This window comes from Arthrobacter sp. zg-Y844 (assembly GCF_024385465.1).
In the GTDB taxonomy this organism is placed as follows: Bacteria; Actinomycetota; Actinomycetes; order Actinomycetales; family Micrococcaceae; genus Arthrobacter_B.
The window spans coordinates 682,825-736,603 of sequence record NZ_JANFLS010000002.1 but is presented as its reverse complement, the minus strand read 5'-3'; the positions used below and the strand labels follow the sequence as shown (position 1 = coordinate 736,603).

The 53,779-nt window shown below is 66.7% G+C and carries 61 protein-coding genes, 7 tRNA genes and 1 riboswitch (1 of these 69 cut by a window edge); of the genes, 30 read left to right on the top strand and 38 right to left on the bottom strand.

Annotated elements, in window-relative coordinates; translation table 11 throughout:
• Positions 1-221 precede the first annotated feature (221 nt).
• The 5 genes from NNX35_RS10325 to NNX35_RS10305 all read left to right on the top strand — a co-directional run bounded on the left by NNX35_RS10325 (position 222) and on the right by NNX35_RS10305 (position 5,227).
• The gene (locus NNX35_RS10325; protein WP_255765919.1) at positions 222-1,388 is read left to right on the top strand and encodes an acetyl-CoA C-acetyltransferase; all 1,167 of its coding nucleotides are present in this window, start codon (positions 222-224) and stop codon (positions 1,386-1,388) included.
• Positions 1,389-1,589: 201 nt separating this feature from the next.
• On the top strand, positions 1,590-2,081 hold the full coding sequence (locus NNX35_RS10320; protein WP_255867699.1) for a nuclear transport factor 2 family protein: 492 nt from the start codon (positions 1,590-1,592) through the stop codon (positions 2,079-2,081).
• A gap of 10 nt (positions 2,082-2,091) precedes the next feature.
• Positions 2,092-3,501, top strand: coding sequence for a cytosine permease (locus tag NNX35_RS10315; RefSeq protein ID WP_255867698.1), 1,410 nt, complete (start codon positions 2,092-2,094; stop codon positions 3,499-3,501).
• Positions 3,502-3,504: 3 nt separating this feature from the next.
• On the top strand, positions 3,505-4,173 hold the full coding sequence (locus NNX35_RS10310; protein WP_255867697.1) for a cyclase family protein: 669 nt from the start codon (positions 3,505-3,507) through the stop codon (positions 4,171-4,173).
• A 103-nt stretch (positions 4,174-4,276) separates the two neighbouring features.
• Positions 4,277-5,227 carry an aldo/keto reductase family oxidoreductase gene (locus NNX35_RS10305; protein ID WP_255867696.1) on the top strand — a complete coding sequence of 317 codons (951 nt, stop codon included), beginning with the start codon at positions 4,277-4,279 and terminating at the stop codon, positions 5,225-5,227.
• 41 nt (positions 5,228-5,268) lie between these two features.
• Here NNX35_RS10305 and NNX35_RS10300 read toward each other — a convergent pair whose 3' ends face one another.
• From NNX35_RS10300 to NNX35_RS10240, 13 genes are all read right to left on the bottom strand, one after another.
• Positions 5,269-5,877, bottom strand: coding sequence for a V-type ATP synthase subunit D (locus NNX35_RS10300; protein WP_255867695.1), 609 nt, complete (start codon positions 5,875-5,877; stop codon positions 5,269-5,271).
• A gap of 13 nt (positions 5,878-5,890) precedes the next feature.
• Entirely contained in the window at positions 5,891-7,294 is a 1,404-nt protein-coding gene (locus tag NNX35_RS10295) for a V-type ATP synthase subunit B (RefSeq protein WP_255863194.1), read from the bottom strand.
• Entirely contained in the window at positions 7,287-9,071 is a 1,785-nt protein-coding gene (locus NNX35_RS10290; protein WP_255867694.1) for a V-type ATP synthase subunit A, read from the bottom strand. The genes NNX35_RS10295 and NNX35_RS10290 overlap by 8 nt, the downstream gene beginning before the upstream one ends.
• Positions 9,068-9,595 (bottom strand): hypothetical protein, encoded by a 528-nt coding sequence (locus tag NNX35_RS10285; protein WP_255863193.1) that lies wholly within the window; start codon positions 9,593-9,595, stop codon positions 9,068-9,070. Before NNX35_RS10285 ends, NNX35_RS10290 begins: the two co-directional genes overlap by 4 nt.
• Entirely contained in the window at positions 9,592-9,795 is a 204-nt protein-coding gene (locus tag NNX35_RS10280) for a hypothetical protein (RefSeq protein ID WP_255863192.1), read from the bottom strand. The genes NNX35_RS10285 and NNX35_RS10280 overlap by 4 nt, the downstream gene beginning before the upstream one ends.
• A gap of 26 nt (positions 9,796-9,821) precedes the next feature.
• The gene (locus NNX35_RS10275; protein WP_255765929.1) at positions 9,822-10,277 is read right to left on the bottom strand and encodes an ATP synthase subunit C; all 456 of its coding nucleotides are present in this window, start codon (positions 10,275-10,277) and stop codon (positions 9,822-9,824) included.
• On the bottom strand, positions 10,274-11,575 hold the full coding sequence (locus NNX35_RS10270; RefSeq protein ID WP_255867693.1) for a V-type ATPase 116kDa subunit family protein: 1,302 nt from the start codon (positions 11,573-11,575) through the stop codon (positions 10,274-10,276). Before NNX35_RS10270 ends, NNX35_RS10275 begins: the two co-directional genes overlap by 4 nt.
• Entirely contained in the window at positions 11,562-12,515 is a 954-nt protein-coding gene (locus NNX35_RS10265) for a hypothetical protein (RefSeq protein ID WP_255867692.1), read from the bottom strand. Before NNX35_RS10265 ends, NNX35_RS10270 begins: the two co-directional genes overlap by 14 nt.
• Positions 12,515-12,958: a hypothetical protein gene (locus NNX35_RS10260; RefSeq protein ID WP_255867691.1), complete on the bottom strand. Its 444-nt coding sequence runs from the start codon at positions 12,956-12,958 to the stop codon at positions 12,515-12,517. The genes NNX35_RS10265 and NNX35_RS10260 overlap by 1 nt, the downstream gene beginning before the upstream one ends.
• 44 nt (positions 12,959-13,002) lie before the next feature.
• A complete protein-coding gene (locus NNX35_RS10255) occupies positions 13,003-13,323 on the bottom strand; it encodes a hypothetical protein (RefSeq protein WP_255765933.1) in 321 nt (106 codons plus the stop codon).
• 139 nt (positions 13,324-13,462) lie between these two features.
• Positions 13,463-14,011 carry a flavin reductase family protein gene (locus NNX35_RS10250; RefSeq protein WP_255765934.1) on the bottom strand — a complete coding sequence of 183 codons (549 nt, stop codon included), beginning with the start codon at positions 14,009-14,011 and terminating at the stop codon, positions 13,463-13,465.
• 6 nt (positions 14,012-14,017) lie between these two features.
• Complete coding sequence (gene msrB / locus NNX35_RS10245; protein ID WP_255765936.1) at positions 14,018-14,455, bottom strand: peptide-methionine (R)-S-oxide reductase MsrB; 438 nt, start codon at positions 14,453-14,455, stop codon at positions 14,018-14,020.
• A 14-nt stretch (positions 14,456-14,469) separates the two neighbouring features.
• A complete protein-coding gene (locus tag NNX35_RS10240) occupies positions 14,470-14,961 on the bottom strand; it encodes a hypothetical protein (RefSeq protein ID WP_255863187.1) in 492 nt (163 codons plus the stop codon).
• A 95-nt stretch (positions 14,962-15,056) separates the two neighbouring features.
• Here NNX35_RS10240 and NNX35_RS10235 point away from each other — a divergent pair, with 95 nt between their 5' ends.
• Positions 15,057-16,319 carry a S9 family peptidase gene (locus NNX35_RS10235; protein ID WP_255863186.1) on the top strand — a complete coding sequence of 421 codons (1,263 nt, stop codon included), beginning with the start codon at positions 15,057-15,059 and terminating at the stop codon, positions 16,317-16,319.
• Between the two features lie 7 nt (positions 16,320-16,326).
• Here NNX35_RS10235 and NNX35_RS10230 read toward each other — a convergent pair whose 3' ends face one another.
• A complete protein-coding gene (locus NNX35_RS10230; protein WP_255867690.1) occupies positions 16,327-16,986 on the bottom strand; it encodes a CPBP family intramembrane glutamic endopeptidase in 660 nt (219 codons plus the stop codon).
• 327 nt (positions 16,987-17,313) lie between these two features.
• Between NNX35_RS10230 and NNX35_RS10225 the strand changes: the two genes are divergently transcribed.
• Positions 17,314-18,057, top strand: coding sequence for a class I SAM-dependent methyltransferase (locus NNX35_RS10225; protein ID WP_255867689.1), 744 nt, complete (start codon positions 17,314-17,316; stop codon positions 18,055-18,057).
• On the opposite strand, the gene ybaK is transcribed toward NNX35_RS10225, so the two are convergent.
• Genes ybaK through NNX35_RS10210 form a run of 3 tightly spaced genes read right to left on the bottom strand, consistent with a single transcriptional unit; the run spans position 18,054 to position 20,007 of the window.
• Positions 18,054-18,563: a Cys-tRNA(Pro) deacylase gene (gene ybaK, locus NNX35_RS10220; protein WP_255867688.1), complete on the bottom strand. Its 510-nt coding sequence runs from the start codon at positions 18,561-18,563 to the stop codon at positions 18,054-18,056. The genes NNX35_RS10225 and ybaK overlap by 4 nt on opposite strands.
• Before the next feature lie 48 nt (positions 18,564-18,611).
• Positions 18,612-19,082, bottom strand: coding sequence for a SufE family protein (locus NNX35_RS10215; protein WP_255765943.1), 471 nt, complete (start codon positions 19,080-19,082; stop codon positions 18,612-18,614).
• A 25-nt stretch (positions 19,083-19,107) separates the two neighbouring features.
• The gene (locus NNX35_RS10210) at positions 19,108-20,007 is read right to left on the bottom strand and encodes a sulfurtransferase (RefSeq protein WP_255863183.1); all 900 of its coding nucleotides are present in this window, start codon (positions 20,005-20,007) and stop codon (positions 19,108-19,110) included.
• A gap of 418 nt (positions 20,008-20,425) precedes the next feature.
• On the opposite strand from NNX35_RS10210, the gene NNX35_RS10205 reads away from it, so the two are divergent.
• Positions 20,426-22,339 carry a DUF222 domain-containing protein gene (locus NNX35_RS10205; protein ID WP_255867687.1) on the top strand — a complete coding sequence of 638 codons (1,914 nt, stop codon included), beginning with the start codon at positions 20,426-20,428 and terminating at the stop codon, positions 22,337-22,339.
• Between the two features lie 57 nt (positions 22,340-22,396).
• Here the strand turns inward: NNX35_RS10205 and NNX35_RS10200 are convergent, their stop codons facing one another.
• Positions 22,397-22,906 carry a hypothetical protein gene (locus NNX35_RS10200; protein ID WP_255867686.1) on the bottom strand — a complete coding sequence of 170 codons (510 nt, stop codon included), beginning with the start codon at positions 22,904-22,906 and terminating at the stop codon, positions 22,397-22,399.
• A 154-nt stretch (positions 22,907-23,060) separates the two neighbouring features.
• Here NNX35_RS10200 and zapE point away from each other — a divergent pair, with 154 nt between their 5' ends.
• Positions 23,061-24,098 carry a cell division protein ZapE gene (gene zapE, locus NNX35_RS10195; RefSeq protein ID WP_255863180.1) on the top strand — a complete coding sequence of 346 codons (1,038 nt, stop codon included), beginning with the start codon at positions 23,061-23,063 and terminating at the stop codon, positions 24,096-24,098.
• A gap of 78 nt (positions 24,099-24,176) precedes the next feature.
• Here the strand turns inward: zapE and NNX35_RS10190 are convergent, their stop codons facing one another.
• Entirely contained in the window at positions 24,177-24,431 is a 255-nt protein-coding gene (locus NNX35_RS10190) for an antitoxin (RefSeq protein WP_229952144.1), read from the bottom strand.
• A 106-nt stretch (positions 24,432-24,537) separates the two neighbouring features.
• Complete coding sequence (locus NNX35_RS10185; protein WP_255867685.1) at positions 24,538-25,809, bottom strand: ScyD/ScyE family protein; 1,272 nt, start codon at positions 25,807-25,809, stop codon at positions 24,538-24,540.
• A gap of 414 nt (positions 25,810-26,223) precedes the next feature.
• On the opposite strand from NNX35_RS10185, the gene NNX35_RS10180 reads away from it, so the two are divergent.
• Entirely contained in the window at positions 26,224-26,382 is a 159-nt protein-coding gene (locus NNX35_RS10180; protein ID WP_255867684.1) for a hypothetical protein, read from the top strand.
• 75 nt (positions 26,383-26,457) lie between these two features.
• Positions 26,458-27,405 carry a CPBP family intramembrane metalloprotease gene (locus tag NNX35_RS10175; RefSeq protein ID WP_255867683.1) on the top strand — a complete coding sequence of 316 codons (948 nt, stop codon included), beginning with the start codon at positions 26,458-26,460 and terminating at the stop codon, positions 27,403-27,405.
• Between the two features lie 14 nt (positions 27,406-27,419).
• Here NNX35_RS10175 and NNX35_RS10170 read toward each other — a convergent pair whose 3' ends face one another.
• The gene (locus NNX35_RS10170; RefSeq protein ID WP_255867682.1) at positions 27,420-27,983 is read right to left on the bottom strand and encodes a TetR/AcrR family transcriptional regulator; all 564 of its coding nucleotides are present in this window, start codon (positions 27,981-27,983) and stop codon (positions 27,420-27,422) included.
• Positions 27,970-29,511, bottom strand: coding sequence for an MFS transporter (locus NNX35_RS10165; protein ID WP_255867681.1), 1,542 nt, complete (start codon positions 29,509-29,511; stop codon positions 27,970-27,972). The genes NNX35_RS10170 and NNX35_RS10165 overlap by 14 nt, the downstream gene beginning before the upstream one ends.
• A gap of 102 nt (positions 29,512-29,613) precedes the next feature.
• On the opposite strand from NNX35_RS10165, the gene NNX35_RS10160 reads away from it, so the two are divergent.
• Positions 29,614-30,498 (top strand): DUF2268 domain-containing protein, encoded by an 885-nt coding sequence (locus NNX35_RS10160; RefSeq protein ID WP_255867680.1) that lies wholly within the window; start codon positions 29,614-29,616, stop codon positions 30,496-30,498.
• Between the two features lie 171 nt (positions 30,499-30,669).
• Here the strand turns inward: NNX35_RS10160 and NNX35_RS10155 are convergent, their stop codons facing one another.
• Positions 30,670-31,527 (bottom strand): SDR family oxidoreductase, encoded by an 858-nt coding sequence (locus NNX35_RS10155; RefSeq protein WP_255867679.1) that lies wholly within the window; start codon positions 31,525-31,527, stop codon positions 30,670-30,672.
• 221 nt (positions 31,528-31,748) lie between these two features.
• Between NNX35_RS10155 and NNX35_RS10150 the strand changes: the two genes are divergently transcribed.
• Both NNX35_RS10150 and NNX35_RS10145 read left to right on the top strand, forming a co-directional pair.
• Positions 31,749-32,195, top strand: a complete 447-nt coding sequence (locus tag NNX35_RS10150) for a hypothetical protein (protein WP_255867678.1) — start codon at positions 31,749-31,751, stop codon at positions 32,193-32,195.
• A 39-nt stretch (positions 32,196-32,234) separates the two neighbouring features.
• On the top strand, positions 32,235-32,732 hold the full coding sequence (locus tag NNX35_RS10145; RefSeq protein WP_255867677.1) for an SRPBCC domain-containing protein: 498 nt from the start codon (positions 32,235-32,237) through the stop codon (positions 32,730-32,732).
• Here the strand turns inward: NNX35_RS10145 and NNX35_RS10140 are convergent.
• The 8 genes from NNX35_RS10140 to NNX35_RS10105 form a co-directional block, all read right to left on the bottom strand.
• The gene (locus NNX35_RS10140) at positions 32,722-33,699 is read right to left on the bottom strand and encodes a GNAT family N-acetyltransferase (RefSeq protein ID WP_255867676.1); all 978 of its coding nucleotides are present in this window, start codon (positions 33,697-33,699) and stop codon (positions 32,722-32,724) included. The genes NNX35_RS10145 and NNX35_RS10140 overlap by 11 nt on opposite strands.
• 160 nt (positions 33,700-33,859) lie before the next feature.
• Positions 33,860-34,144 carry a hypothetical protein gene (locus NNX35_RS10135; protein WP_255867675.1) on the bottom strand — a complete coding sequence of 95 codons (285 nt, stop codon included), beginning with the start codon at positions 34,142-34,144 and terminating at the stop codon, positions 33,860-33,862.
• A gap of 232 nt (positions 34,145-34,376) precedes the next feature.
• A tRNA-Gly gene (locus tag NNX35_RS10130) sits at positions 34,377-34,450 on the bottom strand.
• Between the two features lie 25 nt (positions 34,451-34,475).
• Positions 34,476-34,547 (bottom strand) — tRNA-Val (locus tag NNX35_RS10125).
• Between the two features lie 56 nt (positions 34,548-34,603).
• Positions 34,604-34,677, bottom strand: a tRNA-Gly gene (locus NNX35_RS10120).
• Positions 34,678-34,705: 28 nt separating this feature from the next.
• A tRNA-Val gene (locus NNX35_RS10115) sits at positions 34,706-34,777 on the bottom strand.
• 28 nt (positions 34,778-34,805) lie between these two features.
• Positions 34,806-34,879: transfer RNA gene (locus tag NNX35_RS10110), tRNA-Cys, on the bottom strand.
• Between the two features lie 70 nt (positions 34,880-34,949).
• Positions 34,950-35,023, bottom strand: a tRNA-Gly gene (locus tag NNX35_RS10105).
• Between the two features lie 212 nt (positions 35,024-35,235).
• On the opposite strand from NNX35_RS10105, the gene NNX35_RS10100 reads away from it, so the two are divergent.
• The 10 genes from NNX35_RS10100 to NNX35_RS10055 all read left to right on the top strand — a co-directional run bounded on the left by NNX35_RS10100 (position 35,236) and on the right by NNX35_RS10055 (position 43,500).
• Positions 35,236-35,307 (top strand) — tRNA-Val (locus NNX35_RS10100).
• 111 nt (positions 35,308-35,418) lie between these two features.
• On the top strand, positions 35,419-36,102 hold the full coding sequence (locus tag NNX35_RS10095; RefSeq protein ID WP_255765956.1) for an MBL fold metallo-hydrolase: 684 nt from the start codon (positions 35,419-35,421) through the stop codon (positions 36,100-36,102).
• A 59-nt stretch (positions 36,103-36,161) separates the two neighbouring features.
• Positions 36,162-37,100, top strand: coding sequence for a cytochrome (locus NNX35_RS10090; protein ID WP_255867674.1), 939 nt, complete (start codon positions 36,162-36,164; stop codon positions 37,098-37,100).
• 74 nt (positions 37,101-37,174) lie between these two features.
• Positions 37,175-37,771, top strand: a complete 597-nt coding sequence (def, locus tag NNX35_RS10085) for a peptide deformylase (RefSeq protein WP_255765958.1) — start codon at positions 37,175-37,177, stop codon at positions 37,769-37,771.
• Positions 37,772-38,713 carry a methionyl-tRNA formyltransferase gene (gene fmt, locus NNX35_RS10080; RefSeq protein WP_255867673.1) on the top strand — a complete coding sequence of 314 codons (942 nt, stop codon included), beginning with the start codon at positions 37,772-37,774 and terminating at the stop codon, positions 38,711-38,713.
• Entirely contained in the window at positions 38,710-40,203 is a 1,494-nt protein-coding gene (locus NNX35_RS10075; protein WP_255867672.1) for an RsmB/NOP family class I SAM-dependent RNA methyltransferase, read from the top strand. The genes fmt and NNX35_RS10075 overlap by 4 nt, the downstream gene beginning before the upstream one ends.
• Positions 40,204-40,213: 10 nt before the next feature.
• A complete protein-coding gene (gene rpe, locus NNX35_RS10070) occupies positions 40,214-40,882 on the top strand; it encodes a ribulose-phosphate 3-epimerase (protein WP_255867671.1) in 669 nt (222 codons plus the stop codon).
• An 8-nt stretch (positions 40,883-40,890) separates the two neighbouring features.
• Positions 40,891-41,037: riboswitch (FMN riboswitch) on the top strand.
• 132 nt (positions 41,038-41,169) lie between these two features.
• Positions 41,170-41,853 carry a nicotinamide riboside transporter PnuC gene (pnuC, locus tag NNX35_RS10065; protein ID WP_229952129.1) on the top strand — a complete coding sequence of 228 codons (684 nt, stop codon included), beginning with the start codon at positions 41,170-41,172 and terminating at the stop codon, positions 41,851-41,853.
• A gap of 26 nt (positions 41,854-41,879) precedes the next feature.
• Positions 41,880-42,293, top strand: coding sequence for a DUF1801 domain-containing protein (locus tag NNX35_RS10060; RefSeq protein WP_255867670.1), 414 nt, complete (start codon positions 41,880-41,882; stop codon positions 42,291-42,293).
• A gap of 121 nt (positions 42,294-42,414) precedes the next feature.
• Positions 42,415-43,500 carry a DNA alkylation repair protein gene (locus tag NNX35_RS10055; RefSeq protein WP_255867669.1) on the top strand — a complete coding sequence of 362 codons (1,086 nt, stop codon included), beginning with the start codon at positions 42,415-42,417 and terminating at the stop codon, positions 43,498-43,500.
• Here the strand turns inward: NNX35_RS10055 and NNX35_RS10050 are convergent.
• Both NNX35_RS10050 and NNX35_RS10045 read right to left on the bottom strand, forming a co-directional pair.
• On the bottom strand, positions 43,497-43,871 hold the full coding sequence (locus tag NNX35_RS10050; RefSeq protein ID WP_255765963.1) for a PadR family transcriptional regulator: 375 nt from the start codon (positions 43,869-43,871) through the stop codon (positions 43,497-43,499). The two genes, NNX35_RS10055 and NNX35_RS10050, sit on opposite strands and share 4 nt — an antisense overlap.
• 2 nt (positions 43,872-43,873) lie before the next feature.
• The gene (locus NNX35_RS10045) at positions 43,874-44,311 is read right to left on the bottom strand and encodes a hypothetical protein (protein WP_255765966.1); all 438 of its coding nucleotides are present in this window, start codon (positions 44,309-44,311) and stop codon (positions 43,874-43,876) included.
• Positions 44,312-44,412: 101 nt separating this feature from the next.
• On the opposite strand from NNX35_RS10045, the gene NNX35_RS10040 reads away from it, so the two are divergent.
• Positions 44,413-45,666, top strand: a complete 1,254-nt coding sequence (locus tag NNX35_RS10040; protein WP_255867668.1) for an MFS transporter — start codon at positions 44,413-44,415, stop codon at positions 45,664-45,666.
• Here NNX35_RS10040 and NNX35_RS10035 read toward each other — a convergent pair.
• The gene (locus NNX35_RS10035) at positions 45,663-46,085 is read right to left on the bottom strand and encodes a RidA family protein (protein WP_255867667.1); all 423 of its coding nucleotides are present in this window, start codon (positions 46,083-46,085) and stop codon (positions 45,663-45,665) included. The genes NNX35_RS10040 and NNX35_RS10035 overlap by 4 nt on opposite strands.
• Before the next feature lie 73 nt (positions 46,086-46,158).
• Positions 46,159-46,509, bottom strand: coding sequence for a helix-turn-helix transcriptional regulator (locus tag NNX35_RS10030; RefSeq protein WP_227922176.1), 351 nt, complete (start codon positions 46,507-46,509; stop codon positions 46,159-46,161).
• Between the two features lie 127 nt (positions 46,510-46,636).
• Between NNX35_RS10030 and arsB the strand changes: the two genes are divergently transcribed.
• Genes arsB through NNX35_RS10005 form a run of 5 tightly spaced genes read left to right on the top strand, consistent with a single transcriptional unit; the run spans position 46,637 to position 50,485 of the window.
• Entirely contained in the window at positions 46,637-47,755 is a 1,119-nt protein-coding gene (gene arsB / locus NNX35_RS10025) for an ACR3 family arsenite efflux transporter (protein ID WP_255867666.1), read from the top strand.
• Positions 47,752-48,168 (top strand): arsenate reductase ArsC, encoded by a 417-nt coding sequence (locus tag NNX35_RS10020; protein WP_227922172.1) that lies wholly within the window; start codon positions 47,752-47,754, stop codon positions 48,166-48,168. The genes arsB and NNX35_RS10020 overlap by 4 nt, the downstream gene beginning before the upstream one ends.
• Before the next feature lie 33 nt (positions 48,169-48,201).
• Complete coding sequence (locus NNX35_RS10015; RefSeq protein ID WP_255867665.1) at positions 48,202-49,755, top strand: FAD-dependent oxidoreductase; 1,554 nt, start codon at positions 48,202-48,204, stop codon at positions 49,753-49,755.
• Between the two features lie 56 nt (positions 49,756-49,811).
• Entirely contained in the window at positions 49,812-50,168 is a 357-nt protein-coding gene (locus tag NNX35_RS10010) for a multidrug efflux SMR transporter (protein ID WP_255867664.1), read from the top strand.
• Positions 50,168-50,485, top strand: coding sequence for a multidrug efflux SMR transporter (locus NNX35_RS10005; RefSeq protein WP_255867663.1), 318 nt, complete (start codon positions 50,168-50,170; stop codon positions 50,483-50,485). The genes NNX35_RS10010 and NNX35_RS10005 overlap by 1 nt, the downstream gene beginning before the upstream one ends.
• 77 nt (positions 50,486-50,562) lie before the next feature.
• Here NNX35_RS10005 and NNX35_RS10000 read toward each other — a convergent pair whose 3' ends face one another.
• From NNX35_RS10000 to NNX35_RS09990, 3 genes are all read right to left on the bottom strand, one after another.
• The gene (locus tag NNX35_RS10000) at positions 50,563-51,525 is read right to left on the bottom strand and encodes an aldo/keto reductase (protein WP_255867662.1); all 963 of its coding nucleotides are present in this window, start codon (positions 51,523-51,525) and stop codon (positions 50,563-50,565) included.
• A 69-nt stretch (positions 51,526-51,594) separates the two neighbouring features.
• A complete protein-coding gene (locus tag NNX35_RS09995) occupies positions 51,595-53,184 on the bottom strand; it encodes an ABC transporter permease (RefSeq protein WP_255867661.1) in 1,590 nt (529 codons plus the stop codon).
• Positions 53,181-53,779, bottom strand: partial view of an ABC transporter ATP-binding protein gene (locus tag NNX35_RS09990; protein WP_255867660.1) — the 3' portion only. 313 nt of this gene lie beyond the right edge of the window; the window shows 599 of its 912 coding nt (coding positions 314-912); the start codon falls outside the window, past its right edge; the stop codon is at positions 53,181-53,183. Before NNX35_RS09990 ends, NNX35_RS09995 begins: the two co-directional genes overlap by 4 nt.

Here is a 53,779-nt window from a genome sequence, read left to right as displayed (position 1 = left end):
ATCCGGACAAGTCGGAGGGATCCGGAGAAACCGGAGGATGCAGGCCCGGAGAATTGGCCAGGCCGGAAGGCGGCACGGCCGGACACATACCGCCGGTCTGGTTACCGGCGCGTCAGAATCGCTTATTGTGGTGCACGGCACATGCCTTGTGCATCGAGTGCCGCCCCGGGTACCGAAGACTTGGTGCCAACCTGCCTTACAACGACGAAAGGCCCTCGACCATGGCTGAAGCGTTCATCATCGACGCCGTCCGCACTCCCGTCGGCAAGCGCAACGGGGGGCTGAGCAAAATCCACCCTGCCGACCTCGCCGCGCACGTGATTGCCGAAACGGTTCGGCGCACGGGAATCGACTCCGAAGAGTATGACGAGGTCATCCTCGGTGCCATCGACCAAGTGGGACCGCAGGCCATGGATATTGCCCGCACCTCCTGGCTCGCGGCAGGCCTGTCCGAACGTGTCCCCGGCACCACCGTGGAGCGCCAGTGCGGCTCGGGCCAGCAGGCCGTGTCCTACGCGGCGCAGGCCGTTATGAGCGGCACCAGTGATCTGGTGATTGCCGGCGGCGTGCAGAGCATGTCCTCCGTCCCGTTGTCCTTCGCCAACTCCGCAGCCAAGGAGCTGGGCTTCCCGAACCCGTTCGCCGGTTCCGTGGGATGGGAAAAGCGCTACGGGAACCAGCAGATCTCACAGTTCATCGGCGCGGAAATGATGGTGAAGCAGTGGGGGCTGAGCCGTGAGGAGATGGAGGACTTCGCCGTCGAATCCCACGTCCGGGCCATCGCCGCGCAGGCCGAGGGGCGCTTTGACCGGGAAATCCTTGCCATGAACGGGGTCACCGCGGACGAGGGCCCCCGCGATCCCGACCGCGCGAAGATCGCCACCCTGGCCCCGCTGGCCGAGGGCGGGCACCTCACGGCCGCCACCTCTTCGCAGATTTCCGACGCCGCCGCCGTCCTGCTGCTCGCCTCCGAGGACGCGGTGCGCCGTTACGGTCTGAAGCCGCGGGCCCGCATCCACTCCATCTCCGCCCGCGGGGATGATCCGGTCATGATGCTCAGTGCCCCCATCGAAGCGACCCGCCATGCACTGAAGCGCACGGGGATGAGTATCGATGACATGGACCTGCTTGAAATCAACGAGGCGTTCGCCTCCGTGGTGCTGGCCTGGCAGCGTGAGCTCGGCGTGGATATGGACAAGGTCAATGTCAACGGCGGCGGCATCGCCCTGGGCCACCCGATCGGCGCCACCGGTGCGCGGATCATGACCACCCTGCTGCATGAACTCGAACGCACCGGCGGCCGCTACGGGCTGCAGACCATGTGCGAGGGCGGCGGCCAGGCGAACGTCACCATCATCGAGCGGCTGGACGAGGGCTTCCGTCTGTAGGCGGGACGGGCGGCACGCGACGGGCGGCACGCGCGGGCCGGGCCGGCCACACCGAGCGGGTCCCGCCCCGTTTGACACGTGACAGCGCTCACATCAGACTGGAGCAGGTTTTCTAATACGCATCACTTGTTTCCTGGCGGTGCGTTTCAGGAACGCCCCATCCGCTTACGCTGCCCGCAGCCCGTTCTGAAAGGCTGGCCCATGGATACCCCCGCTCCGGCCCAGTCCCTGTCCGAAACCGACGTCTTGGACGCGGCGGCCAGCCTGGTCGCCGCGTTCTCCCGTACAGACACGCAGGAGTACTTCGCGGCGTTCGCTCCGGACGCTACGTTCGTCTTCCACACGGAGCCGGCCAGGCTTGAAAGCCGTGCCGAATACGAGGCGCTCTGGGCATTTTGGCTAGCTGACGGCTGGTCGGTCACGTCGTGTGAGAGTACCGAGGCACATGTGCAGGTGTACGGCACCAGCGCGGTGTTCAGCCACACGGTGCTGACAACGGCCGGCACCCCCGGCGCCACGGCGACCACCCGGGAACGGGAAACGATCGTCTTCACCCGGTCCGGGGACCGGATCCTGGCAGTTCACGAGCATCTTTCCCCGGTGCCGGACCCCGGCTTCAGTCTCGAGCCGGCGGATGCGGGTGCTGCAGAAGGCGCCGAAGCCGGCGCCACGCCCGTCGTCGTCGTTGCCTAAGGGGAATCCAATGTCAGCAACCGGGCAGCCGTCCGCCTGGACCCGTCTCTCCCGCCGCCTTGACAAGGATGCCGAGGGCTACGGCCCGCTCCGCGGCACCCTCGGCGTCGGACGCATCGGCATGATCTGGCTGGCCGCCAACCTGGTGGTCACCACCCTGCTCACCGGAACACTCTTCGTTCCCGGCGTCAGCTGGCCCATGGCCCTGGGCATGATCGTGCTGGGCACCCTGATCGGGGGAGGCGTCCTGGTGCTGGTGGGCAACATGGGCACCCGCACCGGGCTGCCCACCATGTCCCTGACCAAGGGGTCTTTCGGACTGCGTGGCTCGTTCCTGCCCGTGGCCGCAAACGTGGTCATCCTGATGGGCTGGAGCTGGGTCCAGGCCATGCTTGCCGGAGTCACGGTGAACTTCCTGGTGGAACGCGCCACCGGTTTCTCCAGCCCCGTCCTCTTCTCCGTGCTCTGCCAGCTGCTGGTGGTGGCCTTGGCCATCTTCGGCCACAAGGGCATCGCCCGCGTGGAGCCGTGGCTGGCCCTGGTGATCCTGGCCATCATGGCCTACGTCTTCGCCGTCGCGTTCCGGGAATTCCCGGTGGCTGACTTCGCTGCCATTCCGCGGGACGCCGACGCCGGGATGTCAGCGATCTCCGTGCTCGACGTCGTCATTGCCACGGCCATCTCCTGGACGGTCCTTTCCGCCGAGTTCAACCGGCTGGCGAAGTCCCAGACCGCCGGCGTGGCCGGCTCCGCCGTCGGTTACGTGGTCTCGACAGTTCTGGCCATGGCGCTGGGCGCCACCGCGATCGGCTATGTTGTGCTCGACGGCGGCGAGGCGGTGGGCTTCGATCCGGCCCTGATCGTGGCGATCTTCGGCGCGCCGCTGGCCGTGGTGATTTTCCTGTCCGTGATGGCGACGAACACCATGGTGGTGTACGGCATGGTCTCCTCCGTGGTGAACATGGTGCCGTCCCGGCGGATCCGTTTCCTTCCCACGGCCCTCGTGCTGGGTGCGGTGTCCGTCCTCGGTTCCACCTGGCTGGGCCTGCTGGACAGCTTCACGTCCTTCCTGACCGTCATCGGCGCCCTGTTCATTCCGGTGTTCGCGGTGATGATCGCGGACTATTACGTAGTGCAGAAACGTTCGTACAGCGCGGACATCCTGCTTGGCGACGGCGGGCGCTACTGGTTCCGGAGCGGTGTCAACGCGGCGGCGCTGGTGGCCTGGCTGGTGGGCGCGGGTGCCTCCGTGCTCCTGACCTATGTGCTGCCCAGTCCGCTCGGGGCCACCATTCCCACCTTTGCGCTCACCTTTGTCCTCTACCTCGGCTGGTGTGCGGTGACCGGCCGCGTGGTTTCAGGCCGGCCGCAGTCCCTCCACCTGAGCGAGCCCGCCCCGGTTGCGGATGGAACTGTGTAGCCGATGCAGGTTGTCGACCTCAGCCATCCGGTCCGCACCGGAATGCAGGTTTTCCCGGGCGACCCGTCGGTGGAGCTGCGCAGTGCGGCCACCGTGGCTGCAGACGGCTTCGCCGTGGCGCAGCTGCACCTGGGCAGCCATACCGGAACGCATCTGGACGCGCCGCTGCATACGGTGCAGGACGGTACTGCCGTCGACGCGATGCCGTTGGAGGCCCTCATGGGTCCCGCGCGGATCGTTTCCCTGCCCGGGTCCGCCGCCAACACCGTCCTGAGCTGGAAGGACGTGAGCGGGCAACTGGCGGGCCTGCTGCCCGGAACCATCGTGCTGTTCTCCACGGGCTGGTCCCGGCACTTCAACACGCCCGCCTACCTGGAGCACCCGACCTTCGATGCCGAAATCGCCGAGCGTCTGGTGGCGGCCGGGGTGCGGCTGGTCGGCGTCGACACCCTGAACCCGGATCCAACTCCCGGACCGGCGGAACCCGGACAGGCCCAGGGCGGAACGTTCCTGCCGTTCCACGATGTGTTCCTGGGCTCAGGCGGCGGGATCGTCGAGAACCTGACGAATCTGGACGCGGTGCCGTGGCCGGAACCGTGGTTCTCGGCGCTGCCCCTGCGGCTGGAGGGATTGGACGGGTCGCCCGTGCGCGCGGTGGCGTTTAAGCCCTGACCCGTTCCCGGTTCCGGCGGTCCAGCACCCTGCCCGGCACCAACCCGGTAGGCTGGGGCCCCCGGGACACGCCTCCCCGACCAAAGCCCACCTGGAGGAACCAATGAAGACTGTGCCCTTCGGCAGTACCGACCTTTTGGTGCCCAACGTCATTGCGGGAATGATGCGCATCGCCGGCGACACCGATGAGCAGATCCGTGCCCTGTATACGGCGTCCCGCGAGGCGGGGATCGACTTCTTCGACCACGCCGACCTGTACGGGTTCAACCACCCAGGCGGTGGCTACCACCTGTGCGAGCGCCGTTTCGCCGAGGCGCTGCAGCTGACCTCCTCAGAGCGCGGGCAGATCAGCCTGCAGACCAAGACGGGCATCGTCGACGACCCATGGGGCTACGACCAGTCGTACGAACACATCGTCACCTCGGCAGAGGAATCCCTGAAGGCGCTGCGCACCGACTACCTCGATGTGCTGCTGCTGCACCGGCCTGACGCCCTGGTCGAACCCGAGGAAGTCGCCCGTGCCTTCGACCACCTCGAGTCCAGCGGAAAGATCCGCTCCTTCGGAGTCTCCAACCACACCCCGCGCCAGATCGACCTGCTGAAGACCGCGGTGCGGCAGCCGATCGTGGCTAACCAGGTGCAGCTCTCAATCACGCACTCCACGATTATCGCCCAGGGCCTGTCATCGAACATGGCCAGCCATGACGACTCGATCAGCCGCGACGGCGGAGGCCTGGTCGACTATGCCCGGATCAATAAGATCACCCTGCAGGCCTGGTCACCGTTCCAGAGAGGGTTCCAGGGCGGCGTCTTCTTCGGGTCGCCCGACTACCCGGAGTTGAACGCCGAACTCGACAGGCTCGCGGTGAAGTACGGGGTGACGCCTACCGCGATCGCGGTCGCCTGGATCGCCCGGCATCCGGCCGGGATGCAGGTGGTCCTCGGGACCACGACGCCGCAGCGCGTCACCGATGCGGCACAGGGATCGGACATTCCGCTGACCAGGGGCGAGTGGTACGGACTCCTTCAGGCAGCGGGCCACAACGTGCCCTGAACGGGTCCTTGTTCCGCTGAGGGCCGCCCGCGTTCCCGCCCTCACATCAGCCCGGCAGCCCAGCGCAGCCGCAGGCTCTCCTCCAGCTCCTGCTCCGCGATGCGGCGTTCGATAGCGGTCAACTGTTCCTCCAGCCGGGGGATCCACCGATTCTCTACTGCCCGCTGCCGCGTCCGGGTGGCGGCGAGTTCCTCCGACACCAGCAGCAACGCCCGTTGCCCTGCCGCCGCGGCCACGGCCGCCTCAAGGGCTGCCCGGTGCGCCGACGCCGCAAACACCAGGGCAGAGCTGCCGCCGGCCGGCGGAGACGTCGGCACCGTGCAGGATGCGGATTCGGGATACGAGATGCCCATCGCCCCGCCCCACTGCACGACGGCGACCGCCGGGTCCGGCGGGTCCGGCGGGGCCGCCCCCAGCAGCCGGTCCGCACCGTCCAGCCCGGTACTGCGCTGCAGCCACACCGCTGCTTCACGGGCGCTGGTTTCCCAGACGCGGATGCCCTCATCGGCGCGTTCCTGCAGGCCGTCGATGGCCGCCTGCAGGATGCGCTGCTTCCGGTCCAGCAGCTCGGCCCCGCGCCGGGCCGTGGCGAGCCGCCGCTGCACCTCGGACCGCTCGGCGCGGCTGCCTCCGGACCGGAACCCGCTCACAGCTGGACTCCGCTCACGGCACGTCCGCGCCCGTCCCGGGCAGGTACCGGTCCAGGAACTCGGCGGACAGCATGGTCAGTTCCCGCCGCGGCAGCAGGGACAGTGCCTGCCAGGCAAGGTCCAGCGTCTGTTCCAGTGTGCGCAGTTCGTCCCGCCCCTGGTTGAGCAGTTCCTTCTCCACCACTGTGCGGAACTCGATGTAGGCCTTGTCGGTTTCGCTCAGCGCGGCGGCCCCCACCAGTTCGGCCAGTTCCGCTGCGGACCGGGCGCGGGCCATGGCGGACAGGATCTGCGCGGCGACGTCGAGGTGGTCCTCCCGGGTGCGTCCCCGCCCGGCACCGCTGCGCATCAGTCGTGACAGGGAGGAGAGCACATCCACCGGGGGATAGATGCCGCGGGCGTCGATGTCGCCGTCGAGCACCACCTGCCCCTCGGTAATGTAGCCGGTGAGGTCCGGCACCGGGTGGGTGATGTCCCCGGCGGGCATGGTCAGCACCGGCACAATGGTTACCGATCCCTCCCGGCCCCGGACGCGTCCGCAGCGTTCGTACAGGGTGGCCAGGTCACTGTAGAGATAACCCGGGTAGCCGCGCCGGGCCGGGATTTCCCGGCGGGCCGCGGACACTTCGCGCACCGCCTCGGCGTAGCTGGTCATATCCGACATCACCACCAGCACGTCGGAACCGTCGTCGTAGGCCAGGGACTCCGCGATGGTCAGGGCGATGCGCGGGGTCAGGATGCGTTCAATCACCGGATCATCGGCCGCGTTCAGCAGCAGGACCAGCTCGCCGGCGGCGGAGCGTTCCTCCAGCCGGTCGCGGATATAGGCGATATCGGCATGCGTCATGCCCATGGCCGCGAACACCACCCGGAAGGCCCGCCCGGAGGATGCGGTCGCCTGGGCGGCGATCTGCGTGGCCAGGGTCAGGTGCGGCAGCCCGGGGATGGAGAAGATCGGCAGCTTTTGTCCGCGGACCAGGGTGGTGAGGGCGTCCACCACGGAGATGCCGGTGATCACCGGGTCCTGCGGCGGTTCCCGGTAGACCGGGTTCAGCGGCCAGCCGCTCACCGGGGAGGTGTGCTCCGCGGTGACCGGCGGGCCGCCGTCGAGCGGCTCTCCCCGCCCGTTGCACACCCGGCCGAGCCAGCCGGTACCCACCGGCACCGCCAGCGGCCGGCCCTGGAACCGGACCTCCACTCCGCCCAGTGCCATGCCCTCGGTGCCTTCGAGCACCTGCAGGGTGGTCTCGTCGCCGTCTATCTCCAGCACCAGCCCGTGCCGCTGGGGACCGCCGTCGACGTCGACGGTGGCGAACTCGTCCCAGCCCACACCCTCCGTGTCGCCCAGAACCAGCAGGGGTCCGCGCAGTTCACGCACATCGCTGTGTCCCACCCGTGCTCGGTTGCCGCTAGCCATGGGCATCTCCCGTCGATGGCTGGTCCAGTGTCTCGGTAAGCTGCCGCACGAAGGCCCGGCCGCGCTCCTGCACCCCGGCGGCGTCGGTGGGCCCGGTGTCCTCGCGCAGGCGCAGGATGGGGGAGAAGTCATAGCGGTCGACGTCGGCCGGCGGCACCCCGCGGGCCACCAGGGTTTGGCAGGTGTTCACCACATCCAGGACCGCCTGCAGCAGGGCGGCACCCTTGTCGGCGGAGCTGTAGCCGTCATTGGGGCTGAGCGCATTCTGCAGCAGCACCCCGTCGCGGATCAGCCGCCCGCCCAGGAGGACCATCTGCTCATGCCCGGGGAGGGAGGAGGCGCCGATGATTTCCGCCAGGGCGGTCAGCCGGTCAGCTTCCGAGAGGAGCAGGGAGGCGGAGGCTCGGCGCTGTGCCCACTGCGGATCCCCGTGGGCGGAGTACCAGCGGCCCAGCGACTCCGCATCCCGGGAGAAGGAACCGCGCCAGCTGACGGCAGGGTAATGCCGGGAGTAGGCGAGGTCCCGGTCCAGCAGCCACAGGGAGCGGACAAAGCGCTGGGTGCCGGTGGTTACCGGTTCGCTCATGTCCCCGCCCGGAGGGGAGACCGCCCCGATCACGGTGACCGACGCCGTCGCACCGCCCAACGTGCGGACCCGGGCGGCGCGTTCGTAGAACGCCGCGAGTTCGCTGGCGAGGGAAGCCGGATAGCCTTCCTCGGCGGGGAGGTCGCCGTTGCGGTTGGCGAACTCGCGCAGCGCCTCGGCCCAGCGGGAGGTGGAGTCGGCAATCACGACGGCGTCGTAACCCATGTCCCGGAAGAACTCCGCCACGGTGACGCCGGTGGCGATGGACGCTTCCCGGGCCATCATGGGCATGTTGGAGGTATTGGCGATGATGACGGTCCGGTCAATCAGCTTCCCGCCGGTGCGGGGATCGTCCAGCCCGGAGAGCCCTTCCAGGACGTCGGCCATCTCGTTGCCGCGCTCGCCGCAGCCCACATAGACAATCACATCCGCGTCCGACCACTTGGCGATCTGCTGCAGGGTGAGGGTCTTGCCGGTGCCGAAGCCGCCGGGTACCGCGGCTGCCGCGCCGCGGGGAACCGGGAAGAGCAGGTCCAGGACCCGCTGCCCGGTCTGCAGCGGAACCACATCGGTGATGCGCTCGCCGAACGGCCGGGGGCTGTGTACCGGCCAGCGCTGCGCCAGTGGCACTTCCACGCCGCCGATCCGGGCCACGGGATCCAACGGCCGGACCTTGCCCTCGGCCAGCCAGGTCACCTCCCCGGAGACCGACGGCGGTGCCAGCACGCGGAACTCGATCGTCCCCACTCCGGGGACGGTACCCAGCACCTGGCCGGCCCGCACCACGTCGCCGACGGCTACCGTCGGCGCGAACTCCCATCGGGTCTCCAGCACTGCCGGGTCTTCGGCCGAACTCTGCCGCTCCTGCGTGAGCCACAGGGGAGCGGAGGACAGGGGTCGCAGCAGCCCGTCGAAGACCGTGCCCAGCAGCCCCGGCCCCAGCAGTCCGGCCAGCTGATGGCCGGTCCGCTCGGCGCGGTCGCCGGCCTTCAATCCGCCGGTGTACTCATACGCCTGCAGGGTGGCTTCGTCGCCGTTGATGGCGACCGCCTGCGCGGCAATGCCGTCCGGACCGATGTTGACCACCTCAAGCATGGACAATCCCGGCAGGCCGCTGATTTCCACGAGCGGTCCGCTCACCCGGGTGATCCGGCCGCCGCCTGCTGATTCAGCCGGGCCCGAAGTCCTCACGCGTCGTCCCATAACCGCCGCACCTCCCCGGCATGGTCCTCCAGCGCCTGGTCGGCCAGGGTGGGCAGCGACAGGTCCAGCCGCCGCGAACCGGCTGTTCCGATGACGCCGCCCTTGTAGCTTTCGGTCACGGATGCCATGGGGCCGAGGACGCGGTCCGCCTGCGCGGTCAGCCGCCGCAGGATCTGCGGGTAGCGCGGGTCCCTCCGGACTTCATGCACCTGCTCCTGCACCTGCTCGGCCAGCAGCGACCGCAGGTGTTCCTGTTCGGCCAGCACTGTCCGGCGTGCCTGCCTGCGGGCGCGTGCGGAGGATGCAGCGGCGTCGGCCCTGGCGGCCTCGGCCCCCTCGCGCTGCGCCGTTAGGTGGATGGCGTCCGCCTCCGCCTGCGCCCGGCCGAGCAGATCCGCGGCCTGCTGCCTGGCCTCGGCATCCAGCCGGGCGGCTTCCGTCCCGGCGTTTCGGCGCAGTGCCTGGCGCACCGGGTCAAGGGCTGCCTCGGCGCCCTGCGGCAGCCGGGTCATGAAGGCAGCACCGCGGTGAGGGGCGACGCCGGATCGGCCAGTTCGATGCCCAGCTCCGCGGCGGCGTCGGGCGTGAGCAGGACAACGCACACCGAGTCGGGAAGGTTGGCCCAGACCGCCCGCACATCGGCTGCTCCCGCGGCCGGGTAGAGCACGGCCCCTGCCAGCCGGTACCCCTCCAGCAGGGCAGGGTTGCCCACCGCTGCAACACTTCCTTCCCGGCGGCTCATGCCTGGCCAATGAGGATGATGGAAATGATCAGCCCGTAAATCGCGATGCCTTCCGCCAGCCCGACCACCACCATGGCGCGTCCGAAGATTTCCGGCCGCTCACTCATTGCCGCCAGGGCAGCCGATCCGGTGTAGGCCACGGCGATGGCCGCACCGATGGAGGACCCGGCGACGGCTATGGCGGCGCCGATCAGGGCCGCACCGCTGCTGTCGCTGCCGTCGGTCGCTGCAGCGACAGCGGTGGCGGCGGCTCCGCCGTCGCCCGCCGTGGCCGGTGCCGCGTTCAGGGCGGAGACCAGCAGGGCCAGTGCTCCGGCCATCAGGACGCCGTTCAACCCGAGCAGCGCGCGGATCCCCGCCCGGCGGCGGCGGCGCATCAGGGCCAGGGCGCCCCCGGCCAGCAGGACGGTAAGGAACAGGGCCAGTGGAAGGACGGCAAACCAGGGATTCACGGCAGAGGCCTTTCAGCAGGGGCGGGGGCAGGGGCGGCGCCAAGATCGGGGGTCCAGGGGCGGAACGGGCGTCCCTCCTCGGTGAAGACGCGGGAGAAAAGCTCGTAGTACTCCAGCCGCAGGGCCTGGATTCCGGCAACGAGGCCTTCCAGGGCGAAGGTGAGCACGTTGCCCAGGACGAACATCAGGATGGCGGGAATGATCCTCCAGCCCGGTTCCCAGATGGCCGTGGTTGCCTGCCAGACCACCATCATCAGGGCGGCATGGGTGAGGCCGAACGCGGCCAGCCGGGTAAAGGACACCAAGTTGGAAGCCAGCTGAACCACTGTGTCCACCAGCTCCACGGTGGCCTGCAGCCCGCCGGTGGGCCCGCCGCCGGATTCCACGAACAAACCGATGAAGATGAGCACCAGTGCGATCAGTGCTGCGGTTCCGGCGGCCACCAGGATTACTGCGCTGCCGGCCAGCAGCCCCCAGGCCACCAGCCCGATTGCCGCGAACAGCAACGCGCCGGCCAACCCCGAGCGGGCGTAGAGGGCATACGCCCAGCCGCCCTCGCGGACCCGGTTGATGGTCCCCAGCGCGTAGGACCCGGCCAGCAGGACGGCGCCCAGCACCAGGGCGGCGACGATCAACGGGATGGGTTCTTCGAGCGGTTCCAGCCACAGCACCGGCAGCACATGGGTGGGACCGAAGAACTCCCCGTAGAGGAACCCGAAAAACACCGCAGCGGCACCCGCGCCGGTAATGAACAGCCACGTCCGGCGGTAGCGGTCCAGCCAGGGCACGCGAAGGAACCGGACCAGCAGCCCGGCAATCACCAGCAGCGCCCCCTGCCCGGCGTCGCCGAACATCATGCCGAACATCACCACGTACGCCACGGCGGCTATCCGTGCAGGGTCCAGGTCCGCATAGGGGACCGTGGTGTAGGTGTCCACCAGCAGCCGTGACAGCCGGGGCCGGCGTCGTTCCTCGCCGGTCAGCTGGGTGGGTGGCTGCACGCCGTGCGGCCGGCGCAGGGGAACCGCCGAGGCGCCGTGCGGTTCCAGGGCCTTCCGGAGTTCCGGCAGCTGCCGGGTGGGGGACCAGCCAACCAGTGCGGCCACGGGACCGTGCACGACGGCGGCGTCTTCAGCGCGCTCCAGCTCGTCGGGTCCGTCACCGGGCTCGTAGGGAAGATCCAGTTCGACGGCGGCGCTGCCCGCAACCTCGGTCAGCACGGGACGGCCGGCGTCCAAGGGCCAGACCAGGGCAATGCGTTCCATCCGAACCGGACTGAGGGTTTCACGCCACGGCATCGAGCACCTCGCTTCTCCCGGTGCCGGTCGCGGCGGCGGCCAGGGCGGCCCGGACCCGCCAGGCATCAGCGGCCAGGACCGCCATGGCCCCGACAACGACGTCCGGGCCGGGCAGCCCGGCCCGCAGCAGGCCGAAACCGTCGGCTTCGACCTGCGCGGCGAGACGGGCCTCTGCCCGCCACAGCTCGTGCGGTTCCTGCACCTCGGCCAGGGCCTGTCCGGCCGCCGGGCTCAGTGCCGCTGTCAGTTCCGACAGCGACGCAGCTTCGGTCCATCCGGTGCCGATCAGCGGACGGAGCAGGGATACCAGCCGGTCCGTGGTTCCGGTTCGGGTCACCAGCAGCAGGCGGGCGGCCAGCAGCACGGCACCGGCAACGGCCCACGGGCGTGTTGCAGGGGCGGCCGAGGCCAGCCGGCGCAGCCAGACGGCGGTGAGCATATCCGGCAGGGACACGGCGGACCCGGGGTCGCCCCAGGGCGACGCGGCCAGCATGGCCTGCAGCGTCTCGGGGGAGTCGGCGGTCTGCAGCCGCGGCCAGGCCGTGGCCAGCCCGCCCAGGTCGAACACGGGTGCGGAATCAGACGCTGGTTCCGGGTCCGTCCCGCTGTCGACGTTCCGCCGCAGTGCGGCGGCCAGGGCAACGATGTTGTCCGCCTCGTACCGTGCGGCGGCAGCCCGGACCAGCTGCGTGTCCTGGCCGGCCGGCAGCCAGCCCGCCAGGACACGCAGCTGCCAGAGCACGGTACGCCGGGTGGCCTGCTGCGCGGCTCCAAGTGTTCGGGCGCCGGTCAGTTGATCGGCGTACACCGATCCTTCCAAGGCCTCGACGGCTGCCGGGAGGTCCGGCAGCGCGGAGAGTTCCCGGCAGGTGCCGGCGCCTACCCGCCGCTGCGCCATGGACCGTGCCCGTACGGTGGCCGCCACCCAGTCCGCTCGCATCAGCCGGTGTCCGTTCCGCGGCCCAGCAGGTCCTGCACCAGGTCCGCCACAATGGCGGAGGCGAGTTCCGGCACCCGCGATTCGCCGTGGCTGCGGAGTCGCTGTGCCTCTTCCCGGGCTTCGTCGAGCAGGTGTTCATTTTCGCTTGCGGCTTCGGCGGAGACCCGCGCTGCGGCTTCGGCGCGCACGGCACCGCTGTCCAACCGGGCCTGTTCCACCAGGGCAGCGGCCTGGCGCCGGGCAGCAGCGACCGTCTGCTGTGCCTGCGCACCGGCGGATCCGGTCTCCTCGCTGCCCTCGGCGATCGTTGCGTCAAGTGCTTCGAAGACGGGGATAAGCTCGGCGGCTGTGCCTTCGTCGTCAGTAGCCGGGACGCCGGCAGGACCGGCCGGTCCTGGCGCGCCGACGGGTCGGAAACGGTCCAGCAAGCTGTTGCGTGCCATGCGGCATCTCCCTGAGCGGAGGGGCGGTTGCGGGTTCCTGCAAGCTAGTCTCCGGTGGCTTCGGCTTCCGAGGCCTCGCCGTGCCGGACTATGTCGCCGTCCGTGAAGAGGATGCCGCGGGCGATTTCCCGCCAGAGGGGAGTGCGGCGCAGCAGGAATTCAAGTTCCATGCTGAAGTGCTTGAACTCCTCACCGAGCGAATCAAGCATGATGGCCCGCGACTCGGCGTCGGGCTCCACGGCCATCCGCTGGACATACCAGCCGATGGCTTCGGCTTCCTCCGCCAGGCTGGCGCACATGCGCGCAAAGGTCCGCGTCTCTGCGGGAAGTTCGGAAGGCGGCTCATGGTACTGGTCTGTGCCCATTTGCATCTCCTCAGGCCCGGTGGATCCGCAGCGTCCATCCGGCTGCGAAACGTTCCCCCGTTCATCGACGTTACGTGGGGCACGGGAGGGAAACAATGGTTCGACCGGGTCGGGCGGCCGCAGCGGAAGGAACGAAAGGTCAGCGGGCCAGCCGGGCGTAGGCGGAGGCAAAGTGCAGCAGCGGGTCGGCCTCGTCGTCGGCCCCCGCGCGCCGGCCCATGGACACCACCTCGCCCACGATCAGCTGGTGGGTGGCCGCCGTCGTCACCTGCGTGGTGCGGACCTCGAACCAGGCGATGGAGTCCTCGATGACGGCGGCACCGGTTTCCGGCGCCCGGCCGTAGTTCACCTGGTTCAACAGCCCTTCGAGGGGCGAGCCGGGACTGGCAAGCCAGTTGGCAGTGCCCCGCAGCCGAGCCGGCAGCAGGCTCAGGGCCCAGCTGCCGGCGTCGATCACTGCCTCGGCAATGCGTGCCTCGGCGTACAGGCTCACGAGGAGGGTGGGCGGATCGTAGGAGACGGAGAGGAACCCGCTGACGGTCGCCGCGTAGTCGCGTCCGCGAAGGCGGGTGGACACCACGCCGACGCCGGACGCGATGTCCGCGCTCAGCTCCCGGTACCGGTCGATGACCTCGTCCGGGAGGTCGGGCCCGGCAACCGTTTCCCCGGGGAAGACTCCGTGCTCCATGGCTCCCTATTCCGCGGTGTCGGCGGCGGGCACCAGCTTCACGGAGACGGAGTTGATGCAGAACCGCTGGTCGGTGGGCGTGTCGAAACCTTCGCCTTCGAACAGGTGTCCCATGTGCGAATCGCAGTTGGCGCAGCGGACTTCAATCCGGTCCATGCCCATGCTGCGGTCATGCAGGTAGCGGACCTTGCCCTCGGCCAGCGGAGCGAAGAAGGACGGCCAGCCGCAGTGTGAATCGAACTTCTCGCTGCTGGTGAACAGATCGCTGCCGCAGGCACGGCACTGGTAAACGCCGGCGGTCTTGGTGTCCCAGTACTCGCCGGTGTACGGCCGTTCGGTGCCGGCCTTGCGCAGCACGGCGTACTCCTGCTCAGTGAGTTCCTCGCGCCACTGCTCGTCGGTTTTCTGTACCGGGACGGTTCCGGTGTTCTCTTCGGTAGTCATGTCAGCGTCAACGCTTAAGAGTCGCCAATAAATCCCGAGCCGCTGTACAGATGCAGCACGGGAACGCCGAGCCGGTCCTGCGCCTCATTGGCCCAGTCCGTGCGGAAGGTGTCCTCGACGGCGTGCGGCGTGGTGATCACTACAACCTGGTCCGCGTGCGTGCGCTTGGCGGTTTCGACGACGGCGGCCACCGGGTCTTCGCCGGTGACCGTGCCGGTGGCCTCGAGGCCGGCTGCCTGCAGCTGTTCCAGGGAGTCGGCGAGCGAGGTGACCGCTTCCTTCACCTCGTCGGCCTTGGACGGGCGGCCGCCGGTCAGGTTCCGGAAGGCCTCTGCAAAATCCAGCAGGCTGAGGTTGTCCAGCACGTCCACCAGCAGGTTCCGGCCCGGATCAGCGGGCACCAGAACCTCAAAGCGGACGGGGTTCTCTCCTGCAACGGCACGCAGGTTGTCTATGTCGCGGCTACCCAGCGATTCTTCCGTCAGCACCACAATTGTCGAAGTCATGCGCACCAGCCTAGTACGCCTGTCCGGGCAGGCCGCCCAAGGCCGCACCGGCCTGCCGTTACACGGACCCGGCACCCATCCGGTAAAAATGTTCTATGGCTATCTCCGTTCCTTCCGATGCATCCTCCGGCACCACCCCGGTTCTCTCGGTTCCGTGGGTCCGTTGGACGGCGTTCGGCGCCGGCGTCGGTGCTGCGGCTTCCACCGCCGTCGTAGCGGCCGCCTCCGGACTCGGCATCTACTTCGCGCGCCAGGTGGTCACCCCGGCGCGCACGCGGGATGCGAACCTCGAGATCCTGGCCGTTATGGACAGCGAGCACGGCCGGCAGGTCATCCTGCCGGCAAACCTGGACACCACGGTCGAAGGCACGTACAGCCTGTACTTCGACAACGGCAACGGGCATGCCCGGATCGGAGCCATTCGTTCCTATGTGCCCCGTGAGGGCACCGTGCAGCGGGACGTGGAAGAGGTGTACAGCGGCGACCTAAGCAAGGCGCGCCGCGGTTGGTGGAGCGGTTCCATCTATCCCTCGCCGGCCGCCGTCGGGCTTCCCGAGGAGGAAGTCGACATCCCGGTGGAAAACGGAACGGCGCCGGCCTGGCTGGTGCGTACTCCCGGTGCCGACACGTGGGCCATCATGGTCCACGGCCGAGGCGCCCGGCGGACCGAATGCCTGCGGGCGCTGCGTACCGCCCGCGAAGCCGGGCTCACCAGCCTGGTCATTTCCTACCGGAACGACGGCGAGGCCCCCTACGCCTCCGACGGCCGGTACGGGCTGGGCCTGACCGAGTGGCAGGACGTGGAGGCGGCCATCCGTTACGCCCTGGACCACGGCGCCCAGGATGTGGTGCTGTTCGGCTGGTCCATGGGCGGGGCGATCAGCCTGCAGGCCGCGGACCGCTCGCCGCTGCGCCGGTACATCCGTGCCATGGTGCTGGACGGGCCGGTGATCAACTGGGTGGACGTGCTGGCCCACCATGCCCGCGTCAACCGGATTCCTGCCCAGGCCGGCCGGCTGGGACAGTGGCTGATTTCCAACGCCGCCGGACGGGCGCTGACCGGGCTGGCTGCTCCGCTGGACCTCAAGAGCATGGACTGGGTGACCCGTGCGGAGGAAATCCGGATCCCCACCCTCATCCTGCACAGCAAGGATGACGACTTTGTGCCGTACGGGCCGTCCGCGGAACTTGCGGAGAAAAACCCGGACGTCATCACGTTCGAGGCTTTCACCAAGGCCCGGCATACCAAGGAATACAACGTGGACCCCGAGCGGTGGGAGCGCCTGGTCCTGGGGTGGCTCAACGAAGCCCTGGGCCGCACCCGGCATCCGGCGGAGCACCGTCTCGACGCGGAATAGCGGGTAGTTAGATCGCGGTAAGGACTACAAGGGTGACAAGGGCGTTGCTTGCGGCGTGGAGCAGAATCGGGGCCCAGATGTTCCCGTGGAAGCGCCGCAGCAGTGCCAGCGCAAGGCCCAGCATAAAGAGGTAGGCGAATCCCACCAGGACCAGGTGCACCACAGCGAAGAGTGCTGCGGACAGGACGACGGCGGTGAAGGGCCGGAAGCGCCGCGAGAGCCCGTCGAGGAGGGCGCCCCGGAACAGGACTTCCTCCCACAGCGGCGTCAGGACCGTTACGACAAGCACGACGACGGCGGTCAGCGGAGTGGACAGGCCGCCGAGATCCTTCAGCGGGTCGCTGGTGGACCGAGCCGTGGCCGTATCGAAGTCGATGAGGGACAGCAGCCCGAGGAACAGGCCCTGTGCCAGCATGCACACGATGATCGCCGCGGGGATCTGCCACAGCAGGTGCAGTATTCTCACCCCGGGCCGGCGAAACCCGAGGTCCGCAGGTGTCATCGAATTGCGGCGGAACAGGTGGACGTAAAGGGCCAGCATTGCCGCGGCCGTGACGGAGCCGAAGGCGGCGGGGAGAAGCGACTCGAGGGTGAATTCAACGACGCCGGAGAGTCCGAGCGCTACCAGTGCGCCGGAGGCGGCGAGAATGTACAGGGCGACGAACATCGACGCCCAGGCGGCCTGCCCGAGCGTCGCTACGGGCCGCTGGCTGGCTGGTGTGTTTCGCTGACTGACAACAAGATTCCCCCGATGATGGTGCTGGTGTGGCCCGCCAGGGCGATGGCGTTGGTTCATCCTGCCATTACTACCGGTGGTTTTCCTGCGCTTTGGGAAGAACCCTCCGGTTTGTGACCATCCCTGCGCGGCGCGGCGCAGGAAAATGCACAAACCGCAGGGAAATGCAGGCCCGGCGTCGGACCGGACCCGCACAAAGCCAGGGCAGGCACAGAGTAGGTTAGAGGCGCACTGACACATTCACGGGGGGAGCAAAGAATGCAGGACCAACAGGGAACCGCTCCGCTGGACGACTTTTTTCCGGCCTGGAACCAGGGTGCACATCCCGAGCTGTATGAGCTGGAGAATGAGGCCTTTGACCGGGAAGGGGTGGTCTGGAATGCACTTGCGGGCCTGGCGCCCTGGGCCGGGCGGACTCTCCTCGATCTCGGCTGCGGCACCGGGTTCTGGCTGCCGCGCTATGCCGAACTCGCAAAGTCCGTCATCGGCGTCGAACCCGATCCGGAGCTGCTCGCGGCCGCCCGGTCAAGGATCGGCGGAGCCGAGGTCCTGCACGGCTCGGCTGAACACATTCCGCTGCCGGACGCCTCGGTGGATGTTGTCCATGCCCGGTTCGCCTATTTCTTTCCTTCGCCCCAGAGCGACTGCACGGCGGGGCTGGCGGAAGTCCTGCGGGTCCTGCGTCCGGGCGGATCACTGGTCGTCATCGACAATGATCAGTGCGACGGCGACTTTGCGGCCCTGCTGGAGGCGGCCAACGCATCCGCGCATCAGGGCGAGGGCAAATACATCAAGGACTGGTGGGCACAGCAGGGTGCCTCCACGACCCTGGTCATGAGCAGCTGGACCTTTGACAAGCCGCAGGACCTGGTCGACGTGATCGGCATGGAATTCCCCAACGGGACCGCCGAGGCATGGCTAAACGAGGACCCGCAGCGGGTCCGGCTGAGCTACGGTTACGCCCTGCACCACCTCTCCAAAGGAGAGCGGAACCGCCGCTAGGCAGGTGCGGCGGCGATGGGGGCCGTGATGGCGTGCGTGAGCCGGAGAAGGTCAAAGGGTGAGAGTCCGATCTGCAGCCCCCGCCGGCCGCCGGAGACATACACGGTGTCCAGCAGCTCCACCCGGGATTCGATTCCGGCAGGGGAGGAGTGTTTCTGCCCCAGCGGTGAAATGCCGCCCACCACGTAGCCGGTGCGCCGCTCCGCGTCCCGCCGGTCCGCCATCACGGCCTTGCGCGCCCCCATCAGGGCGGCGAACTTCTTCAGGTCCAGGTTCAGGGCTACCGGAACCATGCCCACCGCCAGATGCCCGCCCAGATCCACCATCAGCGTTTTGTAGACGGCTTCGGGCGGCAGCCCGAGCTTTTCGGCGGCTTCCAGCCCGTACGACGGCGCGCCGGCGTCGTGCTCGTAGTGGTGCACCGTGTACGTGACCCCGGCGTCGTCCAGTACCTTGGTGGCCGGCGTCGCGCCCTTACCCGGATGCTTGTCGCGGTTCCCTGCCATGGCTGCGTCTCCTGTGCTCCTGCGGCCGCAAACCCGGCCGGTTACGGGCTACGCCGGCTGCTGTGCCAGTTTTTCGTGCTGGGCGAGCCGACGCTTGATGCGTCCCAGCATGGCGGACATTCCCCGCATGCGCAGCGGGGTAATGGCCCGGGTGAGGCCCAGACGGTCAGGAACATCGGCCGGAACAGCCAGGATGGCCGCGGCCGGAAGACCGTTCAGGCCTTCGTAAAGCACGCTCGCGAACCCGCGGGTGGTGGGAGCCTCCCGCGGTGCCTTGAAAAACAGCGAGACCAGGTGCTCGGGGGAGTCGTCCACGTCCAGGCTGAGGAACACCGGCGACTGGCATTCCACCACCTGTTCGAGGAGCTCGGGCCGGTCGGCGATTTCAGCCGGCAGATCGGGCAGGCTGCGGGAGAATTCCAGCAGCAGCTCCAGGCGGTCGGATTCCTCCATGGCCTGGAAGTCGTCGATGATCTCGGCCAGGGAGTCCGGGACAGCGTTTTCGGGTGTGGCAGTCATGAGTAAATCTCTCTTACTTGGTGCTTCAGCTGGGGGCGTTGCCGGGTTCTTCACCGCGGGCAATCGGAACGCGCACGGCGTTGCCCCATTCGGTCCAGGACCCGTCGTAGTTACGCACGGACTCGAAGCCGAGCAGGTGCTTGAGCACAAACCAGGTATGGCTGGAACGTTCGCCGATGCGGCAGTAGGCCACGACGTCGTCGCCTTCCTTCAGCCCGGCGTCGTCCTTGTAGAGCGCTTCGAGTTCCTCGCGGGCGCGGAAGGTTCCGTCTTCGGCTGCGGCCTTGCTCCACGGAACGGACTTCGCGGTGGGAATGTGGCCGCCCTTCATGGCGCCCTCATCCATGTAATCGGGCATGTGGGTGCGTTCGCCCGTGTATTCGGCGGGGGAGCGGACATCGATCAGCGGTCCCTTGCCCAGGTGTCCGACGACGTCGGGCAGGAACGCGCGGATCTTCTCGTCGTCACGCTCCACCACGGGGTATTCGGCGGGTTCCACGGAGACCTTGTCGGTGGTGACCGGACGGCCTTCGGCAATCCACTTGTCGCGGCCGCCGTCGAGCAGGCGGACATCCTCGTGGCCGAAGAGGGTGAAGACCCACAGGGCGTAGGCGGCCCACCAGTTGCTCTTGTCGCCGTAGATCACCACGGTGGAGTCCCGGGTGATGCCCTTGCGGGCCATCAGCTGGGCGAAGGCCTTACCGTCTACGAAGTCCCGGGTATCGGCATCGTTGAGGTCGGTGTGCCAGTCGATCTTCCGGGCACCGGGGATGTGGCCCGTTTCGTACAGCAGGATGTCCTCGTTGGATTCAAGGACCACCAGGTTCTCAGCGTCCAGGTTGTCGGCCAGCCACTGCGTGGAGACCAGGCGTTCCGGGTGGGCATAGGCGGAGAACTTGGGGCTGCTGTCAGCTGCGATCGACATACGCGGAACTTCTTTCCTCGGCAATTGGGCTTCCTTCTAGCCTAACGATGACGGCGGCCTAAAACTTCCATGCGCCGAACCTTGGAGGTGAAGCCATTCGGCACGCTGTCCCACGGTTTGGGGTTGCTGGTGTCGCTGAGGTCCCTCCGACATCACCAGCACCACCCGGCGGGATGCTGTGCTGCTGCCCTGGACGGGTGCGGTACGCCAGCTTTCCGACGCGCCGCGAATCGAGCCGAGGCGGAGGGCCTGAGGGCCATATTCGGTTGGGGTCTGTGTGGTCCTGCTGCCAGGTCGAAATGCTCGGTTTTCCCAGCACGTAGTCGTCTCAATAAGACGCGTATTTTGGGTTTCCGCGGAGGCTCGTTTGAGTCTGTTTTTGGTCCGGAAATGTCAGTGCGGGATGAAATCCTGAGGTATGGATCAGCTCGGGAACACCGAATGGACAACCGAAGAACCAAGCAGTGAAGACCAGCAGCCGGATGGCACCGCTGGTGAAACGGATGAGCCCCGCACGGCCTGTACCCTGACGGTGTACCGGGCTGAACCGGCAGCCGAGCCTGCCGGGCCTGCCGAGCCTGCCGGGCCTGCCGGGCCTGCCGAGCCTGCCGGGCCTGCCGGGCCTGCCGAGGCGAGTGCCGAAACTTCCACCGCCGCCACTCCGAAGGGCAACGCCGCCGCCGGCCATCCCGTTCCGGAGACCGGTAGCTCCAAGCCCGGTGTCACCCCGAACGAAAATACCGAGGACACTTCCACTCCCGACGACGCAGAAACCGCGTCTGCAGAACCTGAAGGCACTGACCACGTGGGTCCGGGTGGAGAGGCTGCGGGCGGTTTCCCGGACGGTTTCACCGGGACACTGGCGCTGCAGAACCTTGAAGCCTTTGACGAGCAGACGGTCGGCGAAGCCCTTTCCCGGGTGGCGCACCTGATTTCCTGGGGGCAGGCCCTGGAGGCCCGCCTGATCAACCGCATGGGGGAACTCTTCCGGGACGACACGTATGCCCCTTCCGAGCGGATCGAACCGGGGCTGGCTTTCAGCCTCGCAGCTTCCGAATGCGCGGCCGTCCTAAACGTTCCGCAGGTCACCGGTCAGCGGCTCCTGAACGAAGCGACGAGCCTATGCACTTCCCACACGGCAACCCTGACCGGACTGGAAGAGGGGCGCCTTTCCTACCAGCATGCCCAAGTGGTGCTGGAACAATGCGTGAACGTTCCAGCCGCGGCGCTACCGGAATTTGAGGCAGACCTGCTGGCAGCAGCGGAGGGCCAGACCCGGTCCCGCTTCTCCGCCAAGGCCCGCCGGCTGCGCGAGAACCGGTATCCGGAGACCATCAGCAAACGGCATTTGAGCGCGTTCGAGCAGCGCAAGGTCACCCTGGACCGCGAGGAAGACGGCATGTCCTGCCTGTCCGCCTATCTGCGGGCCGCAGAAGCCCAGCAGATCTACACGACCTTGAGTACCGCAGCACGGGGTGAGCAGGTAGCCGGCGATTCCCGGACTACGGATCAGCTGCGTGCGGACATTCTCGCGCAGCTGCTGATGGGAGGGTTCGGAACGGCTCGTGTCAGGAATGCTGCTGGGACTGGCAGGGTGGAGGACGGTGCAGGCGGGACCGGCAGGACTAGCTGGACTGGCGGTGTTGCGGGTAGCGGTTCAGCCCGTGTTGGAGCGGCGGGCGGTGGAAGTGCGGACAGAAATGCGGCAGCGGGCGAAACCGCGACGAGCCAAGACGCAGGACCGGACGAGGGAATCGTCCCTCGAGCGGAAATAATGGTCCTGATCAGCGCCGAAACCCTCTTCGGCGCCGACGAGCAGCCCGCCGAGCTGCATGGCTACGGACCCATCAGCGCCGAAGAAGCCCGCCGACTGGCCCGCAACGCCGTCGGATGGACCGGACTGGCCCAAAATCCGCACACCGGAGAGATCCTGGGCGTAGGACGACGCCGAAAAGTCCCGGCCGGACTCCGCCGCTGGCTCCGGGCACGGGACGGAACCTGCCGATTCCCCGGCTGCCGGGTCAACACCGCGAACGCGGACATCGACCACACCATCGACTGGGCTCGGGGCGGACCCACGGACCACGGAAACCTGGAGCACCTCTGCCGACGCCACCACCGGTTCAAGACCCTCGGTTACTGGAAAGCCTGCCAGCCAGCTCCCGGAGTCATCGAGTGGACCTCGCCGACCGGACGCGTCTACCGCACGGAACCTTTCCTGGAATTTGGCTTACCGGACACGGCACCGAATCCGGGTATGTACTCCACCCGAGAGGGACGGGAGGAGTCAGACGTGGAAGATTCGTTGCAGGAACAGGTGCCGCCGTTCTGACCCGATCCCCTCAGGGATGCAGGCGGACATCCGCTACGGTCGACGCAAGGCCAGCCTTCACCGGCGCCCTCTGCGGCGCCGCCTGCGGTGCAGGGAATGTGCCGCCGGGAGTGCACCTGCAGCACCTAGTGCCCCTGGAGCGGGCGTCTCCGGCGGAAGGCGCAGCGCCAGCACGACGACGGCGGCGCCGATACCCACGAACGCCGCCTCCAGCGGCTGAAACTCAATGAACGCCATCTCCCAAGCCTCGAGACCGATCAGGGCGGTCCCGGCGGCGATGGAAACCCGCCGGGCGGCCCGGTGGCGTCGAAGGTGCAGCATCCCGGCGGTGAGGTAACCACCGCCGCAACCTGTGGCAAGGAGAAGGCCCGGAAGTCGCCAGTCCCGGAACGGGGTCCGCCGCCGCAGCACGGACGGGTCAGCGTGAAGGAAGGCCCCGTCGGGGCGAAGGGCCAGGAGGATGCCACCGCCAAGCGCCGCTCCAGCTGTGCCGAACTCCAGCCCCATCAGGGTCCGCTCTTCGCCTGAATACCGTTGAGCGCCCGCCGTGTCCTGCTGCTGCATCATGCTCCGACTATGGACCGCAGACACAGCCGCAGTCCACCGGCGGCAGTTCCAGATTCCCGAACGCGTTGGCGTATCGTAGCGAGGGCGGCAGAACGCCGCAGAACCGGCACGTTTCGTGCCGGAAGCAGGCATCAAACGGACGGAAAAGCGCGCAGTGGCACAACTCGAGCACCTGACAGAACGGACTCCCCAGGTATCGGTGGATGAACTGCTGCAGGGATTCTTCCCCTCGCCCCGGTTCGGCAGCGTGTCCTTTGATTCCTACCGTCCCGATCCGGAGCAGCCCTCCCAGGCCAAAGCCGTGGGCGCGATGCGTTCCTTCGCAGCCGACGTCGACACTCCCGAGCCCAGCGGCCTGCGGAAGTTCTTCGGCGGCAGGAAACCCGAGAGCAAAGCCGGATTCTACCTGGACGGCGGATTCGGCGTCGGCAAGACCCACCTGCTGGCCTCGCTCTGGCATGCCGTGGAAGGGCCCAAGGCCTTCGGCACGTTTGTGGAGTACACCAACCTCGTGGGTGCGCTCACCTTCCGCAAGACCGTGGACGCGCTGAGCGCCTACAAGCTGGTCTGCATTGACGAATTCGAACTCGACGATCCGGGCGACACGGTGCTGATGTCCCGCCTGATGCGTGAACTGGCCGACGCCGGCGTGAAGCTTGCGGCTACGTCCAACACCCTGCCGGGTTCCCTGGGCGAGGGCCGCTTTGCCGCCGTCGACTTCCAGCGCGAGATCCAGGTCCTCGCGGACCAGTTCGACGTCGTCCGCATTGACGGTGAGGATTACCGTCACCGCGGTCTGCCCGAGTCGCCCCAGCCGCTGCAGGACGGGGAACTGGAAGCGCGGATGGAAACCGAATTCTCCGGCCGGACCGTCGCTGTTGACGACTTCTCCGAACTCATCAACCACCTTTCCCAGGTCCACCCGAGCCGGTACCGGCAGATGCTCGACGGGGTGGAAGCGGTTGCCTGGCACAACGTGCAGACCATCACCGAACAGTCCGTGGCGCTGCGCTTTGTGGTCCTTGCCGACCGGCTGTACGACAAGGACGTGCCGATCCTGGCCAGCGGGGTGCCGTTCGATCAGCTGTTCACCAAGGAAATGATGGCCGGCGGGTACATGAAGAAGTACTTCCGAGCTGTTTCGCGCCTGACCGCACTGGCCCGCGAGGGCCAGACGGGCGAAGCGTCGTAGCAGGACCCGCTTAAACGGCGGAAGCGCCGGTGCCGCCTCTCGGCGGGACCGGCGCTTCTTTGTCGTGCTCTCGGGTCGTTAGGCCGGAGGCGTCTGTCCGGGACCGTTGCCGGTTCCCGGCTCGCGGTTGCGGTTGGTCTTGTCAACTGCTTCCGAGGCCTTGCTCTGGAAACCATCGATCTTGCTGGAGTACTTGCGACCGGTCTTCTGGTCGACGAAGTTCCCTGCCTGATCGATGCCGCCCTTGATCTTGTCGGCATTCTGTCCGACAAATCCGGTGGCCTTTTCCTTCAGCTCACCGGCCCTGCCTTTGAGCTCGTCAAATACAGACACGGATCACCTCCTTTCACAGGGGAAACCCGCTCGTTTCCCGTTCGCCTCCATGTTAGGTCCCGCAGGGGTTGGAGGAAAGGACTTTCCTCTGCGGGCATATCCTTCGCTATTCCCCGGACCCGTCCTCCCGGACGCCGTCACCCGAGTGCCGATCCGAACCGCCGTGGTGATGGTGGTATCCGGCGCAGTTGTCGTCCAGTTCGATCCGGATGATGCTGCCGCCGGTTGGAGGAGCCGGGTCGGCCGGAGGCTCCGCAACCGGCGGGGCCTCGGGGCCTGGTCCGGCCGGGAGTCCGGCCAGTACATCAACCGACGCGTACAGCGCGTCGCCGCGCAGTTCCAGGGCGGCCGGTTGGCTGGCCTCCAGAAACAGCTCCGGAGTGTCTGATCCGGACGGTACTACCGAGATCCGGTTAGCGAACAGCTCCGCCACGAAGATATCGCCGTTGTCGTTCACCGCCAGACCGGTGGCCCCGATGAAGCCGGTCGCCACGAGTTCCGGTGCGAGAGTGGCCGGGTCGACCCGGAACACGGATCCCGGAGCACCACCCTCCGGGCCGCCCGGCAACGAGGTCACGTACAGGGCGCCGTCGGGACCGCGTTCGACGTCGGTCGGCACCGGTTCCAGGTTGTACGTGAGTCCCACCGTGCACGCCGGCAGCCCGAACCCCGCGGCCGTTTCGGCGGTAATGGTGAGCGGCACAGGAGGCAGCACCGCGACCGTCAGGATGCCGCCGTCGTCGTTCACCTGGATGAGGGCGTTCATTCCCGCGTCGGCCACGATGGTTCCGCCGTACCTGCCGGGAAGCGAAGCCACGGGGTTGGAGTCCGGGAGCCCGGTGTAGGGAGCAGGGGCAACACCAGGCGGCAGTTGGGCCGCGCATTCGGCGGGAAGCGCCTCCTCGAAGCCGTAAGTGTTGATGCTGTCCGGATTCTCAGCGAATTCGTAGGCGGAAATGTCCCCGACGGTCTCAATGTTGCCGTCCCGGTCAATGAACTGCAGCAAGGTGACGTTGGCGACCGGGTCGTTGCTTCCGGCGCCGGTGGCAACCGTGTAATAGGTAGCTCCGCGGTCGCGGGAAACGGAACCGGGGGAATAGCCGTCGGGTGCCGTTGCCAGGACCTCGGGTTCTCCGCCGTCAGTAATGCGGGTCAGGAGCGTAGTGAATGATTGGGCTACGTCGAGGGTGCCGCCACGGCCGACGGCGAAACTCAAGGGACCGAGCAGCCCCTCGGCAACGGTGGTGACTTCCCCGGCAACAGGTACTGGGGATGGTGATGGTGGGTGGTGCCGTCCGCCGGCGGTCGCAGGTGAGGCTGCCAGCCCCAGCGCTGCGGTTGCGGCAAGAACGGCGAGGGCAGGTGATGATTTCTTCACGGTGATCTCCTCAGCATTGGTGCGGTGCAATGCGAGACTCGCCTCTTGGCCTCCCGTGGATCCCGGCCACGCCCCCGGCCAAGGCATTCAAAGCCTAGGGACGGCCGGGCTCTGCGAACACGTAGTTTTGGCACATGCGCCGGCCCGCCGTTCAGAAAAACCAAGTAGTTTCCGGGGTGCCGAAGCGAGTAATTTTTCGGGGCCCGGTGCGAGGCCGGGGGACAGGTGATAGGAGTAAGCAGCCATGAGCACCTTGATCGCTACCGCGCATCCGGATCCGGGATCACTGACGCACGCCACTGCGGCGCAGCTGCACAACCTGCTGGGGGAGGAGCCGACCCGCATCGTCCACCTGCACAGGAGGGCTTTGAATCTTATGCCAGGCACGGCTACACACAGTCCTTCAGCACCTCAGTGGAGCACGGCATCATCTACTTCTGTGGAATACGACGCGGCAAAACCGCCTTTATCCACGAGTCCGAGTCGACGAACAAGGACGCCGTTGCTGCTCGGATGTACGCTGCCACCGCTACGGTCGCCGCGGCAATCAACGCAGCGGGCGTGGCTGCGTAGGTTGCCCGGGTCTTCGTGGTGGACTGGCGTCGATCCTGCACTACCGCCCCGACGCGATAAATGAGGACCTTCGATATGCCTGCACGCACACCGACTGCAGTGACGTCTCACCTGCCGGACCAGACGCGGCAAGCGATTCCGCGGTGGCGCGCGCTTCAGGCTGCAGTCCTTGGATGGGCGTTTCTCGGCATGGGCCTTGGAACCGCTATAGGAATTGCCGAAGCCCTGGGCCAGGCATTTGGTTGGGGACGGCTTCCTGAAGTCCTGTTGCAGGCAGTCCTGATGTCCGCCGTCGTGGTGCCGGGTATCGTGCTGCTGCGTCGGCGGCTCGACCACCGCGACCTGGAGGGACTCGGCCTCAGCAGGTCAGCCGCCCGGCCGCTGGCCCTGGGCGTGGCTGTGGGCGCGCTCACCGGCCTCCTCGTCTGGCTACCCGCCGGCCTGGCCGGGTGGATACGGGTGGAACAGCTCGACCTTGCCGCGTTCCTGGGCTTCCTGCTCCTGAACGGCGTGGTGCTGGCTCTCTACGAGGCGCTTCCGGAGGAACTTGCCCTGCGCGGGTATGTCTGGACGAACCTGCGGGACGGCTGGGGGCTGGCGGTTGCGACGCTGGTGACCACTGCGTTGTTCCCATTCGTGGGAGTGGTGGTGGGACCGGTGCGGTGGGCTATCACCACGGTGCTCGGCGGCGACGGAGGAGGAATCGAGGTGTTCCCTGCAGGCAACGACCCGATTGCCTACATCGTGCAGCTGGTGCTGTTCGGGCTGGCGCTCGTGGCGGCCCGGCGCATCCCGGTGCCCGGCGCGTTGTTGGTGGCGGTCGCATTCCACTGGACGCAGCTAACCGTCACCCGCACGATTCTCGGGGGAACGGGATGGCTCGACTCAGGATGGACCATCGTCTGGGTTGAACCGGATGCGATCGCCCTGGTCTTGGTGCACATCATCCTTGCCGGCGTTGCCTTCATTGCCGTACGCCGGCGGCTGCAGCGCCTGGCCGGACGAGCCGGCGCTGCAGCCTAGGGAACCGGTCCCCGTTAGGCAGGTTCCGTCATCGCGAGGAGGCGGGTTCGAGCTGACCGGAGTTCAGCCGGAGTGAGATATGGGGTTCCGATGGACGCCGCGAGCCCTTCGGCTGCGTAGCGGATGGTCAGCGACAGCGCAGGATCGATACCGTCGGCGTCGAAAGCCTTCCGCCATTTCTCCGCATCGGCTTTAAGCGCCTCCTGCCCGGGTTGGCCACTGCCGATAATGAGCAGAAGCGAACCGGGAGAGACAACGTCCCGTACGGCGGCGTCGTCGTCGGTTAGTGCACGGATGTACGCGCGGAGCAGTTTCCCCGGCCGGTCTTCCGAAGAATCCAGGCGCTCGTGCACCGCGTCCCATAAACGCTGCGACACGTCCACCAGGATTGCTTCCTCGAGGGCGCTCCTGCTGGTGAAATGGTGGGTCAGCGCTCCCTTGGATGCCCCGGCGGCTGAAGCGATGTCAGCCAGGCTGACGTTTGCGCCGTGGGAATAAATCATCTGGGACGCGGCATCGATGATTGCCCGCCGAGTCCGTTCCTTGTCGCGCGTCGCCGTCGATTCAGTGGGTTTCATGAGGTTCTCCAGTGCTCTTGTCCAGAGAGGTATCCGACGGGATGAGGCGCCAGGCGATGACCGCTGCCACCACCAGCAGTGCGGCAGCAATAAACGACGTCACCTGCATGCCATGCGTGAACGCCTGCTGCGCCACGGCCAGCAAAGTATCATCGGTTTTGCCCAGCTCACCGGCTGCACTGGCCAGGGAATCCTGCAGGGCTGCCGCCGCTTCAGGGGAGGTGCCCGAAGGGATCTCCAGCTGTGCTCGGTAGAGGGCGGTTTGGACCGATCCGAGGACGCCGATGCCCAGCGCGACGCCCAGCTCGTAAGCGGTTTCCGCGATGGACGAGGCCGCACCCGCCCGTGCCGGCGGGGCCGCAGCCACAACGGCATCCGTGGAAAGCGTCATGGCGAGGCCCGTTCCCAGACCGATTACCGCAAGGGCAATGCCGATACCCGCGTAACTGGGCAATCCTTCGGTCAGGCCAAGCAGTGCCAGCCCCAGGGCACCGATAAGCAAGCCGGCTGCAATGGCACGGCCCAAGCCCAGCTTGGACAAAGCGAAACCGACTACTCCTACTACGGCCAGGGAAGCGATGGTTGCGGGCATTTCCGCCATTCCCGCCCAGAAGGGGGAGTAACCGCGGACCAGTTGCAGGTACTGGGAGAAGAAGAACAGCAGCCCGAAGAAGGCGAAGATGGACAGGGCGTTGGCCGCCACTGCTCCGCCGAAGGCAGGGATGCGGAACAGGCTGATGTCCACGAGGGGCGTTTCCAGTTTTTGCTGGCGCCGGACGAACAGCCATCCTGCGCCCAGACCCAGGAGAAGGGTTGGAAGGACGGACCAATCGAGTCCGTGGCCCACCACCTGCTTGACGGCGTACACCACCGGCACAATGGCCAGTACTGAGAGCGCGGCGGAAACCAGGTCGATTTTTCCGGCATTGGGGTTCTTGGACTCGGGCAGAAGCCAGATGCCGAGCACCACAATAAGGACGATCACCGGAACATTGATCAGGAAGACTGAACCCCACCAGAAGAATTCCAGCAGGGCACCGCCGACCAACGGCCCGACGGCGCCGCCCGCCATCGCTCCCGCAGACCAGATGGCGATGGCGCGCGTCCGCTGGACTGGGTCGTGGAACAGGTTGCGGATGATCGACAGGGTGGAGGGCATGATGGTCGCGCCGGCGATGCCCAGCAGGGCACGTGCCGCAATCAGCACCTCCGCGGACGGCGCGAAGGCAGCCAGCAGGGAAGCTACGCCGAAGGCGATGCTGCCGATCATTAGAAGACGTTTACGTCCGATGCGGTCCGCCAGGTTCCCCATCGTCACGAGGAGGCCGGCCAGGACGAACGAGTAGATATCGCCGATCCAGAGGATCTGGGTGGCTGACGGCGACAGGTCCGCTGTCAGGGCAGGGACCGCCATATAAAGGACGGTGCCGTCGATGGCGAGCAGGGTTACGGCGAGGATGAGGACGACGAGGGCGAGCCATTCCTTGCGCCCCGCCTTGGTGGGGGAGATGGAGGGAAGTGCGCTCATGCCCCAAGACTAACAAACCATTTGGTTCGTTAATCTTCAGATCCGCTATGGCGGAGGCGCCCTGGGCCGGCAGGTAAACGGGGAAGCCGTTAGGGTGCCGGTATGACAATCATCGTGCTGGACAGCGCCGCGGGAATGGAAGCGGTGCTCCAGGCCGCCGAGGGGGAGCGCAGGGGGTTGCTGCGTTCGATGCTTGCTCCGATGGAAGGCATGTACCGGTACTTTCCGGGGCAGGTGGACCTGGCGGCAATGCACGGTCTGAGTTTTGGCTTCCCCTTGGACCGCGACAGTGAAAGCTGTCGTGAGGGGCTCGCCCGGTTGACGACGGCGGATGCCTGGGGGCGGATCGAAAACGCGCTGGCGAACGCAGTTGAGCTGCAGGTCCAAGCCGTTCCTGAACTCAAGGTGCCGGAGATTACCGTCCTTCTGGTGCTTGGCGACCCTGCGGACGAATACTTCATGGGTCCGGCAAAGGGGCTCAGTGGAAATGGCAGTGCCACAGGTTATATCTCGCTGACCCTGTGGCCCAACGACGAGAACCTGAACCGCCTCGAGGCTGCCGCCGTGCACGAGTTGAACCACAACCTGCGCTATGCGCCAGCCGGAGTGGTTTGGGACCCGGCAGCGGTCACGGTGGGGGAGCAGGTGGTTTCCGAGGGACTGGCGGATGCCTTTGCCCGCCAGCTCTACGGGGACCAACTGGGTTACACGCCCATGGGTCTACCGCACCTTCACGATGACGCAGTGTTCGAGAAGGTCCTATCCGGGCTGGATATCGGCGGGATGAACAACTTCACCGCCTGGGTGCACGGCGATGAAGCAGCCCGTCGGTTCGGGGCTGAACCGGTAGGTCTTCCGGCGGGGGCAGGCTACGCCGCAGGGAACCGCCTCGTTGACCGTTTCCTGGCGGCCACCGGGCTCAGTGCGGCGGAAGCATTGCACCTGCCAAGCCGAGAGATTATCGACACTGCGCTAAACGCTTCCTGACACCGGAGCCAGCTGTAGGGCTTGACGGTATTCGCGGCCTCACGCAATAGTATTGCGCCCGTTTTTCTCTTGGTATTGCGGCGGCGCAATGGGTCCGTTGGGAATCGGCGCTTTTCTTGCTTTCGAATTCGTGAATGTCAGGTGCCGCCGCACGTAAGCGTAAGACGCAGCTCAGCGGACCCAGGCGCGCATAGTCTCGATCAGCGGCTCGGTAGGCCTGCCGATCAGTTTGGCCAGGTCGCCGGGTGCCGGAGCCAACGCACCGTCGCGCATATTGGCATTGAGCGTACCCAGGAAGCCTGCGGTCGCCTCATCAAGTCCGAGGGCGACCAGCTGTTTCTGTTCTTCCTCCGGTGCCAGGACCTCGTAGCGCACGGGGGTTCCAAGCACTTCCTGTGCGGCCGCAGCGAATTCCGTGTAGGTCCAGGCCGTATCCCCGGATAGTTCATAGGCCTTGCCTTCGTGGCCTGGAGTACTGAGCACGACAGCGGCTGCCTCGGCATAGTCCCGGCGCGGGGCGCTGGCAATGCGCCCTGGACCCACACTGTTGGCGACGACGCCGGTTTGCCGCGCGGCGTCGAACTCCTGCCTGTGGTTTTCCGTGTACCAGCCGTGGCGCAGAACGGTCGCCGGAAGGCCGGACGCAGTGATGAGTTCCTCGGTCGCTCGATGCTCCGGAGCGAGGGCGAGAATCGTGGTCGGCGCCTCAAGAACTGAGGTGTAAACCAGCTGGCGGACGCCGGCGTTCCGTGCTGCCTCGATTGCGTTTGCATGCTGCGCAACGCGGCGTCCCGGTTCGCTCATGGAAATGAGCAGGACCTTTTCGACGCCGTCCAGCACACCGGCTGTGGTGGCGGCGTCGTCGAGGTCAACCCGTGCCGTACGCAGGCCGCGGCCAGCGAGCTGGGACAGGCGGTCCTGGTTGCGGCCCAGGGCAAGGATGTCGCCCGGCGCGACGCCACGTTCGATCAAGGAGTCGATGATGAGTCCGCCGAGTTGTCCGGTCGCGCCGAAGATGGCAATGGTCACGGGAGGTTCCTTTCAGGTGGGCCAGCGGGAGTGGTGAAAGACTATGCGCGGACCGGCTGGGTCACCAGCGAGACAGTTGTGGACTGGAAGAGCGGATGGGGGAGGCGGCAGCCTCTCAGGGTGCCAGGAGAATGAGGTAGCGTTCCCTAATCAGGACCGCCCGCGCAAACGATGAGGGGGAAGGCATGGCGCCGCAGGCACCGGCAAGCAGTGTCAGGTTCGTGGAACGTTCGCCCGGTTGGCTGCGGTGGGGAGGCGGAGCCTTGCTGGCCGCCGTGGGTGCCGCGCTGGGCGTAGGGGCAGCCGTCGAGTCGGTGTGGCCGCTGTATGTAGCTGCCGCAGCGTTCCTGCTCGCTGCCGGCTGGTGGTGTTTTCTTGCGCGGATTACGGTTGCGGTAGACCAGCAGTACGTCACCCTACGCGGACCCCTTTGGAAACGCTCCATTCAGCGCCGAAACGTACAGGACATCGCGGTGGCCAGAGACAACGGACTGAACACCGGTCTGGTGAACTGGCCAGTGACGCGGCACGGACGCGGCTCCCTGACGAGACTGAACATGGGCGGCGCCGGTGCAGTCACGTTCTCCGACGCCGGCGGCCACCGCTACCAGGTGGTGCTGGCTGATCTCCCAGCCGCCGAACAGCTGGCACTGGCCATCGGAAACTGATCGGTGCGGCGAATATGACTGTGTGCCACAATCGTGGCCATGCCGCTCACTTCAGTCTCGACCGCCGACGGTTCGCTTCGGATTTCCTGGACGTTTCCCGCCCCGGCGCAGGCCGTCTGGGCAGGCTTCACTGACGCCGCCCTTTTGTCCCAGTGGCTGGGCCGTCCCGTGGAATGCGACGTTCGAGCGGACGGATCAATCGTCGTCGACCATAGCGGCGGCTACCTGTCCCGCAGCGTCATCACCGACGTGGAGGAGCCGCGCCTGCTGGCGATGAGCTGGGAGTTTCCCGAGGAACCCGAATCACGGATCCAGATCCGGCTGCAGGACGCGGAGGAGGGGTCCCTGATGGACTTCAGGCACCACGACCTGGGAGCCCTCGTCGATTCCTATGGCCCCGGCTGGATTACCCACCTGACGTATCTGGAAGCCGCCGTTGCCGGGGCCGCCATTCCTGCGTCCCGGTTCTGGCCGCTGCATGCCACTTTCGAGACGTTGTATGCCGCACGCGTGGCAGCGGACGCGGTCACGGGCTGACCGTTTCCTTCTGCAGGATGATCTCGGTCTCCACGGGAGTGAACCCGAGGCGGGTGTTGATGGAACGCATCCATACATTCCCGTCATCGCTGCTGGTCCTGACTTTGCGGACGTTTCCCAGTTCGACGGCGCGGTGCAGGGAAGCCAGCTTCACAGCCGCTCCGAGGCCGTGGCCGCGGTGGCCGGAGACCACGAGGGTCCCTTCGATGTGCGCCGGCCGTTCGGTATCGGCATCAACGACCAGGCAGGTCCAGGCGGCAACGTTTCCGGCGGCGTCCACGGCGATCGACTCGAATACCGTGGACCCCTGGGCGATCCAGAGCTCCATCTCGGCGGCATACTCATCGGGCGATACGGGTGTCTCACCCCAGCCGAGCTCGCCGTTGGGTGCCTCGGCATCCACGAGGCCCTTGATCTGCCCAACCTGTTCCCGGAACCGCTCCGGGACGCCGTTGACGTGCGTTGAATTTTCGTAGCCGGGCGCCGTCGTCGGACCGGCAAGCTGTGCGTCACGGAGATCCAGCTCGACGACGGTTTCGGTGGTTGCCGGGGAATAACCCAGAGGGGAGGCAAAACTCTGCATCAGCGCGTCCAATTCGGCCGAGGACGACCGGATGGCGCTTGCCACGAACCTGGCCGTGGATGCAGGGCCGGCGTCTTCGGCGGCACGAGCCAATGCCGACCCAACTCCTGCTTTTTGGTGGACGGGGTCGACCCATACGAATATCCACGTGGTGTCCGGAGTATCGGGTGAATGCATGCCGGCTGCGAAACCAATCAATGTGGTGCCGTTCCATGCACCCAGCAAATGGTTTTGCCATCCGTTAGGTGTACGCCAGCCAAGAATCCGGGCTTCCTTGCCGGGAGAAATCCAGCCGGGCCTTACGCTTTGGTTTGCCGCGCATTCAATGCGGTAGGCCGCGGCCATGGCGCTGTCATTATCGAGGTCCAGCGGGCGGATTTCCATAGGCCACACTCTAAGGTCTTCAGGGATGTTTATCGGCGCCGAACCGCGGGGGAGTTGCTGATGCCGACGCCGGAAACATGTGCATTTAAAGCAAAACCGGCGTGAAGCTCAAGGAGCTCCACGCCGGAATAAGCGTCCGGCCTAAGGCCGGAAACGCGTGTTACGCGTTGTGGTTGTTGTTACCGCGGTGGCCGGACTTGGCCAGGCCGCGGGCAACCATCAGACCTACCGTGAGGAAGGTGATGTACTGCATTGCCTGTGCGGCGTTGAACGCGTCAAGGCCGTCTTCGCTAACGTTGTCGCCAACAACAGCTGCCGTGATGATCGTGGCGATAACGGCCAGGACGTAAACGGCGAATTCGAGGGTCCGCGTGGACACCTTGATGTCGTTGGCGTTGCGAACGGTGGTGTTCGTGTGATCGTTGTGAGTCTGCGTATTAGCCATGTGGTTCTCCTCAAGTAGTGGTGTGAGCGGCCTGGCGGCCATGCAACTTTGATCCCGCTACTGAAACCATGTCGGCATTTTCTCTACTGGAAAGACTTTATCGATAGGCCGGCTAATAAGCAAACTTAGCTTTTATTGCTGAGCAGATCAGGCTGGTATGAACTGCGGGTTAAACAAAAAGAAGGAACAGGCAATAACCTGTTCCTTCTAAGCCGGCAATTCGCCGGGGGAGAGCGGACGACGGGATTCGAACCCGCGACATCCACCTTGGCAAGGTGGTGCTCTAGCCAGCTGAGCTACGTCCGCAAATGCAAACAGTCGAAACTGTCCGTGCGCGATACTGGGATCGAACCAGTGACCTCTTCCGTGTCAGGGAAGCGCGCTACCGCTGCGCCAATCGCGCCCTAAACTGCTCGGCCCGTTCAGGATTACTCCTGGAAAACCATAAGCAGAAGGGAGAGCGGACGACGGGATTCGAACCCGCGACATCCACCTTGGCAAGGTGGTGCTCTAGCCAGCTGAGCTACGTCCGCAAGAAAAGCACTGAAACAGTACTGTTCGTGCGCGATACTGGGATCGAACCAGTGACCTCTTCCGTGTCAGGGAAGCGCGCTACCGCTGCGCCAATCGCGCCCATAAATGGGTTTCTTACAATCCACTGTGGAGGTGGGGACGGGATTCGAACCCGCGTATACGGCTTTGCAGGCCGCTGCCTCGCCTCTCGGCCACCCCACCGTAACCGCCGCATAAAGCTTTGGAGAACCGGACCCGGCGAAACCGGGAGCGGCTTGTACAGTGACTTGCGAGCGGACGACGGGATTCGAACCCGCGACATCCACCTTGGCAAGGTGGTGCTCTAGCCAGCTGAGCTACGTCCGCATGTTGATCAGATGAGGGAACTATTGCCCCGGATTGCTTGCGCTTTCCGCGGCGAACCCCCGCTTTCCAACGAAGAAAAACTCTATAGGACGTTTGCGGGTTCGTCCAATCGGTCCCGGGTTCGGCCCAGGTTTGGACTGGGGCGGGATCTGGGCTAGCATCTTTAGACGTTGGAGTGCTTCCGGGCGCATCAACGTGATTTAGCAAAAGAAGGGCGATTGGCGCAGTGGTAGCGCGCTTCGTTCACACCGAAGAGGTCACTGGTTCGAACCCAGTATCGCCCACCCTTCACTGGCCGTCACTTTCCTTCGGGAAGGTGGCGGCTTTTTGCGTCTATCTGGCGCCGGCTCTTTTTGGGGCGTAGTTATGGGTCCTGCATCCACACTGCGGACCCAATGACTACGGAGCCAATCGTGACCCTTCCGGAAACCAGCCCGTTGCACGCACCCTTGGACGGGTTGCTTGCCACTTCCGCCGTGCGCCTGCCCTATCAGCACAACGTGCTGCTTCGCTCGTTCGTCCTCGAGCGGCCCGGCGGCAACATGATTGTTTACAACTCGCCGGGCATCAACAGCTCCGCGGAGGCCATCATGGACCGGGGCGGAGCTGCTCGGCTGCTGATCAACCATGCCCATGAAGCGATGTACGGAGTGCCGGAGTTCGATGTTCCGGTATACGTCCATGAGGGGGACCGTGCCGAGGTGGCCGGGTCGCTTCCGGTGTCGGCCGTGTTTGACCGGCGTCAGATGATTGGCGAAGACCTGGAGGTAATTCCGACGCCGGGACACACTGCGGGCACAACAAGCTACCTATGGAACAACGGGGACAGGCGCTTCCTGTTCACCGGGGACTTCATCTGGATTGAGCACGGCGAGTGGAAAGCGGTGGTTCTGGACGAGCACCTTCGAGGTGATTACCTCGCCAGCCTCGCGCAGGTCCGTGATCTGGACTTTGACGTACTCGTGCCGTGGGGCACTACGGACGACGGCCCTCCTTTCGGGCTGGTCGGAGGCAAGGATGAGATTCGAAGCCGCGTCGATGCCGTGATAGACCGGGTCCGCGCAGGCGGACGCCGCTAGTCGCAGGCCGTGCGGGGAGCCGAAAGCAGACTGTCACCGCCGGGTGGCAGACTGGAGACATGACTGAACCAGCACTGGCACACGCAACCGAATACGGACGCATGTATTCGCGGTCCCTTTCCGAGCCGCCCACGGTCCCGTCCATCACCACGGTCATTTCCCAGGGCTCAACGTCCCTGGACGGCTGGCACAGCTATATGGCAGCTTCCGCCGTCGTCAAGGATCCGAAACTCACCGCCGCCCTCGGGAGCCCGTCGCAGCTGCGCTCCGTGGTCAAGGAGGCCTCCTCGGCCTCCGAACGCTACCGCGACGCCGCCGCCCAGCGGGGCACGCGCGTCCACTTCTACTGCGAGCAGGTTGCGCTCCGCGCCCTGGACCGCCCGCATGAGCTCGAACGTGCCCGCGAGGACCTTGTGGCCCGCGGCGAGCACCAGTTCGCGGACCGGTTCGACGAATGGTGGAAGCTCTACGATGTCCAGCCCATCGCCCCGGAAATCACCGTGTGGAACGCCGAGCTTGGCTACGCCGGCACCCTGGACCTGGTGGCGCGGATCGGCGGCCGGCTGTGCCTGATCGATTACAAGACCAAGAACACCGACCGCGACGGACAGGTGAAACAGCTGGATGACAAGGTCGTGATGCAGCTTGTTGCCGGGATGAAGGCACAGGAGTCGCTGGTCGACGCCGGTGCCGGCACCTGGGAGCCGTGGGCCTACGGACAGGACCCGCTGCTGCTTGGCGTCGCCGTGGGCCAGACCGAGGTGCGTCCCATGCGCGCCAACCCGGACGTGCTGCCCCAGCACTGGTTCAAGTTCTGCGCACTGCGCCGGGTCTGGCAGACCAACATCGACGCCGTTGCCGCAGGCCGTGCCCTGCTGCCCGTGCCGCCGCCCCCGGTCGGAGCGCACGAAGCCCCCGCTGCACAGGCTTCAACCCTGCAGGCTGCACCGACGGCAGATCCGCAGACTTCGGTGGCAGCGGGCGCTCCTCAGGCCTGAGCGTCCCGGCGGGCGGCGGAGCCAACTAGACTGGATTCCGATCCCCTGCAGCAAGAGTAAGGAACAAACCCCCGATGGCCATCCTGACTATCCGCACGCTCGGCGACCCGGTCCTGCGGACCCGCGCCGAAGACGTGACCGACTTCGGCCCCGAACTGGCGAAGCTGGTAGCGGACATGGAGGAAACCATGGAGGACGTCGAAGGTGCCGGGCTGGCAGCACCCCAGGTGGGCGTCAGCCTGCGCGTATTCACCTACCGCGTGGACGGCCAGGCCGGGCATGTGGTCAATCCCGTCCTTGACCTGAGCGATGACCTCCAGCCGGACCATCTGGAGGGTTGCCTGTCCATCCCCGGGCTTGGCTACCAGACACCGCGCTTCCGCTGGGCCCGCGTCACCGGCCAGGACCTGCACGGAAACCCCATCAGCATCGAAGGGGAGGGCATGCTCGCCCGGTGCTTCCAGCACGAAACGGACCACCTGAACGGCGCCCTCTATATCGACCGGCTCGAAGGCGAGCACCGCAAGGAAGCACTCCGGGCCATCCGGCAGCGCGAGTACGACGCAATCGCGGACCGTACCGCAGCGCAGCGTGCCCAGAGCGTGGGCTCCAGCTTCGGTACCTTCGGCCAGGCGGCCAAGGGTACGTTCGGCACCCAGGCCGGAGCCTAGGTGGCCGCGGCACTTCGCGTCCTGTTTGCCGGCACCCCCGCGGTCGCCGTACCGTCCCTCGACGCGCTGATTGACGCCGGGTTCGACGTCGTCGGCGTCCTTACCCGCCCCGATGCCCCGCTGGGCCGCAAAAAGGTCCTGACGCCATCGCCGGTGGCCGCCCGCGCCGAGGAACTGGGTCTGCCCGTGATCCGCGCTGCAAAGGTGGACGACGAAGCCATCGCGGCCATCGCCGCCTTGGAGCCCGACGTCGCAGCCATCGTTGCGTACGGTGCCCTCGTTCCGGCCCGCGCTCTCACCGTGCCGAAGCACGGCTGGATCAACCTGCACTTCTCGCTGCTGCCTGCCTGGCGCGGCGCCGCCCCGGTGCAGCACGCCGTCATTGCCGGTGACGACATCACCGGCGCGTCCACCTTCCTGCTTGAAACCGGGCTGGACACCGGCCCGGTCTACGGCACCCTCACCGAAACGGTGCGGCCCGAGGACACCAGCGGCGACCTGCTCGAACGCCTCTCGCACTCCGGTGCCGTGCTGCTGGCCCAGACGCTCAGCGCAGTCGACGCCGGCGCCGCCGTGCCGGTGCCGCAGCAGGGGGACATCACACTGGCACCCAAGCTCAGCATCGACGATGCCCGCGTGGACTGGCAGCAGCCGGCCCTGGCTATCCGCCGCCGCATCAACGGCGTCACCCCCGAACCAGGCGCGTGGACCACCTGGGACGGCTCCCGGTTCAAGATCGGCGCGGCCAAGCTGCGCCCCGATGTCACCGACATGCGCCCCGGCCAGATCCGCTTCACCGGCGGCGGGGACGCCGCCGCCGTCGTGGGCACCGGCTCACACGGACTCGAACTGCTGCGTGTCCAGCCCGCAGGCAAGAAAATGATGCCGGGGGCCGACTGGGCCCGCGGCCTCGCCAACCGTGAGGACGTGGTCTTCGAATGACCCCCCAACCTGAAAAGCACCGCAACGACAAGGGCCACGAACGCCGCCGCGCCGCAGTGAAGACCCGCACCGCCGCCGCCCCCGGCCAGCGCACCCGCGCAGCCGATCCGGCCCGGCTGGTTGCCTTTGAAGTGCTCCGCGCCGTCTCCGGCGAGGACGCTTACGCCAACCTCGTGCTGCCGAAAAGCATCCGCAAGCACCGGCTGGACAAGCGCGACGCCGGCTTTGCCACCGAACTGGCCTACGGCGCCCTGCGCGGCCAGGGCACCTATGACGCCATCCTCGCCAAGTGCGTGGACCGCCCGCTGGAACGCCTGGACCCCGCTGTCCTGGACGCCCTGCGCATCGGCACCCATCAGCTGCTGGCCATGCGCGTCCCTGCACATGCCGCCCTCGACCAGACCGTCGGCCTGGCCCGTGCCGTCATCGGCGCCGGACCCTCGGCGCTGATCAACGCGGTGCTGCGCAAGGTCGCCGCCCGCAGCCTGGACGAGTGGGTGGAGCTGCTCACCGAAGGCGAAACCGACGCAGTTAAGCGCTCCGCCATTGAGCATTCCCACCCGGAGTGGATTGTCCGGGCACTGCGCCAGTCACTCGTGGCGCACGGACGCAGCGTCGATGAGATCACCGACCTGCTGCGTGCCGACAACGACGCTCCCGTGGTGAACCTGGTCGCCCTGCCCGGCCTCGGAAACCTCGATGAGGCCCGCGCCGCCGGAGCGACGGACGGCGAGCTCGTGAAGGATTCCGCACTGTTCTCCGCCGGCGACGTCGGCCGGCTGGACTCGGTCCGCGCCGGCACCACCCGCGTGCAGGACGCCGGCTCCCAGCTGGTCGCCCGTGCCCTGGCCGAACTGGACCTCGGCGGCGCGTCCGTCGATGAGGACGGCGTGGAAAAGTGGCTGGACATGTGTGCCGGCCCCGGCGGCAAGGCCGCACTGCTCGCCGCCCTCGCCCACGAATCCGGGGCCGTGCTGCTGGCCAACGAGCCCGCTCCGCACCGCGCGCAGCTGGTCCGCCAGGCCCTGGACGCCGTGCCCGGGGAAACCTGGAACGTGCGTACCGGAGACGGCCGCACCATCGCCGAGGACTACCCGGAAACCTTCGACCGGATTCTCGTCGACGCACCCTGCACCGGCCTGGGCGCCCTGCGCCGCCGTCCGGAGTCCCGCTGGCGGCGCAAGCCCACCGACGTCGGCGAACTCGGCATCCTGCAGCGCGAGCTGCTCACCACCGCTGTGGACGCGGTTAAGCCCGGGGGAGTGGTGGCCTATGTAACGTGCTCCCCGCACCCCGCGGAAACCACCGCCGTCGTCGCCGACGTGATGCGCAAGCGCAACGACCTGGAACTGCTCGACGCCGGCGCCGCGCTGGACGCCGTCAGCCTGCCCGGCGCGCTGGAGGCCGGCCACGAATCCACCGCCCAGCTGTGGCCGCACATCCACGCCACCGACGCTATGTTCCTGGCACTGATCCGCCGCAAAATCTAGGAGACCCTTCGTGAGCAAGTGCTGCATCAACCCGAGCATCCTCTCGGCCGATTTCGTGAACCTCGAAGCCGAGCTGCAGCGGATCAGCGCCGCGGACGCCGTGCACGTGGACGTTATGGACAACCACTTCGTACCGAACCTGACCATTGGCCTGCCGGTGGTGGAACGGATCCAGCAGGTGTCCGCGCTGCCGCTGGACGCGCACCTGATGATCGCCGACGTCGACCGCTGGGCGCCGCTGTACGCCGAAGCCGGCCTCGCCTCGGTCACGTTCCACGTAGAAGCGTCGACGGCCCCGATCAAGCTCGCCCGCGACCTGCGGGAGCGCGGCGCCAAGGCCGGCATGGCCCTGCGCCCGGCCACCCCGGTGGAACCGTACCTGGACATGCTGTCCGAACTGGACATGCTGCTGATCATGACGGTGGAACCGGGCTTCGGTGGACAGAAGTTCCTGGACGTGACGCTGCCCAAGATCCGCCGGGCCGCCGCGGCCGTCCGCGGCTCCGGGCTGCCGCTGGCCATCCAGGTGGACGGCGGGATCTCCCCGGAGACCATCGAACGGGCCGCGGAGGCCGGAGCGAACGTGTTCGTGGCCGGCTCGGCAGTGTACGGCGCTGGTGATCCCAATGACGCTATCCGCAAACTGCGCGCATCTGCCGAGGCTGCTGTGCAAGAATAGTTAGCAACAAACGTGCTCCGGGGTCGGTGTAATTCCGAACCGGCGGTTATAGTCCGCGACCCGCACTGCTGATCCGAGAAATCGGGGCAGCGGTTCGGTTGAATCGGTGAAATTCCGATACCGACAGTTAAAGTCTGGATGGGAGAAGCACGTGCAGTTTGTTGTTCCGCCGGCTTTGCCGACCCTTCGAGGTCCCCTTTTGCAGGGGTGACCCCTCGAACCGGTTGTACCCCGGCGACGCATCGTACTGTCGTACCCCCGGAGCACCCGCTTAGGGATAGGACGACATGGATTTTCTACGGTGGCTCTTCGAGGCACAGATTCCGGTGGGCTCAAGCTCACTGCTGGTGCGCGAACTTGTGGGCAACATCTTCGGGCTGCTCAGCGCCTTCGGCGGTATGCGCCGTAAAGTCTGGGCCTGGCCCGTCGGCATCCTGGGCAACCTGCTCCTGCTGACCGTCTTCCTTGGCTCCATGTTCGGCGGCGCCGATACGGCCACGCTGCTGGGCCAGGCCGGACGGCAGATCATGTTTATCGCCGTGTCCATCTACGGCTGGCGTCGCTGGCAGCAGAGCAAGTCCCACGGCGAGAGCGCGGTGACCCCGCAGTGGGCTTCGGGCCGGGAACGCATCGGGCTGGTGACCATCATGCTGCTGGGCACCGTTGCCCTGACCCCGGTCTTCGCCCGGCTCGGTTCCTACGAACCGGTGTGGGCCGACGCCTGGACCTTCGTCGGCTCGCTGCTGGCCACTTACGGCATGGCCAAGGGCTGGGTCGAGTTCTGGCTCATCTGGGTGGCCGTGGACATAGTGGGCGTGCCGCTGCTCTTCAGCGCCGGTTACTACGCCACAGCGTTTATGTACCTCTTCTACGGCGGATTCACCCTTGCCGGTTTCTTTGTCTGGTGGAAGGCCAAGCGGGACGAGAAGCCGCAGGTGGAAGTGATGATGCCGGACCCGCGGACCCGGTAGCCGTGACCTAAACCAGGAGGCGCACCATGGAACCAGCCAGCACCAGCGTCAGCAGCTTCATCGACGGCGTGGCGTCGCCCCTGCGCCGCCGCGACGCCCAGACCCTGGTCGCGCTGATGACACGGATCACCGGGGAGCAGCCGGCTATGTGGGGGCCGTCGATCGTCGGCTTCGGCAGGTACCACTACAAATATGCCAGCGGCCGGGAGGGGGACGCCGGCGCGGCGGCATTTTCTCCGCGCAAGGGCGCCACCACGGTTTACCTTCCTGACGGCGTGGACGCGTACACGGAGCAACTGTCCCGGCTCGGCGACCACACGACGGGTGCGGGCTGCCTGTACATCAAGAACTTGGCGAAGGTGGACCTCGAGATCCTCGGAGGAATCATCGCCGAGTCCTACCGTCGCGTCAGCGCAGATGATTTCGGCAGCGGCGGCTGAATCCGATAACCAGTAGGTTAGGGATAGGCTTACCCGGCTCGAGCAAAGGGACAATCGGATCCAGTTTGGCTGCCCGTCGGATATCGGAGGCAATGGAAAACGGGGGACCACCATGGGTGCGATGGATGACTTGCTGGGGCCGAACGAGGTCAAGACCCTGCACGATGCGCTGGCCGGCGCGGCACCCGGCGTCGATTGGGACGGGGTGCTGGCCACCCGGACCCAGCTGGAACCGTTGTCGCTACGCGGCCGGACGGACGCCGTCGCGCACGCCCTCGTTAGCGCACTGGGCACCTATCCGGCCGCCGCGGCTGCGTTCCGCGCCGCGCTGGACGATCCGACCTTCACCGGTTGGGTGCTGTGGCCCGTCACCGAGGCTGCCGTCACTTTGGCACTGGCCGACGGCGGCACCCCGGCCTTCGACGACGCGCTGGTCCTGCTTGCGGAACTTACCCCGGGGCTGACCAGCGAGTTCGCCATCCGGCGGCTGCTGAAGGCCGATCACGAGCGGGCTCTGGCGATCATCCGAACCTGGACCGACCACCCCAACGAACATGTACGCCGGCTGGCCAGCGAGGGAACCCGGCCCTACCTGCCGTGGGCCGTCCGGGTACCGTCGCTGCTCGCTACATCGGGAGCCACGCTGCCGCTGCTGGATGCGATGCACAATGACGAGTCCGAATACGTGCGCCGGTCCGTCGCCAACCACACCAACGACCTCGCGCGGCACGCGCCCGAGCTCGTGCTGAAGGCGGCCGCACGCTGGCAGCAGACCGGCACGCCCGGTGCCATCTGGGTGGTGCGGCGCAGCCTGCGCACCCTGGTGAAAAAGGGAAACCCGGGCGCGCTTGAGCTGATGGGCTTCACTCCAGCGGAGGTGCGCATTACCGGGCTGCAGACGGAGACAACCGTCCTGCAGCTGCCGGGCGAACTAACCTTCGACTTTGTCTTGAGCAACACCGGCGACGCTCCGGCCCGCCTGTCAGTTGATTACGCAGTGCACTACGTCAAGGCGAACAGGTCCACGGCCGAGAAGGTCTTCAAGCTGGCGACCGTGTCCCTGGAACCGGGGGAGTCCCGGCAGCTGAGCGGCCGGCACGGCTTCCGCCAGATGACCACCCGGCGGCATTACGCCGGTACGCACGCCCTGGAGGTGCAGGTGAACGGGGTCCGGCACGGCCGGCTGGAGTTTGATCTGGTGCTCTAGGCGCCGGCACCCTCCCCGCTGCGCGGCGGGGAGAAACCGACGAGGCTGTCGTTGATGCCGGCCAGGAACCGTGCGCCCACCGCGGTCAGCGAAATCTCCTTGCGCTTGGCTCCGGTCCGGGGTGCGGCAACCTCTGCGCTCTGTAGGAAGCCGGAATCCTGAAGCCGCTTCAGGCTTCGGTACATGCTCCGTTCGGTGATCGTCCATCCGGTGGCCGACGCGACGCCGGCTGCAATCCGGGCGACCGTCACCGGTTGCGCAGCTTCAACGACCCGAAGGATCACCGGCGTCAGCATCGATTTCTTATAGGTCTCCACCCAGGACTCGATCCGGGCTTCCACCCATTCCTCGTCCTCCGTGGGGCGGGCCATGCTCAGTCCTCCCAGCCGCGGCCCAGTGCCGCACCGGTGAGGTGGACCAGCAGCCCGAGCCCCCAGGCCGCGCTCATCACCAGGGTTGCCCCGAACCATGGCGTTCCCAGAAGTTCGGCGGCGGCTCCGTCGCCCCCCGCGGTGAACGCCCGCAGCACCGCGTGCGCATTGAACGAGGTTGTCACGGAGACGAAGGCGATCGCATGCGCGACGGCGAAACCGAAGCGGACCCGGGTGAGTTTCCGGGCGTTGCGCCACATCCAGACGGCAATTCCGGCGGCGACGGCGCCGGTCAGGACTCCGGCGAGGACGGTGACTGTGCCGCCGGTCAGGGCGATCAACGCCTGGACGAGCAGCATGGCCGCAACCAGGGAGAGTGTGTACGGCAGCAGAAGCGAGCGGGCATTGACGGTGGGCTGTGGCAGGGTGTTTGTGTCCATGCCTGGGGACTGTACCAGTGGAACAGTACCAGCGGTAGGCGTAATTGCCGCGGCGCTTTAAGTGCTGGGATGCCCGCGTTGGTACGGGCTATTCTCGGGGGATGAAGACCATCGTGCTGGATGAGGCGCGCCGTGCCGCAGTGCAGCGGCGTACCCTCACCGCGGTTGTCTTCAGCCAGATTCTCGGTGGGGCGGGCTTGGCCGCGGGCGTCACGGTGGGGGCACTCCTGGCGCAGGACATGCTTGGGTCGGAGGGGTTGGCCGGCCTGCCGGCGGGGCTGATTACCCTGGGTTCCGCGCTGGCGGCCTACCTCGTGGGAAGGGTTACCCAGCGGGCCGGACGGCGGATCGGACTCGGGTCCGGGTTCCTGGCCGGCGGTCTCGGTGCGCTGGGCGTGGTCCTGGCTGCTGTGGTGGACAGCCCTGTTCTGCTGTTTACGGCCTTGTTCCTATATGGGGCGGGAACGGCCACCAATTTGCAGGCTCGATATGCCGGAACGGACCTGGCGCTGCCGGACCGCAGGGGACAGGCCATCAGCATTGCGATGGTCTCGACGACGTTCGGGGCGGTTGCCGGACCCAATCTGGTGACGCCCATGGGCCGCTTCGCCGAGGGCTTGGGTATTCCCGCCCTGGCCGGCCCCTTCCTCCTTGCCGGAACAGCGTTCCTGGCCGCCGGCGTCGTACTGCTGGTGCTTTTGCGCCCGGACCCGTTCTTGCTGGCACGCCGGTTCCGGAACCAGGCAGCGGATCCGATGCCGAGCACCGTCGGCGAAGCAGCGGTACGTCCGGGGACCGGAGTCTACGTGGGTGCCGCCGTGATGGTGCTGACCCAGATCGCGATGGTGGCGATCATGACCATGACGCCGGTGCATATGCGGGCCCATCACCATGACCTTGCCGCGGTCGGAATGGTTATCGGGGTGCACATCGGCGCGATGTATCTGCCGTCGCTCGTCACGGGGATATTGGTGGACAAACTCGGACGTACTCCAATGGCTATCGCCTCCGGGGTCACCCTGCTCTTGGCCGGAGTCACTGCAGCCTTCGCGCCGGGGGAATCCCTGGGCCTGCTGATCCTGGCCCTCGCCCTGCTCGGCATGGGCTGGAACTTCGGCCTGATTGCCGGCACGGCACTGGTAGTCGATAACACGTCGCCGGAGATCCGTCCCCGCGTCCAAGGCAAGATCGACGTGCTGGTTGCCCTGGCCGGGGCCGGAGGCGGAACCTTGTCCGGCGTGATGATGGCCGGCGCCGGCTACGCCGCACTCGCCCTTTCCTGCGGCATCCTGGCCTTGCTGCTGATCCCGGTGCTGTTCTGGGCCCGGCGTAGCAAGGCAGTGGAAAGGTACTAGTCGCGGACAGCGGCTACGGCTTCAATTTCGACGAGTTGGTGGTCGTAACCCAGCACTGTGACGCCCAGCAAAGTACTGGGGGCGTCGTGGCTGCCGAGGGCATCCCGGACTACTTCCCAGGCGGTGACCAGGTCCGCTTGGGCACTGGACGCAACCAACACCCGCGTGCTGAGGACGTCCTTGAGTGTCGCCCCGGCGGCCTTCAGCGCAAGCTCCAGGTTGGCCATGCACTTGGCCGCCTGGCCGGCATAGTCGCCGATGGCCGCCGTCGAACCGTCTACCTCCAGCGGGCAGGAGCCCGCTAGGAAGATGAGCCTGGCGTCCGCGGGTGCCGTGGCGGCGTAGGCATACTCCGCGGCGTCGGACAGCTGGGTGGAGCGGATGAGGGTTACCAAGGAGGACTCTGCGGAAGCTGACATGGATGCAGTCTAAGCGGGCGCTAGATCGACACCGAAGACCGAGCGATCTACAAAACCACCAGGCGCTGCAGGCTCACCGGGGCGACAAAACAGCAGCAGCGCGTTCGAGCGCACCCGGCACGATGGAGTAGTAAGCCCAGACGCCGCGCTTCTCGCGGTGCAGGATGCCGGCGTCGACCAGGATCTTCAGATGGTGGGACACCGTTGGCTGCCCGAGGCCGATCGGCTCGGTGAGGTCGCACACGCAGGCTTCTTTGTTCTCCTGGGCGGCGATCAGTGAGACCAGGCGCAGTCGGGTCGGCTCGGCCACGGCCTTGAGCAGCTGGGCGAAGCGCTGGGCGTCTTCGATGCTCAGCGCTTCAGAAGTCAGCGGGGTGCAGCAGGCCTCGACGGCGGGAGCGGGAACTGTCAGTGCAGAGGTCACCTGCCCATTATGCACAGATTGACAGGTATCGATATATCCCGGGATACTCGACATCGAAGGATATCGATATTCTTCAATGCAGTTCGCCCTGTCGATGTCCCGTACCGATGTCCCGCCGAGGAGCTTTGTGAGCACGTCCACCGCACCACCCCAGACCGGTCAGGTCACCGGCCGGCTTTCGACGCTTGACCGGTTCCTGCCGGTGTGGATCCTCGCCGCAATGGCCGTCGGGCTGCTGCTGGGCCGGTTCGTTCCGGGCATCGGTCCCGCGCTGGACTCGGTGAAGGTGTCCAATGTGTCGCTGCCCATCGCCGTCGGCCTGCTGGTGATGATGTATCCGGTGCTGGCCAAGGTCCGCTACGACGAAACCTCGCGGGTGATTGCCGACCGGAAACTGATGATCACCTCTCTGGTACTGAACTGGGTGGCCGCACCGGCGTTTATGTTCGCCCTGGCCTGGATCTTCCTGCCGGACCTGCCCGAATACCGCACCGGGCTGATCATTGTCGGCCTGGCCCGCTGCATCGCCATGGTGATGATCTGGAACGACCTGGCCTGCGGTGACCGCGAAGCCGCCGCCGTGCTGGTCGCCATCAACTCCGTCTTCCAGGTCCTCGCCTTCGGCGCCTTGGGTTGGTTCTACCTGCAGGTCCTACCCGGCTGGCTCGGCCTGGAAACCACCAGCGCCGGCTTCTCCTTCTGGGCCATCACCGCCAGCGTGCTGGTTTTCCTGGGCATCCCGCTGCTGGCCGGCTTCCTCACCCGCACCCTCGGTGAAAAGGCGAAGGGCCGCGACTGGTACGAGGGCACCTTCCTGCCGAAGCTTGGCCCGTGGGCGCTCTACGGCCTGCTGTTCACCATCGTGCTGCTGTTCGCCCTGCAGGGGGATGAAATCACCTCGAACCCGCTCGACGTCGCCCGCATTGCCCTGCCGCTGCTGGTCTACTTCCTCGTGGTCTTCGGTGCCGGCATGCTGCTGGGCAAACTCCTGGACCTGGGCTACGCCCGCACCACCACGCTCGCCTTCACCGCTGCGGGAAACAACTTCGAACTCGCCATCGCCGTGGCGATCGGCACCTACGGCGTGACCTCCGGGCAGGCGCTGGCCGGCGTCGTCGGCCCCCTGATCGAAGTCCCCGTCCTGGTCGCCCTGGTCTACGTCGCCCTTTGGGCACAGAAGAAATACTGGCCCGCCGCCACCCCTGCCGCCTCTACAAACGCCTCCACAGAAAAGACGAACCGATGAGCACCGAAACCGCAGCCAAGCCCTCCGTCCTGTTCGTCTGCGTGCACAACGCCGGACGGTCGCAGATGGCCGCCGCGTACCTGCGACACCTCGGCGAGGGGCGGATCGAAGTCCGGTCCGCCGGATCCGCGCCCGCCGACTCGGTCAACCCTGCCGCCGTCGAAGCCATGGCCGAAGAGGGCATCGACATGTCCGCCGAGCTGCCCAAGGTGCTGACCACCGAGGCAGTGAAGGAGTCCGACGTCGTGATCACCATGGGCTGCGGCGACGCCTGCCCGATCTTCCCCGGCAAGCGCTACGAGGACTGGAAACTCGACGACCCCGCAGGCCAGGGAGTGGACGCGGTCCGACCCATCCGCGACGACATCAAGACCCGGATCACCGCACTCATCGCCGACCTCCTGCCGGCTTAGCAAAACCTTCGTACTCCTTGAGGAAAAGCACCAATGAACACTGAACTGTCCCAGCTTCCCGTCGCCGTCATCGGGTCCGGCCCCGTGGGCCTGGCGGCCGCCGCGCACCTGCTCGAACGCGGACTGACTCCGGTCATCTTCGAAGCCGGCGACGCGCCTGCCTCGGCCGTGCGCGCCTGGGGGCACATTCGGCTGTTCTCGCCGTGGCAGTACGACGTCGACGCCGCCGCCCGCCGCCTGCTCGCCGACACCGGCTGGCAGGAACCGGACGCCGAAACCCTGCCGACCGGCGCGGAACTCCTCGAGCAGTACCTGCAGCCGCTGGCTGCCGTGCCCGCCATCCGGAACGTGCTGCACACCAACAGCGAAGTTGTTGCCGTCAGCCGGGAAGGCCTGGACAAAACCCGCACCGGCGGGCGCGATACCACTCCGTTCCTGGTCCGTGTCCGGAACGCCGACGGCACAACCGCCGACCACCGGGTCCGCGCCGTCATCGACGCTTCCGGCACCTGGCACTCCCCGAACCCGCTGGGCTCGGCCGGACTCGCAGCACCGGGGGAGTCCGCCGCCTATGCAGAGGGCTTCATCACGGCGCCGCTGCCGGATGTCACCGGCCGGGACCGCGATCGGTTCGCCGGCAAGCACATCCTGGTGGTCGGCGCAGGCCATTCGGCGGCCAACACGCTGCTGGCGCTGGGGGAGCTGGCCGAGCAGGAACCGGACACCCGGATCAGCTGGGCCATCCGCCGGTCCTCGGCGGCCAGCGTGTACGGCGGCGGCGACCTGGACGGACTGCCGGCCCGCGGCGCGTTGGGCAGTCGGCTGCGGACCCTGGTTGAGGAAGGCCGCATCGAACTGCACACCTCGTTCACCATTACCGGCTTCAAGAGCTCCGGCAGCCTCGCCGTCATCGGGACCACTCCATGCGGGGAGACGCAGTTGGACGTCGACCTGCTGGTTCCGGCCACCGGCTTCCGGCCGAACCTGGACATGCTCCGTGAAATCCGGCTGGATCTGGATCCCGCCGTGGAAGCACCGCGGGCGCTCGGGCCGCTCATCGACCCGGAATTCCACAGCTGCGGCACCGTGACGCCGCACGGCGCCCGGCTGTTGTCCCACCCCGAGAAGGACTTCTACATCACCGGAATGAAGTCCTACGGCCGGGCCCCGACGTTCCTGATGGCCACCGGCTATGAGCAGGTCCGTTCCATCGCCGCGGCCCTTGCCGGGGACCAGAAGGCGGCCGACGACGTCGAACTCGTCCTGCCCGAAACCGGGGTCTGCTCCACGGACCTGGGCGGCAGCTGCGATACCGTGGCCAGCTGCGATACGGATGCCGCCGCTGCGCCTGCCGCCGAGTCCTGCTGCGGTGTGCCGGAGCCGGCAGCTACTACGCCCGCTGCTGAGTCCTGCTGTGGGACGCCGGAACCTGCAGCTGCTGTGCCCGCTGCTGAGTCCTGCTGTGGGACGCCGGAACCTGCAGCTGCTGTGCCCGCTGCTGAGTCCTGCTGTGGGACGCCGGAACCTGCATTCCTCGGTATTCCTACCGGACTGGAACACGGCCGCTCCGGAGAACGGGGGAACTAGTTCCGGGATACGATGCGGCAGTCCACCCGCTACTACGTCCCGGAAGGAACCGGCCGATGAACAACGCCGCAAAAGGGTGGCTGCTCCTGTCCGCCGCCATCCTGGCTGAAGTGACGGCGTCGCTCTCGCTCAAAGGTGCGCTGGAGCATGCCGGTCTCTATGCCGTGGTCGCGGCCGGCTATCTAGGCTCATTCATCCTGCTCGCCGGCGTCCTGCGCACCGGCATGGCCTTGGGCGTCGCGTACGGCGTCTGGGGTGCGAGCGGCGTCGCCTTGACCGCCATCGGCTCCCTGGTCTTCTTCGGCGAACCGCTCACCCTGCTGATGGGCATCGGCATTGCTGTTGTCATCGCCGGGGTGCTCTGCGTCGAACTCGGGTCACAAGCGGCACATGAGAAAGCCGAAACCGCGTAATGGCCTACCTGTTCCTGATCGGCGCGATCGTCTTCGAGGTGGCCGGCACCGTCTGCCTCCGTCTCGCCGTCGACGACAAGCGCTGGTACGCCGGAGTCGCCGTCGGCTATCTGGTGGCGTTCGGCATGCTCACCCTCACCCTCGCCCACGGGCTGCCGCTGGGCATCGCCTACGGGATCTGGGCGGCGGCCGGCGTTGCACTGACTGCGGTTATCGGCAGGGTCTTATTCAAGGAACCCTTCACCTGGCTGATGGGCCTGGGAATAGTCCTTATTGCCGGCGGTGTGCTGCTCATCGAACTGGGCGGTGTGCACTGACGACAGCAGGATCAGTTGTCCCAGACGAAGGCGCGGGGCCCATTGCGGGTCCCGCGCCTCGGTGTTCCCTTGGCTGATTACTGCCAGGTCGGGCTCATGCCTTCCGGATAGCGGACACCGAATCCGCCGGTCGGAAGGATCTCTTTGATGCGGGCCAGGTCGGCATCAGTGAGACTGAGGTCAACGGCGCCGACGTTCTCCTCGACGCGCTTGGCACTGCGGGTGCCGGGGATCGGGACGATGTGTTCACCCTGTGCGAGCAGCCAGGCAAGGGCGAGCTGCGCCACGGTGGCGTCCTTGGATGCGGCGAGTTCAGTCAGCTTACGGGTGGCGTCGACGTTCTTCTCGAAGTTGCCGGGCTGCCATCGGGCGTCCCAGCTGCGCATGTCGGTCTCGTCATACTCGGCTGCCGGCTTCGCGGTGCCGGTGAGGAACCCGCGCCCGAGGGGTGAGTAGGGCACGAACCCGATGCCGAGCTGGTTCAGGACGGGGAACAGCACCTCCACGTCGCGCTCGAAGAGGGAGTACTCGGTCTGAAGGACCGAGACGGGCTGCACGGCATGGGCGCGGCGCAAGGTCTCCGGGCCAGCTTCGCTGAGACCGAAGTACTTCACCTTGCCGGCATCGATAAACTCCTTCACGGTCCCGGCGACATCCTCGATGGGAACGCTGGGGTCCACCCTGTGCTGGTAGAGCACATCGATGTGGTCTACGCCGAGACGACTCAAGCTGTTCTCGACGACGTCGCGGATGTGTTCCGGGCGGCTATCGAAACCGCCGTCGCGCGTGAAGCCGAACTTCGTGGCGATGACAACCTCGTCACGGAAGCTCTTCACGGCCCGGCCAACGATCTCCTCGTTCGCACCCCAGCCGTACAGCTCGGCTGTATCAAAGAACGTCACGCCCAGCTCATGCGCTTTCTGGATCGCAGAAATGCCTTCCTGCTCATCACCGGGACCGTAGGCAAGCGAGATGCCCATTGAGCCGTAACCAATGGCGGAAGTGGTCAGGCCTTGGCTGCCCAGAGTGCGTGTCTGCATGATGTCTCCTCTTTCGTGGATCGAGCGGCGCCGGAAGGGCTGGTGCGCCGTTGAGCCGGCGACGAATGGCTACCCATCGAGGTCCCGACGGCGAAAACCAGTGAAACCGATCAGTAGGAACACAGCGGTGACGGCGGAGATTCCCGCCAACCCGGCCCATCCTTCGTCGTCGACGGAAACGTTGGGAACGTGCCGGAACGGGCTGATAGCCAGTACCCAGTCCCAGAGCCTGAACGTCGGGCCCAGCAACGTGAGCACGAAGGAAATAAAAACACCGGCCCAGGACGCGATTACCACCTGCGGTCGCGCACCGACGACCGCCACCGAAACGGCGGTGGCCGTCCACATGGCCGGAACGGTTACCACGGCCTGCAGGAGAACCTTGCCGGCGTCGATGCCCAGGTCTCCGGAGGCCAGCACCGTGATGATGGCTCCTGCCAGGAGCAGGTAGATGGTTGGTGTGGCCAATGCGAGCATGACGTTTGCCGTGAAGTAACGGGAGCGCGGAACGGCGGCGGCCAGAACGGGCTCCAGCCGGCCCGCGAGCTCCTCGGTCCGCACCTTCTGCAGGATCTGCACGCCGGGAATGGCCGCAATGATTCCGGCAAGGCTCAGAATCGTCACCAGGAAGGCCGGCGCGAGAGCCTCCGGCGTGGCGGCACCGGAGGCGAGAACCGAGGCGGCAGCACTGTCACCGCTCAGGATGTCCTTAAAGGAGCGGGCAAAAAATCCGAAGACCACCCCGATAATCATGAATGCAATGGTCCATGTCAGGATCGGGGCGCGGTTCAGCCGGACCGCCAGGCTCCATGGAGTTCCAACTCTGCCCCGGGCCGGGCCGGGATCGGGAACGATGGCCCCCTGCCCGAAGTCGCGCCGCGACTGCAGCAGGAAGGCTACACCGAGCAGGACCAGGGCGAGGGCCACTGCGGGAAGCAGCGGCCACCAGTGGTTGCCGCTGGCCGGCCGGGTTTCGGTCATCCAACTTAACGGATTGGTCCAGGACATCCAGTCCGGTGCCTCCACCGAATACAGGAATCCGCGCAGCAGGAACAACGCGCCGAAGGTGCCCACGGCCAGCGAGTTGGCCGTCCGCGCATCGGATCCTAGCTGCGCGGTCACAGCGGCGACCGCAGCAAACATCCAACCGGTGGCAGCGAACGTTGCTCCCAGCAGCAGGGAGGCATTCCAGCCGCCGCCGCACCAGGCAGTGACGACCCCGGCGACGGCTCCGAGAGCCGCCGAGCCGATCAGGGCCAGGCTGACTCCCGCCAGCAGGCGGCTGCCCCGGCCCAGCACACCGGATGCCAGAAGCTCGGCCTGTCCGGAGTCCTCCTGGCCCCGGCTGGACCGGGTGACGGTGAAAATCGATCCGAGGGCGGCGAGGAAACCGCCCAGGGCGAGGCTGCGCCAGGCATTGAAACCGTCGTCGGTGCTCAGATCGTAGGCCGGTCCGAAGATCAGGCCCAGTGCCGGGTTGGAGCCAATGGCAAGCGCTAGTCCGAGGCGGTCCTGCTGGGTGGGAAAGACCCATGGGTAGACGAGTACGGAGGACGCAGAGAGTGCCGTCGCGATCAGGATCCACGGCACAAAGCTACGTCCGTCGAACCGGACAGTAGCACGCAGCAGCGGTCCGGTACCCGTCAGGGCGTTGCTCATGGGCGCGCCCGTGTGGAGGGGGCGTCGTCCTCGTACAGCCGCAGGAAGAGGCTCTCCAGCGAGGGCGGTTCGACGGTCAGCGATGTGATGCCGAACGGGGTGAGTGCTGCCATTGCCTCACCCACCCGTGCGGACTCCACCACAGCCGTGAGTTTGCCGCCGTCCAGGTGCACGTCCTCGAATGCGGCCAGCTGGCCGGGCTGTGGGTCACGTTCCAGAGTGGCGTGGACGGCGGCGGTGGTATGCCCGCGAAGCTGGGCCAGTGTCCCTTCCTCCACGATCCGTCCGTCCCGGATAATGCTCACCCGGTCCGCGAGGGTTTCGACTTCGGCGAGGATATGGCTGCTGAGCAGCACCGTGGTGCCGCGTTGCTTTGCCTCGCCGATCACTTCCTGGAAGACGTTCTCCATCAGCGGGTCCAGACCGCTGGTTGGCTCGTCAAGGATTAGGAGCTCGACGTCGGAGGCCAGGGCGGCGACGATGGCTACCTTTTGCCGGTTACCCTTGGAGTACTGACGGCCCCGCTTCGCGGGATCCAGCTCAAACCGCTGGATCAGTTCCGCCCGCCGCCCCTCGTCCAGGCCGCCGCGGAGCG

Bases quoted from the DNA above. Each gene is read 5' to 3' on its own strand.
- NNX35_RS10325 (WP_255765919.1), top strand. From the start codon at position 222: ATGGCTGAAGCGTTCATCATCGACGCCGTCCGCACTCCCGTCGGCAAG.
- NNX35_RS10320 (WP_255867699.1), top strand. From the start codon at position 1,590: ATGGATACCCCCGCTCCGGCCCAGTCCCTGTCCGAAACCGACGTCTTG.
- NNX35_RS10315 (WP_255867698.1), top strand. From the start codon at position 2,092: ATGTCAGCAACCGGGCAGCCGTCCGCCTGGACCCGTCTCTCCCGCCGC.
- NNX35_RS10310 (WP_255867697.1), top strand. From the start codon at position 3,505: ATGCAGGTTGTCGACCTCAGCCATCCGGTCCGCACCGGAATGCAGGTT.
- NNX35_RS10305 (WP_255867696.1), top strand. From the start codon at position 4,277: ATGAAGACTGTGCCCTTCGGCAGTACCGACCTTTTGGTGCCCAACGTC.
- NNX35_RS10295 (WP_255863194.1), bottom strand. From the start codon at position 7,294: ATGGCTAGCGGCAACCGAGCACGGGTGGGACACAGCGATGTGCGTGAA.
- NNX35_RS10285 (WP_255863193.1), bottom strand. From the start codon at position 9,595: ATGACCCGGCTGCCGCAGGGCGCCGAGGCAGCCCTTGACCCGGTGCGC.
- NNX35_RS10270 (WP_255867693.1), bottom strand. From the start codon at position 11,575: ATGCCGTGGCGTGAAACCCTCAGTCCGGTTCGGATGGAACGCATTGCC.
- NNX35_RS10265 (WP_255867692.1), bottom strand. From the start codon at position 12,515: ATGCGAGCGGACTGGGTGGCGGCCACCGTACGGGCACGGTCCATGGCG.
- NNX35_RS10260 (WP_255867691.1), bottom strand. From the start codon at position 12,958: ATGGCACGCAACAGCTTGCTGGACCGTTTCCGACCCGTCGGCGCGCCA.
- NNX35_RS10255 (WP_255765933.1), bottom strand. From the start codon at position 13,323: ATGGGCACAGACCAGTACCATGAGCCGCCTTCCGAACTTCCCGCAGAG.
- NNX35_RS10250 (WP_255765934.1), bottom strand. From the start codon at position 14,011: ATGGAGCACGGAGTCTTCCCCGGGGAAACGGTTGCCGGGCCCGACCTC.
- msrB (WP_255765936.1), bottom strand. From the start codon at position 14,455: ATGACTACCGAAGAGAACACCGGAACCGTCCCGGTACAGAAAACCGAC.
- NNX35_RS10240 (WP_255863187.1), bottom strand. From the start codon at position 14,961: ATGACTTCGACAATTGTGGTGCTGACGGAAGAATCGCTGGGTAGCCGC.
- NNX35_RS10235 (WP_255863186.1), top strand. From the start codon at position 15,057: ATGGCTATCTCCGTTCCTTCCGATGCATCCTCCGGCACCACCCCGGTT.
- NNX35_RS10230 (WP_255867690.1), bottom strand. From the start codon at position 16,986: ATGTTCGTCGCCCTGTACATTCTCGCCGCCTCCGGCGCACTGGTAGCG.
- NNX35_RS10225 (WP_255867689.1), top strand. From the start codon at position 17,314: ATGCAGGACCAACAGGGAACCGCTCCGCTGGACGACTTTTTTCCGGCC.
- ybaK (WP_255867688.1), bottom strand. From the start codon at position 18,563: ATGGCAGGGAACCGCGACAAGCATCCGGGTAAGGGCGCGACGCCGGCC.
- NNX35_RS10215 (WP_255765943.1), bottom strand. From the start codon at position 19,082: ATGACTGCCACACCCGAAAACGCTGTCCCGGACTCCCTGGCCGAGATC.
- NNX35_RS10210 (WP_255863183.1), bottom strand. From the start codon at position 20,007: ATGTCGATCGCAGCTGACAGCAGCCCCAAGTTCTCCGCCTATGCCCAC.
- NNX35_RS10205 (WP_255867687.1), top strand. From the start codon at position 20,426: ATGGATCAGCTCGGGAACACCGAATGGACAACCGAAGAACCAAGCAGT.
- NNX35_RS10200 (WP_255867686.1), bottom strand. From the start codon at position 22,906: ATGATGCAGCAGCAGGACACGGCGGGCGCTCAACGGTATTCAGGCGAA.
- NNX35_RS10175 (WP_255867683.1), top strand. From the start codon at position 26,458: ATGCCTGCACGCACACCGACTGCAGTGACGTCTCACCTGCCGGACCAG.
- NNX35_RS10170 (WP_255867682.1), bottom strand. From the start codon at position 27,983: ATGAAACCCACTGAATCGACGGCGACGCGCGACAAGGAACGGACTCGG.
- NNX35_RS10165 (WP_255867681.1), bottom strand. From the start codon at position 29,511: ATGAGCGCACTTCCCTCCATCTCCCCCACCAAGGCGGGGCGCAAGGAA.
- NNX35_RS10160 (WP_255867680.1), top strand. From the start codon at position 29,614: ATGACAATCATCGTGCTGGACAGCGCCGCGGGAATGGAAGCGGTGCTC.
- NNX35_RS10145 (WP_255867677.1), top strand. From the start codon at position 32,235: ATGCCGCTCACTTCAGTCTCGACCGCCGACGGTTCGCTTCGGATTTCC.
- NNX35_RS10140 (WP_255867676.1), bottom strand. From the start codon at position 33,699: ATGGAAATCCGCCCGCTGGACCTCGATAATGACAGCGCCATGGCCGCG.
- NNX35_RS10135 (WP_255867675.1), bottom strand. From the start codon at position 34,144: ATGGCTAATACGCAGACTCACAACGATCACACGAACACCACCGTTCGC.
- NNX35_RS10095 (WP_255765956.1), top strand. From the start codon at position 35,419: ATGACTACGGAGCCAATCGTGACCCTTCCGGAAACCAGCCCGTTGCAC.
- NNX35_RS10090 (WP_255867674.1), top strand. From the start codon at position 36,162: ATGACTGAACCAGCACTGGCACACGCAACCGAATACGGACGCATGTAT.
- def (WP_255765958.1), top strand. From the start codon at position 37,175: ATGGCCATCCTGACTATCCGCACGCTCGGCGACCCGGTCCTGCGGACC.
- NNX35_RS10075 (WP_255867672.1), top strand. From the start codon at position 38,710: ATGACCCCCCAACCTGAAAAGCACCGCAACGACAAGGGCCACGAACGC.
- pnuC (WP_229952129.1), top strand. From the start codon at position 41,170: ATGGATTTTCTACGGTGGCTCTTCGAGGCACAGATTCCGGTGGGCTCA.
- NNX35_RS10060 (WP_255867670.1), top strand. From the start codon at position 41,880: ATGGAACCAGCCAGCACCAGCGTCAGCAGCTTCATCGACGGCGTGGCG.
- NNX35_RS10055 (WP_255867669.1), top strand. From the start codon at position 42,415: ATGGATGACTTGCTGGGGCCGAACGAGGTCAAGACCCTGCACGATGCG.
- NNX35_RS10050 (WP_255765963.1), bottom strand. From the start codon at position 43,871: ATGGCCCGCCCCACGGAGGACGAGGAATGGGTGGAAGCCCGGATCGAG.
- NNX35_RS10045 (WP_255765966.1), bottom strand. From the start codon at position 44,311: ATGGACACAAACACCCTGCCACAGCCCACCGTCAATGCCCGCTCGCTT.
- NNX35_RS10040 (WP_255867668.1), top strand. From the start codon at position 44,413: ATGAAGACCATCGTGCTGGATGAGGCGCGCCGTGCCGCAGTGCAGCGG.
- NNX35_RS10035 (WP_255867667.1), bottom strand. From the start codon at position 46,085: ATGTCAGCTTCCGCAGAGTCCTCCTTGGTAACCCTCATCCGCTCCACC.
- NNX35_RS10020 (WP_227922172.1), top strand. From the start codon at position 47,752: ATGAGCACCGAAACCGCAGCCAAGCCCTCCGTCCTGTTCGTCTGCGTG.
- NNX35_RS10015 (WP_255867665.1), top strand. From the start codon at position 48,202: ATGAACACTGAACTGTCCCAGCTTCCCGTCGCCGTCATCGGGTCCGGC.
- NNX35_RS10010 (WP_255867664.1), top strand. From the start codon at position 49,812: ATGAACAACGCCGCAAAAGGGTGGCTGCTCCTGTCCGCCGCCATCCTG.
- NNX35_RS10005 (WP_255867663.1), top strand. From the start codon at position 50,168: ATGGCCTACCTGTTCCTGATCGGCGCGATCGTCTTCGAGGTGGCCGGC.
- NNX35_RS10000 (WP_255867662.1), bottom strand. From the start codon at position 51,525: ATGCAGACACGCACTCTGGGCAGCCAAGGCCTGACCACTTCCGCCATT.
- NNX35_RS09995 (WP_255867661.1), bottom strand. From the start codon at position 53,184: ATGAGCAACGCCCTGACGGGTACCGGACCGCTGCTGCGTGCTACTGTC.